This window comes from Mucilaginibacter flavus (genome assembly GCF_030409315.1).
Classification (GTDB): Bacteria; Bacteroidota; Bacteroidia; order Sphingobacteriales; family Sphingobacteriaceae; genus Mucilaginibacter; species Mucilaginibacter flavus.
In genome coordinates, this window is the sequence record NZ_JAUFPS010000001.1 from 57,672 (window position 1) to 107,171 (window position 49,500).

Consider the following 49,500-nt stretch of genomic DNA (forward strand, 5'->3'; position numbering starts at 1 on the left):
AAACTGCCGGGAAATTACAGGATTTGAAATTATATTTACAAAATTTTAAGCCACCATGAAAAACGCACCTACCTGGTTAATCACATTGTTTTTAAGCTTTATGCTGTTTACATTAAACCTTTCGGCATCGCCTAAAAGGTATTATTACGAGCTTAAAATTTATCACTATAAAACCTACGACCAGGAAGGTAAAATAGAGCGTTACCTTAAAGATGCTTATCTGCCTGCCTTGCATCGCGCGGGTATCCCCAACGTTGGCGTATTTAAACCGGTAAAGCAGGATACTGCCGATATGCGCATTTACGTATACACACCTTTTACATCATTAGATAAATGGACCAGCGTTGATAAAAAGCTACAGGCCGATACCAAATATTTTGCCGATGGCGAAGATTATCTTAATGCCAATTACAAAGATGCGCCGTACACCCGTATGGAAACTTTAATATTACATGCTTTCCCAGGCATGCCGGCACCAGAAGTGCCGCAACTTACCGCCCCCAAAGCCGAACGTGTATACGAATTACGTAGTTACGAAAGCGCCACCGAAAAATATAATTACAATAAAGTGCGTATGTTTAACGATGGCGATGAGATAGGTTTATTTAAACGCCTGGGCTTTAATGCTGTTTTTTACTCTGAAGTGATATCAGGGTCGCATATGCCCAACCTGATGTACATGACCACTTTTAACAGTAAGGATGATAGGGATAAACACTGGGATACTTTTGGTAAAGACGCTTATTGGAAAAGCTTATCGGCCAAGGCAGAGTATCAGAACAATGTTTCGCATGTAGATATCTTTTTCCTTTTCCCAACCGACTACTCTGATTACTAAAACAAATTACATGCCATTAGGTTGTAACTTTAGTTTTTAGAAATTTAATTAATTTATTGCAAAAAATCTATTTTAGATGCATAGCTTTAAATTAATATGATACCGGTTGATGCAGCAAAATAATCAAAACTTTTTACGGGGCGGAGGCGAGATGGGGGCTTTGATGAGGGCCCATGACTGGTCGGCCTCTCCTTTAGGTGCACCGGATACCTGGCCGCAAAGTTTGCGCACAACCCTTAGTATTGTTTTAAACTCAAAATTCCCCATGTTTTTATTTTGGGGACCGCAATCATTTTGCTTTTATAATGATGCTTACCGCCCAAGTTTAGGCAATAACGGTAAGCACCCTACAGCATTGGGGCAACCCGGCGCCGAGTGCTGGCCTGAAATATGGGAGTTTATAAAGCCGCTGATAGACCAGGTTTTAAGCGGAGGTGAAGCCACCTGGAGCGAAGACCAGTTGTTGCCAATTTACCGCAACGGTAAAATGGAAGATGTTTACTGGACCTTTAGTTACAGCCCTGTTAACGATGAAACCGGTAATCCGGCGGGCGTTTTTGTAACCTGTACTGAAACAACTGATAAAGTACTCACGCTAAATAAGCTTATAGAGAGCAAAACCGAACTGGAATTTGCCATAGATGCAGCCGAATTAGGCACCTGGGATCTTAATCCGCAAACCAACAAATTTATTGGTAATAACAGGTTGAAAAGCTGGTTCGGGCTTAAACCCGAAGAAGAGATAGATCTTTCGCTGGCTATTAATGTAATGCATACCGATGATAGGGACAGGGTAGCCGCAGCTATACAGGCTGCCTTACAGACAGCATCGGGCGGTAAATATGATATTGAATATACGATTGTGCATCCGCATACCCAACAGCACCGAATTGTAAGGGCAAGGGGCAAGGCACTTTTTAATGAAGATGGGATAGCCACCCGGCTTAACGGAACTTTAGAAGATATAACCGATGCTGTAATTGCCCGTCGTGAATTGATGGAAAGCGAAGAGAATTTTCGGTCGCTTATTTTACAGGCACCTGTATCAATAGCGGTTTTTAAAGGACCGCAATATATTGTGGAAATTGCTAATGCCCCCGTATTTGAACTTTGGGGTAAAACCGCTGAAGAAACACTTGGGAAACCTATTTTTGAAGGCTTGCCCGAGGCAAAAGGCCAGGGCCTGGAGGCTTTGCTTGACCATGTTTACACCACGGGCGAAAAATTTGTAGCTACCGAAAGGGTAGTTTACTTACCACGGAACGGAAAGGTTGAAAAAACCTATGTGAATTTTGTGTACGAGGCTTTAAAGGGCGCTAATGGAATAACCGGTATTATAGCGGTAGCTTCTGAAGTTACCGACCAGGTGATAGCTAAACAAAAAATCCTGGATGCCGAAGAGCGCGCCCGGCTGGCTGTTGATGCTGCCGAAATGGGTACTTATGATTTAAATATGCTGACTGGCGAACTTTTTACATCGCCGCGGTTTGATGCCATTTTTGATGTAGAACATGGAAGCCCACGGAGCATTTATAGTTCGCGCATCCATGCGGATGATAATGATGGTCGTTTAAAGGCTTTTGAAAAAGCTTACAAAACCGGTCATTTTTTTCATGTAAGCAGGGTAATTTGGTTGGATGGGAGCATGCATTGGGTGCAATCTGAAGGGCAGATGTATTTTGACGAACAAAACAAGCCGATACGCTTATTAGGTACTGCTATTGATATTACCCGGCAAAAAGATGCCGAAGCCGAACTGAAGCGTTTTCAGTTTATGGCCGATAATGCATCGGATATATTTGTGCTGATGCGGGAGGATGGGGCCTTCGCTTACGTTAATAATGTAGCGTTGGATGAATGGGGATATAATGAAGCGGAAGCGCTTGGTTTGCGTATAAGCAATGTAGATGTATATTTTAATGCCGAAACTTTTGCGATAGCATTTAACCGGGCGCAGGAGCAAAATATTCCGCCCCATGAAACGCTGTATCGTAGGCGAAACGGATCTGTTTACCCGGTAGAGATCAACATGGTAAGCCTGGTATTGGGCGATAAGCCCCATCTTTTTGCCATCGCCCGCGATATAACCGAGCGTAAAAAAGCCCGCGAAGAACTGGTTAAAATTAATCAGAGCCTTGAAATAGCTTTGGAAGCCGGCCGTTTAGGATCGTACGAACTGGATTTAGATACAGGACTTATGATTTGCACCCCGCAATGTAAAGCCAACTATGGCCTTAACCCGGATGCTGTTTTTAATTTTAACGACCTGCTTGCAGTTATGTTACCCGAATACCGCGACGTGGTGCAAAAACGCGTTGCCGCGGCAATAAGCGAGCGTGGTGTTTATAATGCGGAGTACCAGGTAACCTGGCCCGATGAATCTATCCACTGGATAAATGCCAGCGGAAAGGCACGTTATAACGAGCACAACAAGGCCACCATTATGGTTGGTGTTACCATTGATATTACCGAGCAAAAATTGCTGCAACAGCAAAAAGACGAGTTTATAGGCATTGCCAGCCATGAATTAAAAACACCTGTAACCAGTATAAAAGCCTACACCCAGGTATTGGAACGCATACTGGCTAAAAAAGGCGATACGCAGGAAGCCGGCATGATCAGGAAGATGGATGCTCAGCTTAACCGCCTCACCAGCCTGATTGCCGATTTATTGGATGTTACTAAAATAAACTCGGGCAGGCTGCAGTTTAACTACACCACTTTTGACTTTAATGCGCTGATAGCCGAAGTAGCCGAAGATTTACAACGCACTACACAAAAACATACACTTATCCAAAATATGCAGCAAACAGGACAAGTGTATGCAGATAGGGAAAGGATAAGCCAGGTGCTGGTTAACCTGATTAGTAATGCTATCAAATATTCGCCGCATAGTGCAGATATTATTATTGATACCAAACTGAACAATAACGAAGTGCTTGTAAGCGTTCAGGATTTTGGAATAGGGATTTCGAAAGCGAAGCAGCAGAAGGTTTTTGAGCAGTTTTATCGTGTAAGCGGTGCAAAACAACATACATTTCCTGGTTTAGGGCTTGGTTTGTATATATCATCAGAGATCATTAAACGCGAGGGTGGCCGAATTTGGGTAGATAGTGAAGAGGGGAAAGGATCGATATTTTATTTTGCACTCCCCGTGCAAAAGCCCGAAAATTTTAACGGTTAAAACTTTAAACAGATATTTAATTGTAGGTTTTACAATTACAGGCTTGATTTTTGTGGAGGAGGGAATAGATTGGGAAATGTAAAAAAGATCATGATTGCGGACGATGATCCGGGAATTGTGGATGCAGTTGAAATTATTTTAGATTTTGAGGGATACGAAGTATCGTCGACAGTAAATGGCGCGACGGTGCTGGATATGACGTCTGAATTTCCAGACCTGCTTTTGCTTGACATCTGGATGTCGGGCTCAGACGGGCGTGACATTTGCCGCGAGTTAAAACACCGTGCCGATACCAAGGGTATCCCTATAATCATGATCTCGGCCAGCAGGGATATTGAAAATTCGGCATTTGAGGCCGGCGCCGATGACTTCCTGGCTAAACCCTTTGAAATAGATGACCTTTTAGGGAAGATAAAGAAGTTGTTGTAAAAGAGAAAATACAAATCCCCTCTTGAGAGGGGGCGCGATGGAACTGCGCGTGAGCAGGGGTGTGTTGATCAGCGTTTAAGCCTCAGCAGAGGAACACACCCCTCCGCCCCTCTCAAGAGGGGATTCGCGCTTGCCCTCGCCATTCCTTTCCTTTTTTTTATTAATGTCCATCCCCTCTAAACCACCCCATTTTCAAACCTTCTGTCCGATATCGATCACTTTTTCAAAATTAAAATTACATAATTATCTGTAAATAAACAACTTGATATTGGTATAGCTCTTGCAAAACTCCTTGCAAATTTATATCACAATGGATAAGGAAATTACACTCGAAGTTACATCGCAAAAGAGAAAGAAAGGCGCGGTGATAGCTGTCATAACCATCGCGGCTTTGGGGCTGGCGGTGTTTATGCTTCGGGGATTTATTAAATCGAGCATTAAAAAAGCAGACATTACAACCGCCACCGTTGAGGTTGGCAATATAGAGAACACCCTAAACGCCACAGGCGAAGTTTTGCCCGAGTTTGAAGAGATTATTACCAGCCCTATTAATGCTTCTATCCAAAAAGCCTTAATGGATGCGGGCAATAAAGTAAAACCAGGCCAGTCGCTTATTACCCTTGACAGATCGGCCACTCAAACCGAATACGATAAGCTCAATTTTACCCTCGAATCAAAGCGCAACGAGATTGCTAAACTAAAACTCGACCTTGCTAAAAGCTTTTACGATATCCAATCAAACAACGATATTAAACAACTACGCATCAGCAACCTTGCCGATGCCGTTGAAAATGCCAAACGCCTGTACAAAGCAGGGGGCGGTACCCGCGAAGGCATTGAACAGGCCGAACTAAATCTTAAAGTGGCTCAGCTTGAAAAGAAGCAGCTTGAAAATGAGATCAAAAACAAGCAGCAAACCATGCAGATTGAGATTAAAGAAGCCCAGATTGCTGCCGACATACAGGAAAGCGATTTGAAAGCCCTGAAACGCAAACTCGATTTAGCAAACGTGGTGGCCACCCGCGCCGGCGTAATCACCTATGTTAACAAAAACATTGGTGCCAACATTCATGAAGGCGAAACCCTTGCCCGCATTGCAGATCTGGGCAGCTTTAAAGTGCAGGGCAGTATCTCTGATAATTCGATGGATCAGCTGCATAGCGGTATCCCGGTAGTGGTGCGGATTAATGACATCCAACTGCGCGGCCACGTAACCAACGTATCCCCGTCGGTACAAAACAGTATTATTTCTTTTGATATTCAGCTGGATGACCGTGCTAACAAAATTTTACGTCCCAACCTTAAAGTAGATGTGTTTTTGGTGACGGCTACCCATAGCAAGATCATGCGGGTAGCTAATGGTCCCGCATTTAAAGGCCCAACTGTGCAGGATATTTTTGTGCTGAATGGTAATAAAGCTGAACGCAGAACAGTACACATCGGCCTTACCAATTTTGATTATGTAGAGATTCAGGATGGCGTAAAACCCGGCGACGTGGTGATTACATCTGATATGAATGAGTATAAGAATTCGAAGGAAGTTACGGTAACAAATTGAGCCTCACCCAACCCTCTCCAAAGGAGAGGGCTTTAAAAGGAAAAGTAAATGAAACTTTTATACATCATATTACTCCTAACCATTTGCTCAAGCAGTTTTGCGGCAGGTAGCAACGATACCTTGCGGCTTACGCTGGCTCAGGTGGTGGAGATGGCAAAAGCTAACTCCATAGCCGCCAAACAGGCCGCTACGGTGCGTGAGACCAAATATTGGGAGTATCGCACGTTTAAATCAAATTATCAGCCACAGCTATCCTTAAGCGGTATTTTGCCGGGGTATACCAAATCATTTACCCAGGTACAACAGCCCGATGGCACTATTCAGTTTCAGCCGGTGCATAACGACAATTCATCGCTGGCGCTTAATTTTAGTCAGAGTATTACCGCTACCGGCGGCACTATTTATGGTACTACACAACTGCAGCGCTTTGATGATTTTGACAGGCACAACATCCTGTACAACGGTATCCCTTATGGCATCGGCTACACCCAGCCGCTGTTCCAGTTCAATAGCTTAAAATGGGACAAGCGGATAGAACCCTTAAAATACAACGAAAGCAAACAGGCCTACATTGAAGCCCAGGAAAAAATAGCTATTGATGTAGAAGGTTTTTTCTTCGACCTGTTGCTGGCCCAGGTGAACCTTAAAATTGCAGAAACCAATTATACCAATACCCAAAAGATCATGGCTATTGCTAATACAAAATTTGAATTGGGGAAAGTATCCAAAAATGAGATACTACAATTGCAATTGGAACAGATCAACGCCAAAAAGGCGGTTGGTACAGCCAAACGCGATATGGAAATTGCTACGCTAAACCTCCGCAGCTATACCGGGCAGGAGGGCGAAAACCAGATTGTATTGGTAGTGCCCGAAAACATTAGCCAGATGCAGGTATCATCGGATAAAGTACTCGCTGAAGCTTTTGCCAACAGATCAGACGCCATCGCTTTTTTACGCCGTGTGGCCGAAGCAAAAAGGGATGTAGCTAAAGCAAAAGGGCAAAACGGACTAACTGCTACGCTTAACGCCAACCTTGGGTATTCGGGTACCTCTACCAATATTCCAGGTGTTTATAAAAATCCGCAAAATCAGCAGGTATTACAGGTGCAGTTGGCCATACCGATACTGGATTGGGGCCGCTCGCAATCGCGCACTAAAACGGCTTTGGCCAATCAGCAATTTACCGAATATGCGGTTGAGCAGGATAAGCAAACCTTTAAACAGCAAATAGTAACCCAGGTATCGCTGTTTAATGTGATGAAAGAGCAGCTGGTATATACCGCCGAAGCCGACAGCATAGCATCAGAAAAGTACCAGATAGCCCGCGAACGCTACGTATTAGGCGACCTGAGCATCACCGACCTCGGCATCGCCTTCCGTGAAAACGACCAGGCCAAACGCGACTACGTAAGTTCCCTCCGCGATTTTTGGGGAGCCTACTATCAGTTAAGGTATCTGTCATTATATGATTTTGAAACAAACAAAAAAATTACTTATCAATAGGTTTATAAGTCAAAATTCAAAAGTCAAAATTCAAAAAAGCTTGTCGCTTCAAATAAATAAAAAATAGAAATTCAATAATTCAATAATTCAATAATTCAATAATTCAATAATTCAATAATTCAATAATTCACTCACTGCTCACCACTCACAAATATGATCCGTTTACAAAACATCGAAAAAGTGTATCGTACCGATACTATAGAAACCCTGGCCTTGAATAGCGTAAGCCTTGATGTAGCCAAAGGCGAATTTTTGTCCATTATGGGGCCTTCGGGCTGTGGCAAAAGCACGCTGCTTAATATTATGGGTCTGCTGGATGTGCCATCAAAAGGGAGTATTAAAATAGCTGATAAGGCCACCGAAAACCTGAACGATAAACAACTGGCGCAGTTCAGGAATAAAACACTGGGCTTTATCTTCCAAAGCTACCACCTCATTAATGATCTGCAGGTGCTTGACAATGTTGAGTTACCATTGCTTTACCGCGATACCACCGCCAAAGAGCGCAAAATGCTGGCTACCGAGGCTTTGGAAAAAGTTGGCCTGGCCAACCGGGTTAAACACTTCCCAACGCAGCTATCAGGCGGACAAAGACAACGCGTAGCCATCGCCCGCGCTATAGTTGGCCGACCGGATATTATTTTGGCCGATGAGCCTACCGGTAACCTGGATAGCGCCATGGGTAACGAGATTATGGATATCCTCATTAACCTTAACCGTAACGAAGGTACCACCATAGTAATGGTAACGCACGATGAAAACATGGCTCACAAAACCCACCGGCTGGTGCGTTTATTTGATGGTTCGCAGGTGCAATAATTAACCGCTAAAAATTAAGATCATGCTAAAAAATTATTTTAAAATAGCCATAGCGGTGCTGAAGCGGAGAAAGTTTTTCACCTTCATCAGCCTGTTCGGCATCAGCTTCACGCTTACCATTTTGATGGTGTTAACCGCTTTTATTGATAAGGTGGCAGGCGATAATTACCCGGATAAAAAGCGGGACAGGTTACTGTACGTTAACCGCATTGAACAAAAGGGAAAAGATAACATGAACTCGGGCACGCTATCTTACTATTTCCTGAGCCATTATACCGCCATGATGAAAACACCGGTTAAAGTTGCCATATCATCGGGCTTTAGCGGTACCAATACCTATGTAAACAACAAAAAGATAGCTGTAAGTTACAAGTACACCAACGCGGAGTACTGGGATGTAATGGATTACGATTTTACCGAAGGCAAGCCATTTAACAAACAGCAGGTAGATAATGCCGATCGGGTGGTCATTATATCGGAAGATATGAAGAAGCAATATTTCGGCGATGCGGGCCCGGTGGTAGGTAAGTATTTTGAGGCCGATAACGTAAGTTACAGGGTAATAGGTGTTGTTAAAAATGTGCCTGTAACCAGTTACATGTTTTTTAGCGATATCTATATGCCCTACACCACATCAAAAGCCGATTATAAAAGCAAAAGTTATGGCGGCGGCTACATGGGCGTGTTGATGGCTGCTAACAAAGATGATGTTCCTAAAATGCAGGCCGAATACGAGAACCTGATGAAACGGGTACCGGTTGAAAGTAAAGACTTTCAGCATTTGTACAGCCACGCTAATACTTTTTTTAGTAGTTACGTTGATACCGGTAATGAAGGTACCTCTGGTGTGTTCATCGTGGTTACAGCCATTAGCATTTTCGTATTCATATTTATGCTGTTGCCCACGCTAAACCTGGTGAATATCAATATTACGCGCATTATGGAACGATCGTCAGAAATTGGCGTGCGCAAAGCGTTTGGCGCATCGTCAAAAACACTGGTGTATCAGTTCATCGTCGAAAACCTGATCCTTACCCTATTGGGCGGCATCATCGGTACCATATTATCTGTAATTGTCCTCGCCGTAATTAACAACGCCGATTTGATTGCCAATCTACAGCTGAGTATCAATTTTACGGTATTGTTTATAGCCCTGTTGGTGTGCCTTGTTTTTGGTTTTCTATCGGGTGTGTACCCGGCCTGGCGCATGTCGAAACTCAATGTGGTTACGGCGCTCAAGGCTCAATAATTATTCATCACTAAATAAAAATATTATGTTCAAGCATTTATTTAAACTCATCTGGAACAAAAAGAAGCAAAACTTTTTGCTCATGACCGAGATGCTGGTATCCTTCCTGGTACTCTTCGCGGTGTTTACGCTGATGTTTTATTACTATGATAACTATAAAAAGCCCATGGGGATCAAATACCAGGATGTTTGGGTTATCAATATCAATAACTCCTATCAAACTAAAAATACCGACTCGCTGAATTTGTATTACGAAACCTTAAGGCAAACCATTAAAGCCCTGCCCCAGGTAAAAGAGTTGAGTTTTGTGAGCGGCAATACGCCGTTTTCGCAACAAATTAACAATGGCGGTTTAACTTTTAAAGGCAAACACATAAACGGGGTAAACAATTTTACCACAGAAGACGGGTACAAAGACGCCCTGCAGGTTGATGTTTTGGAAGGTCGCTGGTTTAATAAGCAGGATGCTACAACCAAATACCGGTCTGTAGTTATTGATGCCGATTTAAAGGAGGCCACTTTTGGAAATGGGCAGGCAGTTGGTAAGTTTATAGGGGATTATGACGATAAAAATAAACTAAGGGTAGTTGGCGTAATCCAAACCATTAAACGCAACGGCGATTACGTAAAACCTGGGCCGGGTATTTACTACCGTGCAGATACCGGTTCATTCCGTTGGTTAAGCAAAATATTGGTTAGGGTAAGTCCCGGTGCTGATGCTGCCTTTGAAGGCAAGTTGTACAAAACCATGGCCAATTACATGAAAAGCTCTAACATTGAAATTGAGCATTTAACCAATAAGTTGAAGGATACAAATTACTTCGCGGTGATTCCCATGATTGTGTTATCTATAGTTAGCTGTTTTTTGATCATCAACGTTGCTCTCGGTTTGTTTGGGGTGCTCTGGTACAATATCAATAAACGCAGGGGCGAGATAGGTTTACGCAGGGCGATAGGAGCCACGGGCAATTCGGTATCATCGCAATTGGTGACAGAATCGATGATATTGGCTACATTATCGCTGATTATCGGGTCGTTTTTTGCTATCCAGTTTCCGTTACTGAATGTTTTTGACCTGGCGGCGCATGTTTACATTACCGGTATGCTGCTGGCTATTATATTTGTTTACCTGCTGGTGCTGGTTTGTTCGCTTTATCCGGGCAGGCAGGCGGCGGCAATTTACCCGGCGGTGGCTTTGCATGAGGAGTAGGAGAACCGGTATAGCGGATATGACTCACCCGGTCGACGCTTCGCTGGACCGCCCTCTCTCCGGCTAAAGCCGCAAAGAGGGCTGAGTAAAACAAAAATCTTCTCGCCCCTCTATGCGACGAAGTCGGAGAGAGGGGCAGACGAGCGTAGCGATGTCGGGGTGAGTCGTCCCTTGGGAAAATATCTCCAATCTCATCGCTTAATACTTTTAACTAATTACGATATTACCTGCACTTATGATACTGGTTATTGATGATGATATTGCTGTACGCACTTCGCTGTTACTCTTGCTCAAAAGCGAGGGTTATGATGCTACATCTACAGAAAACCCTGCCGAAGCGTTAAAGATCATTAAGAAAAACGCGCCCGAGCTGATCATCCTCGACCTTAATTTTTCGATAGATACATCGGGTAGGGAAGGTATGGATTTGCTCGGTAAAATCAAACAGCTTAACAGCGCTATCCCCGTGATATTGATAACCGGCTGGGGTAGCATTGAGCTTGCGGTGAAAGGTATGAAGTTAGGTGCCAATGATTTTATCAATAAACCCTGGAGCAATGAACACCTGGTACAATCGGTTAAAACATTGCTTGATTTGCAGGATAAAAAAACCGAGCATCGCACCCGCAAGCAATTAGATAAAAGCTACAACTTTCAGCATATTATAGGTGAAGACCCTAAAATGCTGGATATTTTAGAAACCATTGGCCGGGTGGCTACAACGGATGCCTCTATCCTGATCATGGGAGAAAGTGGTACCGGTAAAGAATTGATTGCCGAGGCCATTCATCAAAACAGCCTGCGCCGCAATAAACCGTTCATCAAAGTGAATTTGGGCGGAATCTCCACCTCGCTATTTGAAAGTGAAATGTTTGGCCACATTCGGGGGGCTTTTACCGATGCGCGATTTGACCGGATTGGCCGGTTTGAAATGGCGAATAAGGGCACCATTTTTTTAGATGAAATTGGCGATCTTGATGCCAGCAGCCAGGTGAAACTGCTGCGGGTATTGCAGGATAGAACTTATGAAATGCTGGGCAGCAGTCGTACCAAAACACTGGATACCCGCGTTGTGTGCGCTACCAACAAAAACCTGAACGATATGGTATCGCGTGGTACTTTCAGGGAAGATTTGTTATATCGCATCAACCTCATTACCGTTTACCTGCCCGCCCTGCGCGAGCGGCCAAAGGACATCCCTTTATTGGTCACTTTTTTTATTAATAATTTAAAGGAGATCTATAATCGCCCTAAATTATCGGTTGCGCCATCTGCTATGAAATGGCTGCAGCAATTACCTTTACCAGGTAATATCCGCCAGTTAAAAAATTTGGTAGAGCGGTCAATTTTGGTGAGTAAAAAGGATGAGCTGGGGATAGATGATTTCCGGTCGCAGCTGGAGCTATCGCCGGTTAAAAAAGGAAACATGCAATTACCTGGAGTGGGGACTTTAACTTTAGAGGAGGTTGAGGTAGAAATGATAAAACGCGCGCTCGATCACCATAAAAATAAGATAAGCCGTGCGGCGGCGGCCCTGGGCCTCACGCGAAGCGCCCTATACCGGCGGTTAGAAAAGTACCAGATACCATACGATGAAGCTGAGGACTAAATATGTTTTATTTGTTGTAATACTGCACCTGGTTACCCTGGTGCTCACCTACTTTATATTCGAGGAAAATAAAATCTGGTTCATCGCTTCGGAAGCTTTTGTGCTGATTTCCATAGCCGTAGCCGTGCAGCTTTATCGCCAGCTGATAAATCCCTTAAGGCTATTGATGCAGGGTGTTGAGGCTATAAAAGACAAGGATTTTAATGTTAAATTTTTACCCACCGGCAAGCACGAGATTGACACGCTGATTGATGTTTATAACCAAATGATGGACGAGCTAAGAACCGAACGGACAAGACAGGAGCAGCAGCATTTCTTTTTAGAAAAGCTGATCTTTACCTCGCCAACGGGCATCATCATTCTTGATTTTGACGACAGGATTCAGCAGGTAAATCCCAAAGCTCTGCAATTGCTGGGTGTTACAGAAGAATATCTGAATGGATACTTGGTATATGACGTGGCGCATCCCCTGATTGAACAGATTAGAACCCTAAAATCGGGTGACACTACGGTGGTTAAGTTAGATGGGGTAAGTTCCTACAAACTCCAAAAATCGCATTTTGTAGATAGGGGATTTTCGCGCCATTTTATTATGATAGAGGATTTGACGGCCGAGATACTGGCGGCCGAGAAAAAGGTTTATGGCAAGGTGATACGGATGATGGCGCATGAGGTGAACAACACCATTGGTCCGGTAAATTCCATTATGCAATCGGCCATGAAAACCGACCAGCTTTGGGAAGGTCATGGTTTTGACGTGTTGAAAGATGCCCTACAGGTAGCTATGGATCGTAACCAAAACCTAAACCTGTTTATGCGCAACTTTGCCGATTTGGTAAAACTGCCGCCTGCCAACAAACAACCTATAGTACTGCAAAAATTGATCGCCTCAGTTGCCAAACTGATGGCCATCAAAGGCGAGGAAAAAAATGTAAGCTTCGAGTTTAATTTACCTGGTGATGCTATTAACATTACGGCCGACGAACAGCAATTGGAGCAGGCCTTGCTCAATATTGTAAAAAACGCCATCGAAGCCATTGAAGTCAAAGGAACCGTTAAGTTCAGTTTTACCCCCAAAGAAAGAAAACTCACGATAACTGATACCGGTAAAGGCATCAGCGCCGAACAAAGTGCCAACCTGTTCTCGCCATTCTTCAGCACCAAAAAAGACGGACAGGGGATAGGCTTAACGCTAACAAGGGAGATTTTGCTAAACCATGGCTACGAGTTTAGCTTAAAAACGGTAGCGGCGGGACAAACGGAGTTTGGAATTTGGTTGGGGTGATAGGTACCGATGACGACGCCACTTTCCGCTGCCGCAAGGCTCTGCCTTGTGGCCCGCGTTTAAGTCGCCGACAAATAGTAAACTTTTCATCGCTACCACAAGGCAGAGCCTTGCGGTAGCGATGAAAAGAAAAAATTACATAACGATGCCTTTCATCATAAAAATATCCGGTTAAACATGTATATTTTTACTTTTCCAATAGTATCGTTTTATGGAATCAGAGACATTAGTTGCCCCAACGGAGGTGCGGACACCCGAGGCCTGCAACGCCGCCCTTGGCGCGGTACGCGATACCCTTTATGTGCTTAACGGAAAATGGAAGTTACCTTTAATTGTGGTTTTGCGCGAGGGGCCACAACGCTTTAATGATATCCAACGCGCCCTGGGTGATATTACACCTAAAATACTATCTAAAGAATTGCGCGAGCTGGAGCTAAACGAGTTTGTGATCAGAAGGGTTGAGCAAACTAAGCCCATTACCGTAATTTACGAACTGGCCGAGTACAGCGACTCGTTAACCGATGTGCTTCACGAACTGCGTAAATGGGGCATACAACACCGCAAACGGATAATGGCCAGCAGAAGAAGTTCCAATTGACTTTTGGGACTGGCGGACTTTTGGATCGGTAGACTTTCTTTTCGTAATCGATTGATTCAGGTTTTGATAAGATAAAATCGCTTATTGATAAAATTTCATTTTAAATCTCTAAATGCTTTTAGTATCGTTGTAAATCCAATTGAACACGATACCTTATGCAAAGACGACACTTCCTCAAACTATCGGCTACCACAGCCGCCGCGGTAATTTTTAGCAGGCTTACCTATGCCACATCGGCACAGGCGCACATCATGAACGCTCCCGATGAAGTTTGGGCGCAATCTGGTGATGAATGGTTTAAATTAAAAGGAACCAATGGCAGTTTATTTAGCTATAAAGATATTCAGATTACGGTTAAAGCCGGCAGCAATAGCAAGGGAGTGTATGTAACATCGCCAACGCTGCAGTTAAACGCGGTGAGGTTAAAGTGGAAACATGGTGTGCCTTCAACCGCTATTTCTCTTGGCGATCATTGGGAACGCTCATACGGCGACTTACAATGGAAAACCGGTATCACCAGCAGTAAAAATCCATGGTATGTAATTATTCATGATACCAAACAAACCTCTTGCTTCGGCGTAAAAACCGGTACCAATACCATTTGCTGGTGGGGCTTAAATGCCGATAGCCTGGAATTAACTATGGATACCCACTCTGGCGGTAATGGTGTATTGTTGGGCAACCGCACTTTGCACGCTGCCGATATTGTAACTACTAATGCCCTGCCCGGCGAAAGTCTTTTTCAAACAGATCACCGTTTTTGCGGCATAATGTGCGAAAAGCCACGTTTGCCTAAACAGCCTATTTATGGTATTAACGACTGGTATTTTGCCTACGGCAATAATAATTTCGAGCTGATTAAACAAACCACCGCTACCATGAGCGAGCTGGTTACTGATACTAATAACAGGCCATTTTCGGTAATTGACGCGGGCTGGGCTACCTACTCACCCTTGTTGCCCGGCGACGGAGGCTGGAACGATGATTTTAGCAAGCCCAACGACAAGTTTAAGGATATGCACCTGATGGGCGATACCATCAAAAAGTTGGGTATGCGCCCCGGTTTGTGGATGCGTCCGCTTTGTGCCCGGCACGATGAAAAAGCCAGTTTGCTGGCCCCAAAAATTCCCGGCAGGGACGATCCTAAAAACCCGGTACTTGATCCAACCATCCCCGAAAATATTGCCCGCGTTAAACGCAACTTTAATTTTTACAAGGAGTGGGGTTTTGAGATGGTAAAGCACGATTTCAGTACGTATGATATCACCGGCAGATGGGGATTTGATATGAAGGATAGCATTACTTCGCCCGGCTGGAACTTTGCCGACAGAAGCAGAACCACTGCCGAAATCATTCTTGACCTATACCGTGCCATCCGTGAAGCAGCAGGCGACGGTATTTATGTAATAGGCTGCAATACCATGAGTCACCTTAGTGCCGGCATTTTTGAAATGTGCCGTATAGGCGATGATACCAGCGGTAACGAATGGGAGCGCACCCGCAAAATGGGCATCAACACCCTGGCGTTCCGCCTGCCGCAGCATAATAAGTTTTATGCTGTTGATGGCGATTGCGTGGGCCTCACCACCAAAATTGCATGGAGTCGCAACAAACAATGGCTGGAATTACTTGCCGAAAGCGGTGCTCCGCTGTTTATTTCGGCCCAGCCCGAAGCAACCGGTCCGGAGCAAAAAGCAGCCATCAAAAAAGCGTTTGCCCAGGCCGCCAAAGTACAGCCTTTGGGCGAACCGTTGGATTGGACAACCAATAAATTGCCCGAAAAGTGGAAGTTGAATGGTAGGGTAGTTGATTTTGATTGGGCGTAAAGAGAGGTTGTCTGAATCAGAATTTACAGAATTTTAGAATTTTCAGAATACTTTTAAATTCTCACTCCCGCGAGGTTAGCGCATCGTAACTCGTGGGTAAAACTGGCAGAAGCCTTTGGCTTCCGTTTAAATTAAATGGAAAGGCAGAGCAGCTTTTATATTCTGTTAATTCTAAAATTCTGTAAATTCTGATTCAGACAAATTCTGAAAATTCTGATTTCAGACAATTAAACAATGTAATCACTATCTTGTTCCACATTTACGTTTGAACAGGACTGGTTTACTATGAAGAAGATATTGCTTTTTGCCCCCATACTTTTTTTACTCTCATGCGGGCATGATCCGGCGCAACAGCAGGAAAATAAAAAACTCAACAATCTTGCCGTTGAGTATGTGCGACTTGGCCTCGCTATCGGTCAGTATGATAGCGATTTTGTGGACGCTTACTATGGTCCCGATTCGCTTAAACCCAAACAGGTAATTGATAAAAAAGCCGATTTTCCGAAGGATAGCCTGCTGGCCAATACCAATATTTTAATGAACGAGTTGAAGGTTATTTCAACCAGTTCAAAAATAGATTCAAATAAAATGCGTGCCGATTGGATGATTAACCAACTGGTGGCCTTCGGCAGGCGCATCCGCATTTTTTCGGGCGAGGAAAGGCCTTTCGACGAAGAATCGAAGGAACTTTTTGGCGTTGCAGCGCCGGTGTATGATGAAGATCATTTTAAAGCGCAGATAGCACTGCTGGATAGCATCCTGCCGGGCAAAGGCCGGGTAAGCGAGCGTTTTCAAAAGCTGGCCAATAAATTCATTATCCCCAAAGATAAATTAGAGCCGGTAATTAAAGCTGCCATTGCCGAAGCCCGCAAGCGCACCATGGCACATTACACGCTGCCAAAGGGTGAAAACTTTACGTTGGAGTTTGTAACCGATAAACCATGGAGCGGCTACAATTGGTACAAAGGCAAATACCAAAGCACCGTACAGATCAATACCGATCTGAAGATTTTTATTGACCGTGCCATTGACGTAGGCAGCCATGAAAGTTACCCGGGACACCATGTGTATAACATGTTATTGGAAAAGCACCTTTATAATGAAAAAGGTTGGGTGGAGATTTCGATGTATCCGCTGTTTAGTCCGCAAAGTTTAATTGCCGAGGGGAGTGCTAATTATGGCATCGAAGTCGCTTTCCCTGGCGACGATAAGGTGATGTTTGCTAAAAGTGTACTGTTGCCACTGGCCGGTTTGGATACTGCCGGTATCGACCTTTATTTTAAAGCCCTCGCCATTAAAGGCGAGCTGAATTATGCCCGTAACGAAGCGGCCCGTGGCTTAATCAATAACACCATGAGTAAGGATAAAGCGCTTAACTACCTTACCAAATATTGTTTAATGAATGATGAAACGGCCAATAAATCTATCAGCTTCATTAAAAAGTACCGTAGCTATGTAATTAATTATAACTACGGACAGGATATGGTGAAAAACTACATTGAAAAAAATGGCGGCACTGCAAAAAATCCTGCCAAACGTTGGGAACTATTTGGTAAACTGCTAAGTAATGAGGTAACAACCGACCAATTGCTCCAAAAGTAAATTATTCAAAGAACAGCGCGTTGGTGTAGCCTGTCAGCGAATATTTTGTATAATGCTACAGTTTTAAAAGCTGTGGCATTTTTTATGGAGATACCGCGGCTTACTAAATTTATGTAACGATTGTGTATAGTGAACACAATGAGTGTTTGGAGTTTTATTTTTATTCCTACATTTAGCAAGGGGATTTAATAGAAGCATTTATGACATACAATTTGCTTATGATCTTCATTACTGTGTTATGCAGAAACAGGTTCAGCATAGCTTAGCCGCCCAATAACCAATTGATATAACAGATATATTTTTATGATGAATAACAGGTTTCTCACCGCCATGTGTTTTATTGTGTGTGTTTATGCATCCTGCAAAAATCCGCAGCAGCATGCTAAAAATAACAAGCCCTATAGCGAATGGGGGGCTTATGCAGGTTCAAAAGAAGGCAACCGCTATTCATCAAATGAAGAAATTAATCTCGCTAACGTTAGCAAGCTTAAAGTAGCATGGACATATAGCACGCACGATAAAGATGCGGGCAACCGAAGCCAAAATCAGTGCAACCCCATTATGGTTGATGGTATTTTATACGCCACCAGCCCTAAACTGAAACTTTTCGCTTTGGATGCTGCTACCGGCGAGCAAAAATGGTTATTTGACCCGGCCAAAGCTGATACCACCAACAGCGGCGACCCGATGGCTTATTACAAAGTGAGCAGGGGCGTTATTTATTGGCAAAACAAAGATGGCGGCGAAAAACGAATTTTTTATAGCGTGGGTAGCAAAACATTTGCCATAGATGCCCAAACAGGCGGGTTTATCTCAACATTCGGGCATAATGGCTATATCGATTTAACTAAAAACCTGGATAGGGATACTAAATCATTTGTGGCCGGTACCACGCCCGGCGTTGTTTATAAAGATCTGTTTATTGTAGGCACCCGCGTAGCCGAATCTGCCGATGCAGCGCCGGGGCACATACGCGCCTATGATGTGCGTACAGGTAAATTACGATGGATTTTCCACACCATTCCGCATCCGGGCGAAACAGGTTACGAAACCTGGCAGGATACTGCGGCCTATAAGAAATTTGGGGGGGCTAATAGCTGGGCCGGTATGGCATTGGATGAAAAGCGTGGCTTGGTGTATATCCCAACCGGCTCTATAGGCGGTGATTTTTATGGCGGCTTCCGTAAGGGAAAAAATCTTTTTGCAAATTCGCTGGTAGCGCTTGATGCTGCTACGGGCAAACTTAAATGGCATTACCAGGTGGTGCATCATGATCTTTGGGACCGCGATTTACCTGCCAACCCCAACCTGATAACCATTCAGCACGACGGTAAAACCATTGATGCTGTAGCCCAGATCACCAAGTTTGGCTACATCTATATGTTCGACAGGACAAACGGACAGCCGGTATTCCCGATAGTAGAAACGCCTGTACCTCAAAAAGCCCTGCCCGGCGAGGAACCATGGCCAACGCAACCTATCCCAACCTTACCCCAACCTTTTGCGAGGCAAATGTTTAATCCCGAGGATGTAACAGACCGTACACCCGAGGTGCATAAAGAAATGCTGGATAAATACAATCATGTTAAAAACCGCATTATGTTTACCCCGCCAAGTAAAGAAGGCGGCTGGATTTTCCCCGGCTTTGATGGCGGCGGCGAGTGGGGCGGTGCCGCTGTTGACCAGGAAACCAAAATTATGTACATCAGCTGTTCTGAAATGCCCTGGGCGCAGGTAATGATTGATGTACCTAAAGCAACCAGCAATGGCTCATTGGCCGGCGATGGGCAAATTATTTATAACAAAAATTGTATAGGCTGCCACGGTCCGGAGTTGAAGGGTAACGGCTCGTCATACCCATCACTGGTGAACATCGGAAAAAAATATAAGGAAGATCAACTAAGTCAGATCATCGCCAGCGGCCGTAACATGATGCCTTCTTTTAAACAGATCGCCCCCAATGATAAAAAAGCGCTATTGGCTTTCCTACTAAAACTGCCTGATGCCAAAGCCGGTAAAGCATTAGCCAAAGAACCTATCAATGATCGCGCAGGTAGTACCAAAACCGAGAAGAACGTGGTTGATGAAGTACCTTATACCATGACCGGCTACAACCGCTTTTTGGATAAAGATGGTTATCCAGGTATAAAACCACCATGGGGTACCCTAAACGCGGTAGACCTTACTACAGGCAAACTGCTTTGGAAGATTCCCGTAGGAGAGTACCCTGAACTAACCAAAAAAGGAATTCCGGTAACTGGTACCGAATTATATGGCGGTCCGCTGGTTACCAAAGGAGGCCTGGTATTTTTAGCAGCTACTAAGGATGAAAAGATTCGCGCCTTTGATAAAAAAACAGGTAAAGTAGTTTGGGAAGCCAAACTCCCGGCAGCAGGCTATGCCACCCCGGCCACTTATAGCGTTGATGGTAAACAATACGTGGTGATAGCGTGCGGCGGTGGTAAAATAGGCAGTAAATCTGGCGATGAGTATGTTTGTTTTGGGTTGGGGGAATAGAATAATTAATGAGATTGGTGATGTAGCCAAATTATTATGGATAAAAAAGTATACAGCTTGCAAATTGATTAAACTGCAAGCTGTGTACAAGTATTCATTGGTACCAGCATAAGGAATATCGCTCCTTTTAGCATCAATATAAGTAGAGGTAGCTCCTGATACTATAGCGTATTTATTCCGTTTTTTATAGCTTCAATGGCTAAAGTATGAACCAGCGAACCGACGATATAAGGCGGTTCTTTAAATGCTATTGTTAAATCGGTATTACTATGCGGGTGGGTCATCCCAACGCGATGTGCCGCTTCATGAGCTATGGTATTACATAAGTCGGCTATCGTATGCCTCGGCATGCCGGTACGGTTTAGTTTGATTGGCCCCGTTGCGGTACCAGCGTTATTATTACCATCATTGGCAATATTGCCGCTAAACCAATGGCTTATAGCCGCAAATGGCCCGCCATAAGTTTCAACAGTTAAGCCTTGTATTTTGGCCCTCATTCCTGTTGTTATTCTGTCAGTATCCCAGCCCGTCCAGGCCGCGCTGTAAGCACCGCCGGCTGAATATTGCGCTACCGAATCTTTTAATCTGTTTTTAAATGTTTCGCTGTTAATGATTTTAACAACCAATATAGCCGCCAAAGTAAAATCCTCTTTTTTATAGCTTGGTATGCTCATGTCTCCTAATTTATCCTGCGGATTGTTAGGGTAAATAGGTTCATTTTTTACCTGTATAATTTTGCAGCTTCCGCTAATCAGTGTTAGGGCACAGGCCGTAACAAGTAAGTTTTTTTTGATTAAATACATGTTTAAAGGGGATTTGAATTAATTTTTTAAAAAAAAACTTACCGTCATCTTAATCAAATGACGGTAAGGTATAGATATGGTTTAGGTTATTACAATTTGTACAGTACCGTTTAATTACTTTGATCTGCCGGCTTTGTGGTTGCTGTTTGCGCCTCTTTATTGGTAAACAAGTTTACGCCTATCCCCAGGCCTATCCAGGGTTTGCCATGAAATATCCAGCTTCGCTCCAGCGGGGTTGGACGGTTTATCCAGTCAATACCACCGCCCAGCGTAAAGTTTATGTTTTTGTAACTTATCAATCCGCTTAATGACGGGGAATAAGCTGGCCTGTCGGTACTTGTTTTTGTATAACCATTGGTAGACGCGCTATCAAGTGATACGGACGATAACGAAAATCCCAGTACCCCGCCAACCGACCAATCTTTACTTAATTTATATTGTGCTGATACGGTTGTGCCAAAAGATACATTATCCTTCCAAACCGATTTTGTGGGTCTGAATTTAAATGGTGCGGTAAACGTACCAAAATTAACACTCCAGTTTTGCCCCTTAGTATATTCAGATACCGATGTAGCTTTGTCTCTTTGAGTAAGTATAAAATACTTGATATCGGATTTTGGCCTGCTGCCGGGTGCAACAAGGCTTTCCGGTTCCGATTTAAAGTTGTAGGTACGCCGGTTATTTAGTTGTACTTCGTAATGCTTTCTGATAAAACCTGTATCGGTGGCACCTATTTTAGGTAAGGTCCAAACTAAAAATTTTATAGTTAAATCGCCTGTTTTAGGGTCAACCTTCACTACAAAAAAGCGCGACCCCTGGTAAGCAATTACCGTATTTGTAGTCGCGATTCCTGTTGCATCGCATTCGGTAATGCGCAAATTGGCATCAAATATAAAAGTCTTGCCTTTGTAGTCGGCTATGGTATAATCCTTGCCTGCTGCTGTAGTATCAGCAGGTGCCTTTGCCTTAGCAAATGTGGCAGTTGCGGCAAGCAGTATAATAATGATAGTTGCTTTTTTCATTATAATAAGATTTGGTTTTTAAATTAACTGTTCCCGTTATTTTTCATAAAGTTATCAGCATTTAAAACCCTCAGGAATACTTAGTTTTAGGTATATTTCACATAAATTGTTGGCAGTAAATACCTCCAATTGGGTATTTACTGCCAATAAGTATCATTGTACTTTAACCTGAACAAAAAACAATTAATGAAAAGGTTGATAAGCTTATATGCAGTACCGCTGCTTTTATGCATTTGCCTGCCGCGTGTTTGCGCCGCCGGTACCAAACTTTCGCAAACAGATACCTTGCTTGTTAACGATGACGACAAGCTGCCACTACCGGGGCATATATGGTTTTATGAAGACAAATCATTGAAAATCGATATAAATCAGGCCATTGTTCAACGAAATAAAGGGGCATTTGAGGTATTAAATAAGGTTACCTTAAGCAGGGGATACACCAATTCATATTATTGGGTAACATTTACACTTAAAAATATTACGCAGCATACTGCATCGCTGTTCTTTTGGCAATCAAGCTCGGATGTAAGCAGGATGTTTTTTTATGAACTTGATGGCAAACAGATAAAAGTAACCGGCCCAACAGGTGCTCACTATCCGTTTAAGCAGCGGCCTGTTTTAAACAGGGCTTTTTTATTCAACATTGTGCTAAAGCCCGGCGAAACCAAAACGTATTATGTTTTTGCCGATAAAGTGGGTCATAATTTATATATGCCTATGTACCTATGGAAAGATACCACGGTTTGGCAGGCCGAGATAAGCAATTATACCACCGATGCTTTTTTGGCCGGTGTGTTGCTATTGGCTATCGTTTTTAACATTTTTCTGTATTTCTCTATAAAAGATAAAATCCACTTGTTTTACTGTTTATACGTACTGTGCTCACTGATATTTTTCCTGGAAGAGCAGGGACACGGATTTGAGTGGATATACCCATCAATCCCATACCTTCAGGATGAGATGAGACCTTTGGTTGCGGCATTGGGCAACGCTTTTATAATTGAAATTATGCAGCTTTTTGTTGCCCAAACTAAAAAGAACGGTTTCTTTTTTTACGCTGCCCAAACGTTTAAATACGTGGGGTATATTGTATCGCCTTTTATTTTTGCCATGCTGTTTTTTCACCCGGCCATCTGGATGGAGCAGGCTGTTTTTTATGTTGTTAACCTGCAGGCCCTGCTTAGTACTGTGGTAGTAGCGGGCAGCGCCATACAGCGCATGCGCGAAGGCTTCAGGCCGGCTTATTTTTATTTTTTGGCCATTACGCCCCTGTTACTGGGTATTTTAAATTATATATTTAACACACTGGGTATTACCAACTTTAACCTGGTACGGCCAAACGGCCTGGTTGTTGGTTCAACTTTGGAGATAGTTTTACTTGCCCTTGCCCTTACCTACCGGTATAACGATGCGTTGGCAGGTAATAAAAAACTGGTAATTGAAAATTCCCGGCTGCTGGAACAGGTAATGCTTGCCGAGGAAGAAGAACGTAACAGGCTTGCCCGCGATTTACATGATGACCTTGGCAGTACCCTGGCCACCATTAAGCTAAATGTTACCAGCTTTCAAAACAGGATACAGTTGTTTGATGAATCATTGCAAAGCTTTTATTTTAATACCGTTACGTTGCTTACCAAAGCCTGCGACGATTTACGGCATATATCGCACAACTTAATGCCGCCCGATTTTTCAAAAAAGGGTATGGTGGCAACACTTGAAGAAGAAATAGACCAGATTAACCTTAACCAGCAGATAAAGTTTGGTTTTATAGCCGATGATGCAGGGCTAAGTTTTAACCATGCTTTCGAGATTGCCATGTACCGGATTTTTAGCGAACTGATCAATAACACATTGAAACACTCGGGCGCTGCCGAAGCGGTGTTGCAGTACATTGTAATTAAAGATAAAAACCTGATCAGGATAGTGGCCGAGGATGATGGTAAAGGCTTTTCGGCCAATACTACTGCAAACACCAAGGGTATAGGGATCAAAAATATTTCGCAACGCACCAGGTTATTTCACGGCACAGTTAATATCGATTCAAGTCACCGTGGTACTACCGTAATCATTGAACTTCCGTTTAACCATTCAAACTTTAAGTATGAGGCCTGATTTGATAAAAATTTTAATTGCCGATGATCATAAACTGTTTACCGATGGGCTTTCGGCCCTGTTGAGTACCGTTCCCGAAATTTTGCTTGTGGGTACGGTAAAGAATGGTAAAGAACTTATCCACTGGTTTAACCATCAGCAGGCAGCTATCGCGCTTATTGACTTAAATATGCCCGAAATGGATGGTATCGAGGCATCTAAACATTTGCTTAAATATTTCCCCCAAACCCGCATCATCATCCTTTCAACCTATTTAAACAACAATTTAATGATTGATTTAAAGAAGATGGGCGTAGCCGGGTACCTGAAAAAAGACTGTGATTTTATGGTATTGCTGGATACGATAAAAAAGGTTGCGGCAGGTGGGTTTGTATTTGAAGATTTTACGACGAAAGAAGCAACTCCGGCTTTTTCTGTAAAAGACGAGTTTTTAAACAAACACCGGCTTTCGTCGCGCGAAGTAGAGATACTTTCGCTTATCCGTCGTGGTTTTTCGACCAAGGAAATAGCCGAACATTTGTTTATCTCGGTATTAACGGTATCAACCCATCGCAAAAACATCTGCCATAAATTAAACATCAAAACGTCGGCAGGTTTAACCCGTTTTGCCATTGATAACAGGTTATAGGGCCTTAGTGTTAGTTATCAAATAAATCAGCCGGCGAAAATTCCAGCCGCTTATTTTTAAACTTAACGTTCTTGTACTTGTTTTTTGACGGCGGTAATTCGCTCACAAACCTGAAATATATATTATAGCCATTTTTGGCGGTATTGCCGGCTTTAAAATAAATTCTGCCCGGGGCCTGAAGATCAACAGGTGTGTTAGTTTTTTGCCCGCTATAACATTTATCAAAAAAAACGACTTTAAAAGGAGTATCAACTCTTCTGAAAACTAAAGGGTTCTTCAGTAAACAGGTAATGGCAATTGTACTTTGAGTTCCGTTGGCTTTGTATTCGTCCCGGCAGTTTATGTATAGCAGTGATTGGTCGGTATTGAATGATGTTTCCCAATAAATATTGCTTCCGCTATCTACAAAGCCCATTGAGCTGGGATGCAGGCCGTCGGTTATCCATTTACCAGGGTAAAATTTGTTGAAATCATAAACGTTAAGATCTTTATCAGTTAATTTTCCCCGATTGGAATAGTAGTCTTTAAACTTATCCCTCACGGTGGTTATATAAATAACCTTCTTTTCGGTACCCGAAAACAGCAGGTACTCAATTTCTCCAATCGGGGTGCCGGCAGGAGCAGGTTTTTGGGTGTTATCCAACATAAAATAGCCATTTTTTTGGCTGATGTAGGTTTTACGGATGTATAACTGATAAGTCGAATCCAGGTTGATGTACTGGTAAGTATCTGTTGGTTTCGGATCATCTACATAATAAAAATATTTACCACAGCCCGATAATAACAATGTACAATAAATCAGCAAAAAGTAGTTTCTTCTCATCGCAAGCCAATTTGATTATTTAACAGGTATCCCGAAGCTATTACAGATATGTAATGAGGGTAAGGCACCAGGTGAAAAGCATTGTCGTTATTATAATGGATTATGTTTTGGGCATCCAAACTGATGTAGTTATTAAAACAGAGATCGACCCCGTAGCCTTTTGATGGATTAGCCACGGTTATGCTTACTATGCCTTTGTTAAACATTTGTTGTTCCGGATCATGGTAATCGATATAAGCGAGGCCCATATTGTTGGAGAGTTTAAATCCGTCGCCTGCATCGCCGGTGAATTTGGCATAACCTATTTCTATTAAATTAAAATCAGTATGTCTCTTTCCATTATAAACCAGCAAACCGCCGCCGGTATGGTATCGGTCGCCCTTATCGCCAAGTTTTATAGCATCGAGCTCGCCACCATCATTGTAATATATCACTTGAAAGTGGTCAAATACATGGGCATTGGTAAAGCCCACAATCTGGCAGTGTTTTTCTTTGTCAGAACTAAAAATGAAATTATCTCCTATAGATAATGACCATTTATAAGGATTTTGCAAAGCAGGCCTTGCAAAATTGGAAAAGTAATATAAAGGCACATCCCTATCGGTCAGTAAAATGGCGTTAGGGCGGGTAAAATTGTTAGTTGAAAACCCTGCTGTAAAGGTAACAGCGGTAATAGCATCAAACGTAAGCCTCGGAGTAAATGAAGGTGCCCGGCTCCTGCTGCCGAAACCGCCGGTGTATAATTGAAGCTCCTGGTTAAGTGTTGGTAAAAACCACTTCGCGATAAAATTTGAACCTACACCCGCATCTGCCGAAAGCCGGAAAACAGGGTTAGGCCTGCTGGCATTTTTTCCGAAACCAAACTCAATCGAGCCTTTTATGGTAACACCCCATTGCAGGTTTTGAGCGTTAGAAACGTACTGAACTTTACTTTGCGCAAAAACTTTTATGGTAAGCACCGTTAAAAGTAAAAATGCAGTGATTAAAGGTTTCATCCCATAAATATGCCTATAAAATTCAGAAAAACTAATACCTACTTCTAAGTAAAGCTACCCAAACCTGCGGATTTTGATTTAGCGAGATGTAGGCAAACCACTACCGCGGCAGGGTAACACAAGCATAAAAAAAGGCCGCTCCTGGTAAACAAGGAAGCGGCCTTTACTTAATCAAATCAAACCCCAGAAATTTATTTATCCCACCAAACGCGGGCTTTGGCATTAAAATTATTGGTGCCACCGTAATTTGCTATTGCAGCGGTTACATTGGCATTATTTAAATTAAACTCTGATTGAGGATAGGGTATTTTACGCGGAATAACACCCGAAGTACCAGGATTAGGAGTTAATACAGGGTAACCTGTACGGCGCCAGTTGGCCCAAACTTCGTCGGCGTCAAAAACAAAACCGGCCACCCAAAACTCGGTATTGATTTTAGCTATCTGAGCTTCGGCAGTAGCCGGTAGTGGATTTTTGGCAAGATAGGCGCTTATTTGCGCATCCGTAATTACCGGGCCGCCCGATAGCTTGGCTAACGATTGCATGTGGCCGGTGATGCCTGCCTTGTAATGATCGGCAGCGCTGCCTGTAATGTATCCGCGTACTATGGCTTCGGCGGTTAAAAACTCAACTTCTGCATAAGCAAAATCAAAGAAAGGGGTATCTTTTTGCCCAAAAGCGTCATAGTTAACCCTTGTATTTGGTGCCGGGTCGGTTGCTTTAAAGCTGTAGCCAATAAATTGCGTAGTATCAACAGGCAAAGTTTTGGTACCGCTATTGGCTACAAAAGTGTTATAAACGCCGCCGTATACAGCCAAACGCGGGTCGCCGGCTACCTTCATTTCGGTTATTAGCGTTTTATGCAAAAAGAAATCATTCTCACCATCATTCAGTGTAAAGTTAAAACCATTTGGCGCTGCAGAATTGTGCAGTAAAATTGGCATATCGGCATTGCTGGTCATTACACCATCGGCAATGGCTTCTTTTGCTAAAGCCGAGGCCTGGGTAGGATCAACCTTTATTAAACGCATGCCTATGCGTAATAACATAGACGACGCCAGTTTTTTCCACCCCGCAGCGCTGCCACCATAAAACTGGTCGCCGCTTACTTTTTGGCTTGCATTGTTTGTTAAAAGGGTTATTGATTCCCTTAGCTCTTTTACAAAATCGGTATAGATTTGTTGTTGCGGATCATAAACTGGCGTAAATACCTTATCATTTAAAGCTTTACCTGCCTGGCTGTAAGGGATATCGCCGTAATAATCAGTTAATTTTTGATAAATAAATACGCGCCATATACGGGCAGCCGCGTAGGTTGATTGCATATCGGTGCGGGCTTTTAGCACGGGTACAATATATTCCAGATCGTTAAGCGCCGGCCGGTAAAAGTTGTTCCAGTAACGTTGCGATACATCATCGGTAGCAACATATGCATTGCCCGGCCAGTCATTAGCGTAGCCATATTGCATAAACGCGTGGCAATAAGCTGTTCGCGGAAACATATCTACGTTGGATGTATTAACTGTGGCATCTGATAACAACGCGCCCGGATCAACGGAAGTAATAGCATCCGGATTTAAATTGTACTTAGCAAAGTTTTTGGTGCAACCCGTAAGCGCGGCAACTATAAAAAAGAATAATATGCTGTTGAATAAATTTTTCATGATTTTCTCCTTTCTATATGATTAAAAGGTAACATTTAAATTGAAGCCATAAGTGCGGCTGGTTGGCAGCGCTCCGCTATCATATCCGTAACCCTGGGCAATACTGTCTGATGCTTCGGGATCAAACGTTGGCAGGTTTTTCTTGATATAGAAAAGGTTACGGCCGATAAGCGAGAAGGTAACCGAGCGGATGCGGCTGTTGCCCAATACACTTTTAGGTAAGCTGTAACCTAATGATATTTGCCTGAATTTGATAAATGTACGGCTAAATACATGGGCTTCATCGGCGCTTTTATCGGCGTTACCACCATCGTTATATTGGATATAAGGGCTAAATGGCAACGTGTTCTTGGTGTAAACTGGCGCGCTGGCTGTACCTGTGTTGATAACACCGTTAGGCACATAATTACCATCGCGGCCAACAAGTGAAGCTTCGGAGTTACCAAAGTAGTTGGTCCACCTGGCGCCGGCCTCGTAAATCTGGCCGCCAAACTGTCCGTCGATAAGGAAACTGAAGGAGAAGTTTTTGTAGTTAATGGTATTGGTTATACCGCCAGACCAATTTGGATTGGCCGAACCAAGGTAGCTTTCATTGTTGTTAACATCTTTTATAACCGCGTCATTTGGCTGCGAAGAATCAGATGTGCCGTACCTTGAATTTACCGGAATGTATACATCCTGGCCCTGGGCATTTTTCAAAAATGTGCTCCCGAAGATAGATCCCAGCGGGTAGCCTACTTTTGATTTGATATTGTAATAATGCGAAATGCCGTTTGCACCGATGGTAGGATCAAGCGCGGTTACCATATTTTTGTTTTTGGCACCATTAAAGCCCACAGTCCAGGTAAAATCCTTCGTTTTTATCGGGCTGCCGCTAATAGCTAACTCCACACCGCGGTTATACATCGATCCGGCATTGAAATACAGCGAGCCATAGGTGGTAGTGCTACTGATTGATGATTGCAGCAAAAAGTTATCAGATTTTTTGTAGTAGTAAGCAAAATCAAGAGAAATCCTGTTTTGAAAAAACTTCAGCTCGGTTCCAATTTCTGTTTCAGTAGTAGTTTCGGGCTTTAAGCTTGGCGGCGGTACAGTAGAGCCGGTAATTTCGGCATTGGTGATGCCATTTACAGGCGGTTTAAGCGTAAATGTTAAATCGGTTAACTGCGGGGTAGGGTTGCTGCCGGTTTGCCCTATAGATGCCCTGATTTTACCGAATGATAATACAGATTGGTCTATTTTTAAAGCATCGGTAAATACGAAGCTTAAGTTAGCCGATGGATAAAATAAGTTTGGTTTAAAATCAGGACGGGTAGATGACAATGCCGAATACCAGTCATTACGACCTGTTATCTCTAAAAATAAATAGTTTTTATACCCAAATTGCATCTCAGCAAAAACAGAGTTGGTTTTATATCTCGGCGTATGCGATTCTGTTGGCGGGTGGACATTACTGGCATTGCTAAAGTTCAACAGGTTAGGATCGGCCAGACCTTCGGCATACAGATCCAGCGAGTATTGCTGTGAATTTTGCAATTCGGCACCTGCAAAGGCGTTGAATGTAAGATCAGAAAATTTGTGATCGTAAGATAGCATCGCCCTAACATCAGATTTTTGCTGCTCGATGGTAGTTGTGCGGTACACTCCGTTAGTATTGATAACGTTATTCGGGCGTATCACAAATAAAGCCGGTGTATTGATGTAATCATAACCCGCAATTAAATTGGCGTGCAGGTGGTCGGTAATATCATAAGTAATATTGCCCGATGATAAAATGCGGTTTTGAGTTTGGTTATTGGTTACCTGCTCTATTTGCACATAAGGGTTGGCATTATAAGTCGACAGATATTTACCATCGGGTGTTTTAGCATCCAATAGTGTAATATCTGTTGAGCTGGCAATACGTGGATAAGCCAAACCAAACGAACCACGGCCGTCGCCGCGTAAAAGCGGCGCATTGAGGCGCAAGGTTCTTGATAAATCAACCTTGAAATCGGTGTGCAGCCTGGTGCCATAATCCTGCGTGGCTCGTATTACGGCGTTATAGCGCTCATACTTTTCGCCTGGTGTAGGCAGGTTATCCTTTGTTTGTGATAGCGATACCCGGTATGATCCGTTTTCGGTACCCTTGGTAAAGGCCAAACTATTGGTGGTGGTTACACCGGTATTAAAGAAACGATCAAAGTTTTTTGCTGCCGATTGAGATACGTATGGTTTTGTTTTTCCATCAATATCTAAAAACGGCCTGCCATCCAACTTACCGCCCCATGACCATCCCGGAGGATCGCCGGAGTTATCGCCTAACTGACCGTAAAATATTGGATCGCCGTAATCGGCGGGTGTATAGGGGCGACCAAGATAGCCACGGCCGTACTGGGTTTGCAAATGATCGTACGGTACCATTTTTTCAAGTACGGTATTGCTGTTAAAGCTTATACCAAGACCCTGGCCTTTTTTGCCCTTTTTTGTGGTGATTAAAATAACGCCGGCCTGGGCACCGCCGCCATAAAGCGCCGCTGCCGATGCACCTTTAAGTACGCTTATGGTTTCAATATCATCGGGATTGATAGATGATAAGCCGTCGCCTGGATCAGATCCGCCGTAAACTTTGCCGCCGTCGTCGCTGTTTTCGCGGGTTGTACTGTTAATAGGTACACCATCAACAACATACAAAGGCTGGTTTGAACCCGAGAATGATGAATTACCACGCAGGATAACTCTTGAAGAACCACCAGGTCCGTTGGGCGGGCTTTGTACTACTAAACCGGCTACTTTGCCCTCTAAGGCATTGATAAAAGTAGGCTCGCGGGTAAGTGATACCTCTTCGCCGCCAATCTGGCTTATAGAGTAGCCCAATTGTTTTTCGTCTTTTTTAATACCCAACGCTGTTACAATAACTTCGCTGAGCTTGCCCGATGCATTGAGACTGATGGTTAAAAAAATATTGTTGCCAACAGTAACTTCTTTAGGCTCAAAGCCAACAAAGCTTACAATTAAAACGCTTTTTTCATCTGGTACATTGATGCTGAAAGTTCCGTTTAAATCTGCGCTTACCCCTAAATTTGTGCCTTTAAGTTTAATACTGGCACCTGGTAAGGCCTGGCCCTTATCGTCAACAACTTTTCCTTTAATACTCAGTTGTATAACGTTTGCGGCAGTGTATTCTTTTTCCTGTAAAAAAACGGTATTGTTGACAATTTTATAGGTTAAAGGCAGGTTTTTAAGGCAAGCGCTTAACGCTTCATCCATTGACGCGTCTTTTACTTTTACCGTGATGTTTTTATTACGTACATCTTTAGTATCGTAAAAAAACAGGTAACCGTTTTGTTTGTTAATTGCCTGTAATACCTTTTTTAAAGGTACGTTGGTAGCGTCGAGATTAATTTTCTGACTAAACGCGCTCGCGCTGCATTGCATAAAGGCTATGACCATAAATAAGGTAGTCAATTTCATAACCAATAGAATTTTTTTGGGTAGCCACGGTTTATATATGGCCATTAAAAAAGCATTTAATTTCATACTTTTGGAAAGTTTGGGTTAATACATGGTTAGGGACACTAAACTTGTTTTTCCGGTTTGCCGGAAGGGTTAACTCAAATATTTACCGTACCCTGATGCCAGTCGGGGTGCGGTTATTTAAATAACCTTGCTGGGGAGCGCCTAAAGCGTTTTTTGTATGTTTTTTTTCATTAAGCTGGGTTTGGGTTTATAAATAGGTTATCTGTTTGTTTTAAGGCCTTACAATAATTGTTTTTCCTTCAATTGTATAATGAATTTTTTTAAAGCTCATGGCATCCAGTATTTGTGATGCATTCACATTCATTGATATTTCGCCAGAGAATGTGCGCTCTTTTAGTTTGCCTTCGTACCGTACATCAACATCATACCAACGGCTTAGCTGCCTCATTACAGATTCAATGCTGGCATCGTTAAAGTGAAATACTCCCTTTTTCCAGGCTGTAGCTTCATCTGTATCACCGTCGGTAATATTAACCACCCCGTTTTTAAACCGCGATTGCTCGCCTGGTTTAAGTGTGTAGCTTTTATCGCCCACTTTTACTTTTACGCTGCCTTCTAATAAGGTTGTTTTTACTTCGTTTTCATCGGCATAGGCATTTACATTAAAATGAGTACCCAATACCTCTATGGTTTGCCCATTGCTTTCAACTCTGAAAGGCTTTGTTTTATCATGTGCTACCTCAAAATAAGCCTCGCCGTTAACTTGTACCCGGCGCTCGCTACCATTAAATGCAACCGGGAATTTGATAGATGAGGCAGCATTGAGCCATACGTTGGTACCATCGGCCAGTATAATATGGTATTGGCCGCCTCGCGGAGTGCTCATGGTATTATAAGTTGTTATGGCTGCCTGGTTATTTGCATTAGCCCCGCTGTTGTAGGCCACCAAACCATCGGCCAGTTTCTTTACGGCCGTATTTGCCTGGCTGGCTATATTGCCATTGGCAGCCCCATTTAACACTACCTGTTTGCCATTGGCAAGTGTAAGCACAGCTTTATTACCACCCGGGATAATCTGAATAGTTTGTTTTACAGCGGCCACCTCCTGTTGTTGCTTTTGCGCATAATGCAGGTAGGCTGGTATGCCAATTGCCAGGCACAAGATAACCGAAGCCGCGGCGGCCCATAACCACGTGCGGCTTCGGTTATGTACTTTAACAGGGGCAGGTTGCAATTGCGCTTTTACATTCAATAAAGCGCTTTCGGTATCAAATGATGTATATTGTGCATGAAGGTTTTCCAGTTCCTGTTCGTTCAGGAGCTTATCAAATAACGCGCTGTTGGCTTCGCTGGCGTCAACCCATGAAAATAACTCGGCAGAGTCTGCTTCGCTTAAATTACCTTTTAAATAATTGCCAATCAGATCGGAGATTCTTAAAAGGGCGTCAATTTTAGAGTTTTCCATTTGCCTGTTACCGGTATTTGGTGATAGAACAGGAAAGGGCGGGGTTTTATCTAAAAGATTTTGAAATAAATTTTAAGTTGGCTTAATGCTTATTTAACATGGTTGAAAAAGGTAGGCAAAAGCAGCAACATTCCTAAGGCAAGGCCTTCGTCTGATAGGCGGGTTTTGAGTAAGCTGAGGCCGCGCATTTTTTGGTTATTAACGGTACTAATGGTAATACCCAGTTCGCAGGCAATTTCTTTGGCTTTTTTACCATCTTCAAACGTCATCCGGATAATTTTACGGCATTGTTCTGGCAGGGTATCCACCGCCGCGAAAACCTGCCTTAATACTTCGGCCTGTATAATATTATTTAAAATGGTGGCTTCTTCTATATCGGTATTTACCAGGGTTTGCTGGTGCTTAAGTTTAACACTGTTTTTTTCGAGGTAGTTGAAACAGGAATTTTTTACACTCACATATAAATAGGCCCTGATGGCATTGATCGTATCGGGCAGGTTTTCTTTTTGCCAAAACCTAACAAAAACATCCTGTACAATATCTTGCGAACTGGCGGGGTCATGAATTATGCGCGAAGCAAAAAAGCATAGCGGCCGGTAAAACTGCTCAAAAATCTGGTCGAACGCGGCCATGTTTTTGCCTTTTAACAAGGCAAATAATTCATAGTCTGTTAATTCGGTCAGCTTATTCATATGAATAACGAATATAAATATAATTTAACATTCATATTAACATCATTTGCAGATAACAGATGATAGTATGGATAAAGGCACGTTCTGCGCATTTACTAGGAATTATAAATGTTGGCCTATTGGTTTTAATTGGTTTGCAAAAGTAATACCAATTTATGATTTTGGATAATTTAGTTTTTGGAGGGAGAGGGGATTAATGGGGGGATTTACTTTATCGAAAAAATTCTGAAATCCCGGCTTGTGTGTCGATTGTTTTATCCTGGAGGAAAACCGCAATTTTCTATACAGATACGCGGGTTATTGATAAATCTTATTTTGGTAGATTCATTTAAAAATAAACTATCAATTACTGGTTCTGTTGTGAGCTTAAACCTGCTACCCGTACGCCGGTTGAAGCCAAAAGACCTCGAACCGTATGGTTAATTAATGTTATAGGCTATGATATATGTATGGGGAAGTGATGCAAACCTTTCTTGAGCATGCCTATTTACACCTCCATACTTTTCAAAGCCCAAAACACCAAAGCCGGCTGAAAAAACAAACGTGCCAAACGTTTGCCATCGGTATCTAAGCCAAAAGCGCTCCTGTGATGAGTATACTGCGAAATATTGCCCGGGAAAATGGCTGTGAAAAAGCCGGCTGCTATTTTACCCACTGTACCACGGTATTTTTTGGGTGTTAGCAATATGGCACTGCCTAACGTTATTTCAACAATGCCCGAGTATAAAACGGTATCATCTTTATCAAGCGGAACCCAATAGGGTACCTGCGCCTGGAAATCTTTACGGGCAAAGGTTAAGTGGCTTATACCTGCCAATACCAGGCCGGCGCCTAATAACAGCCGGCTGCCGGTTTTTATATTTTCTGCATTCATATTTATTCATCTGCTTTATCGCTTTCGGCTTCTGCTTTTTTTGCTTCGGTCAAAAGGTTGGTGGTGAACGGATTATCGGTTAATAGCTTCGCCATAAATGCCAGGTTGGCGGTCATGTAACGTAAACTTTTGTTGGTATACAGGTAGCGTTCGCCGCCGGCTTCTACATAATCTTTTTCGCCGCCTGCCAAGCCCACCCAGTAGGCGTTAACATTTGGCGGAATAGTAAAACCCACTTCCTGTAACGACCACAGCACTTGCGCCGCGCAACTATGCGCGCCGTCCTCATTGCCGGTAACCAAGCATCCCGCGACTTTGTTATAAGGCATGTACTGCCCGTTTTGTTTGTCGCTCAGATCTTCATCCCTAAAAATAGCATCAAGTCTTTCTATCACCTTTTGCGACGTTGATGCCAGGTGCCCCATCCAGATAGGCGTAGCGATGATGAAAATATTACAGGCTTTTATCTTTTCAAGAATTTGCGGCCATTGGTCGCCATCGCCCTCATCCGATGAGTTACCGGTTAATACGGTATAGTCATTCAACCGGATGATCTCTGTTTCAATACCCAGTTCTTTAAATTGCCCAGCGGCTTTTTGGGCCAGCGCCCCGGTATTTGAAAAATCAGGGCTTCGCTTTAATGTGCAATTGATAATGAGAGCTTTCATAGTTACATAGATGTATCAAAAGAACGGGCATCTATGTGATTTGTTTAATTAATTAGAAAATAATTAAATCTATAGTTTGTGTATATGGGGTGTTGCAATCTTTAAGCACAACATACAGATTGATTTAAAAACTCATCATAAAAAACTATAACAATAATATAATACGGACTTAAATTGCTCTTTACTCCGCTTAGCTATATTTAGCTAAGCATAATCCCATGGACCGTATCCTTTTTCCCCGCAGCAATTTTGATCTTCTTCGCAATTGTCCCTTAGATCAGTTGGAAGAAGATATTTCGCGTACCTCCATCCGCCTCAAACTACAGGGCGATTTACAAACCGACCAGGATCGTGGTCGTTACAAGGCCGAGTTGGATAAGCTGAGCGTGTTTAAATACATCAGCCAGTTACGCAAAGGGAAACTAAGCTTCGAGGATTTTGGCCAAAAGGTGGAGTTAACCGCCTAAGAAGTGGTGCTTTTGGTGTGCAAAAGTGCAATAAAGCAATTGGGATCAAGTGTTCAATAAAGCTACTTTACCGGTTTCCCAAAACCATGCTTAATATAGTAATCAAGGGTTTTGGTGTTCCAATAACCGCAATCAATAACCCGTCTTATAGTCATCAGCGGATCATTTGTATCCCGTGGCTGATCAAGTTGGAAAGCCGCTTTGAAGCCCCGCTGATGCAACTCCGGCAAGCCGACACTGTTCCATATGCCATAGGGGAAAGCAAAATATTTTACCGGTTTTCCTGTAATTTGCTCCAGTTTGCGGGTTGGGATGTTTAGCTGTGTATCCCAATCTGTACCTTTTAGTTTGTTGAAATTGGCATGGTCGCGGGTGTGGCAGGCAATTACATTGCCTTCATCAGACAGTTGCTTAACCTGCTTCCTATCCATGTAATACTTGTTTTTACTCAGGTTATTGGTTACAATAAAATACACACCTTTAAAGCCGTATTTATTGAGCTCCGGCCGCGCAACGGCAAACTGGTCGCCATCGCTATCATCAAAAGTTAGCATGATGGGTTTTGCGGGTAGCGGGGCGCCTTCGGTAAGGTAGTTATACAATTCGTCGGGTAAAATAGTATGATAACCACTATCGGCCAGCATTTTCATATGGGCTTTAAAAGCCGCTGGCGGAATAATGTAGTTTTTGTCTACCTGCCGGTCGCTGGCCCGCCAATCACGTATCTGGTGGTAACATAAAACGGGTATTTGACGGCGCGCTAAAACAGCCTTGCTGTTAACGGCAGGTTCGGTATGTAAAAGGCCAAAAAAGCAAACGGATAGGAGGGCGATAAGCGGTTTCAACACGGTGCAAAATGATTGATCAAATGTAAATATTCCCCGGTTTTTTCCCGCCAAATAAATAATTATTTAACGGTAGATTTTAGGGCGGTTGATACCCATATTTTAACATGCAAAAATGGTTTCCTAACCCAAAAGGGATGAAAGCAAAAATCGGGTCATAAAATCTCAATCAAATTTTGCAATTTTAGCGCCAGCCAAATTTGCCAACCTATGAAAATCAAAATACTGCACTCTCTGGCGTTTACTGTTTGTTTAAGTGCTATCAGCTTTATCGGTTTAGCACAAACAACTTTTAAACCGCAGAAGGAACTTTTAGCAACCATCAAAAAAAACTTTGCCGCGGCCGATGCCCAGTACAAAGTATTGGCTACCAAAATAGGGCCCGAAGAATTTCCTAAAACCTATCACCCGGATAAGGATAAACAAGAGAATAGTAATTCAGGTTGGTGGTGCAGCGGCTTTTACTCTGGCAGTTTATTATACTTGTACCAGCAGACTAAAGATCAGCAATCACTTACCGAGGCCAACCGTATTATGGGGGTGCTGGCTAAGGAGCAGTTTAACACCCACACGCACGATTTGGGTTTTATGATGTATTGCAGCTTTGGCAATGCCAATAAAATAGAGCCAAAGCCGGAGTATAAACAGATATTGATTAACAGCGCCAAATCCCTTTCAACCCGGTTTAACCCGGCGGTTGGCTGCATTAAATCATGGGACTCCAAACCCGGCGATTACCTGGTGATTATTGATAACATGATGAACCTGGAATTGCTATTTTGGGCCACCCATGAAACCGGCGATAGCAGCTATTATAAAATAGCCGTTACCCATGCCAATACCACCATGAAAAATCATTTCAGGGCCGATTATAGCTCGTATCACGTAATTAATTACGATGCGCAAACAGGAGCGGTAAAAGAAAAGAAAACCGCCCAGGGCTTTGCTAATGAGTCGGCGTGGGCCAGGGGGCAATCATGGGGCTTGTATGGCTACACGGTAATGTACCGCGAAACACACGATAAAAAATACCTGGATCAGGCCCAAAACATAGCCCACTTTATATTAACTAATCCAAACCTGCCTGCAGATAAAATTCCCTACTGGGATTACAACGCCAGTAATATTCCCAACGCGTTAAAAGATGCATCGGCGGCATCGGTGATGGCTTCGGCATTATTGGAGCTGTGCAGGTATAGCGATGCTAAAAAAGGGCAGGAGTATTTTAATGTGGCTCAAACTATTTTGAAAACACTTTCGGCCCCTCCGTATATGGCTGCCGCGGGTACAAACGGCGGTTTTATTTTGCAGCACAGTGTAGGCCATTTTCCCGCCGGTACCGAAATTGATGTGCCCTTAACCTATGCAGACTACTATTTCATTGAAGCCATGAAACGCTACCAGGGTTTCGGTACAAAAAAATAAACTATTTTAGCCAGCAAACGATTAAACATGGCATTAGGAAAAGGCAGGTTAGAAGCATTTAGCGATGGTGTAATAGCTATCATCATCACCATTATGGTGTTAGAGATGAAAGTTCCGCATGGCGATAGCATCGAGTCGTTAAAGCCAATGATCCCGGTATTTATAAGCTATGTGCTGAGTTTTATTTACGTGGGCATTTATTGGAACAACCACCATCATATGATGCAGGCGGTACGCTCGGTAAGTGGCGCTGTTTTGTGGGCCAACCTGCATTTATTGTTCTGGCTATCGCTTATTCCGTTTGTTACCGGCTGGATGGGCGAGAATCATTTTTCAAAATGGCCAAGCTTTTGTTATGGCGTTGTGCTGGCCATGAATGCCATAGCTTATACCATTTTAGCCAGGATACTGGTCAATATTCATGGTGAAGAATCAGTTTTAGCCCAGGCCATCGGTGCCGATTGGAAGGGGAAACTATCGCTGTTAATTTACTTTGTGGCAATTTCGCTTACCTGTTATGTGCCTTTTGCCGGGTTCGGTTTATACGCCGTAGTAGCTGTAATTTGGTTTATTCCGGATAAAAGAATCGAGCGTAAACTTAACCACCAGGATAATGAGCATCATGTTTAAAATGGTCTGTTAAAATAAACTACAAAAATAATACGCCCTAAATGCATTTAGATGTATGTAAAGTATAAACTATTTTGCAACTTTGCTGTTATAGTAGTGTTTTAACCTAAGTGAAAATACCCCTGCATTTTAATTAACCATTATTTGCCACTACTGTACATTTATCTATGTTGGATATTGCTTATGATCATGAGCAAGGCTTGCTTACCAAAGCAACTCATACTCATCATGAAAAAGAATTATTGCTGAGCGTAGCCGGCGGTGATGAGCATGCCTTTCGCCGATTGTTTATCGCGCATCATCAGCAATTGGCCGTCCACATCTATCGTATCACCAACTCTGCCGAGCTTGCCGAAGAAGTGGTACAGGATGTTTTTCTGAAAATATGGATGACCCGCGAAACACTCCAAAATGTTGAAGATTTTAAAGCATATCTTTTTGTGATCTCCAAAAATCACGCCCTTAATTGCCTTAAAAAATTGGCCAAGGAACGTGTCAAGATCAAAAAACTGGAAGAAAGCAGTGTTGATATTTTAAACGTAGAACATGATAATGGCATGTATTACAATTTGCTCGATGAAGCCATTGATCACCTGCCACCCCAACAACAAAAAGTTTACCTGTTAAGCAGGCACAACCGACTCAAATATGCCGAAATAGCCGAGCAGCTTAAACTATCACGCGAAACCGTAAAAAAATATCTTCAGATTGCCACCATCAATATCACCGACTATGTGCGCACCCACCTGGATGGTTTTACGGTGATTTTTGCGGCGATTTTTTATTTTAAAAGGTGAGGGGAAAGTGTTGAAGTAATGATATTAGAGTTCGAAAGGATTTGTAAACAGTAAATCATCAATTTTAACAAAATCTTTACTATTCCTGCTTATTAGCGTTAGTGTGTTTACCAACGCAGTTGCAGCAATTATAGCATCCGGTAATTTAATGGAGTAGTTTTTACGAAGTTCAACGGTCTTCTCTTTGATTTCCTGTTCAAGCTCAAACACTACCGAATCAGCTACAAAGTTTTTCAGCACAATAATGTCGGCATCTGTTGCATTTTTCCAACATAAAAGCTCTATTTCCGTAATTGCCGATATTGCAGGCGTTGATGTTTTTATGGTAGAGTCTATAAATTCTTATGCTTCTTTTGAGAATAACTGTTGTAAGTAGTAGATGGCCGTATTGGTATCCCAGAGATAGTTTATTCCCATTCGGTACGCAAATCCTCTAATTGTTTTTCAATATCACCTATAGGTTGCTTAGTCATCGCGCCTTTATATTTTTTTACCAAATCCTCAGTGTTTGTTGGGCCGATGGTTTTTTCTTTTCTTACCCGGATAACGTTTAGCAACTCCAAATCCTTCAACAGGTTTAAAGCCTTATCATTTAAAATATCGATGGTTACCGTTGTCATATAAACAAATTTGACAAAGTTTCTATAAAAAGGTCGGTTCAAAAAATGATCTATCGCTGTAATATCATATGGATAAAAACTTTTTTTATTTTTTTTCAAAACCGATACCCCCTTTTTTATCCCTTTAGTTGTCTTGTAGTTGAGTTTCCGCTAAAACTCGGCATTTACCAATTATTATGAACCAACATCTACCTGTATGAGTGCATCTGATGCAAGGCTTAACTACCTGTTTAATAGTTATTACCACCAAACTGCTACGCAGCAGGAACAGGATGAATTATTTGAAATAATTAATTCATCGGCCACCGATGCAGAGCTTGCAGCACTTATTCAGGAAGCCTGGAACAATCTGCAGGTAAACGAACCTCTTTTTGACGCTGCCAAAAGCATGGATATGCTTAACAGCATATTGCAAAGCAAATCAGATCCGGATAATGTACGCCAAATACGGCCGCCAAATAATAATCAGCAATGGTTAAAATTAGGGGTTGCCGCTACATTGATGGTTTTTGTTGGGTTTGGCGCTTATATGTTGCTAAGTAACCAGGGAAATAAAAAAGCTGCTAACAAAAGGACTATCGCCAAAGCACAGCCTGCGCATGATGTTTTGCCCGGTGGTAATAAAGCGATTTTAACGCTCGCCAACGGCAAAACCATCACACTTGATAGTGCCAAAAATGGTCTTTTGGCTCAACAGGGTTCTGCGCATATTAACAAAACCAAAGATGGACAACTGATATATAAAGCTGATGGCGAAACGGAGAGCGACGCGGCGGCGATGAATACCGTGTCGACCCCAAGAGGAGGTCAATACCAGTTGGTACTTAACGATGGTAGTAAAGTTTGGTTAAACTCGGCATCATCGCTAAGCTTTCCGGCTGTATTTAAAGGTAAAACCCGCGAAGTGGAAATTACCGGCGAAGCTTACTTTGAAGTAGCTAAAAACGCAAAGATGCCTTTCAGGGTAAAGGTTAACAATACAGTGGTGGAGGTTTTAGGCACACATTTTAATGTAATGGCCTATAACGATGAAACTGATATGAAAACCACTTTATTAGAGGGATCTGTAAAAATCAGCAATAAAGATAATTCAAGCATTTTAAAACCCGGTCAGCGGGCATTGCTCAAACAAAGTGGCCAAATTAAGGTTAATGACTACCCGGATGCCGAAGATGCTATAGCCTGGAAGGATGGGATTTTTCAATTCAGAGATGCCAGTATAGAAACCATTATGAGGGAGGCCGCACGCTGGTATGATGTACAGGTGAGTTTTCAGGGTAAAATTCCGGTTAAAGAGTTTACCGGTCGTATATCCCGCAATGTAAAGGCATCTGAATTGATGAGCATGATGCGGTACATAGGCGTTAATTTTAAAATAGAAGATAAACACATAACGGTAATGCCGTAAAATACAAAACCAAGCATTTCAATACCTATACATAAAACAATTTAACAACCAATTATTAACCTAAAAACGCTATGATGGAAAAAGTACAAAAGATAAGTTAACTCAGGGAGGGACTCATCTGGTAAAACGGTTTATCATGTGTTTTAACATGCAATTTTAAACCGAAACATCAGCAAATAAAAAACCGGGAAGTATTCGCAGTACTTACCCGGCCAAGTATCTGGGTCCCAAAAAAGTACAATCGACGAATTGAAAGTAAATGTTTAACCCAAACTCTACAAACTTATGAATTTTAATTCTAAGGCTGTGCCTTTGGCATGGCCCCAATTATCCAAAATAATTTTAGCTATGAAGCTAACAGTTATTGTTATGGTTTTGGCACTCACCAATGTATACGCCAAAACATACAGCCAGGTTGTAACCCTGCACCAAAAGAATGCCAGCGTTGAAAAAGTGCTGCGTTCTATCGAAAAACAAACCGGCTATCATTTTATGTACGACAAGCAGGATGTATCTAAAGCATCGGCAATTAATATTGAGGTTGCAGGTGTATCGCTTCAACAAGCGCTTGACCAGGCCTTTAAAGATCAGCCTTTAACCTACAAAATTTTCCAGGAAACCATTGTGGTTAAAAAGAAGGATGATGTAGCAGCGGCCGAACCTGCAGATATTAAAATATCTGGTACAGTGTCTGATACAAAGGGCGCTTTACCTGGCGTAAGTGTCAGAATCAAAGGCTCTGATTTAGGTACACAAACTGATGTTAGCGGTAAGTATACTTTAAACGTACCTGCCAACGCAACCCTTGTATTCAGCTTTATTGGTTACAATACACAGGAAGTTGCTGTAGGCGGAAGAACTACTGTTAATGTTACCATGACTGAATCGCAAAGAGCGCTTAGCGAAGTTGTTGTTGTTGGTTACGGTACTCAAAAACGTGTTGACCTTACCGGATCGGTAGGTAGCGTTGGTTCAAAACAACTACAGGAAAGGCCCCAAACCAACCTTGAACAGGAACTTGCCGGTAAGCTTGCCGGTGTAAACGTTTCAACAAACTCTGGCGCACCAGGTGGCGAAACCAAAATAAGGATTCGTGGGTACAGCTCTATCAACACCAATACCGACCCTTTATATGTGGTTGATGGTGTGGTTTGGACCGAGGGAGGTAATTCTATTAACCCGGCCGATATCGAATCTGTAGACGTACTTAAGGATGCATCTTCAACCGCAATTTACGGTACACGTGGCGCAAACGGTGTAATTTTGGTTACCACAAAAAGAGGGAAAACCGGTACTGGCACCATTAGCTATGATTCATATGTTAGTGTAAGCAATATGGCTAAAGAAATACCTGTGTTAAATTCTAAAGAATTTATGCAGGTAGAAGATCTTTCATATGCTAACATTAAAAAATATGATCCGGTTGGCTGGGCTGCAGGTAATTACGCTTCAAGAGATCCAAAACTGCAACGTACTGCGCTTATTGGTAAGTTATTTGACCAAAATTTGCAACCATTGTATGATGTAGATTGGCAAAAAGCAACTACCCGTTCGGCAGTTAGCCAAAATCATAACGTTTCATTTACCGGTGGTACCGATAAAATGAACTACGGTTTGTTTTTAAATTATGCCGATGATGAAGGTATTATATTAAACAGCTATTTAAAACGCTATAATGCCCGTTTAACTTTTGATAACCAGATTAAATCGTGGTTAAAAGTTGGCGCTACCTTAAATTACAACACGCAGGATCAGCGTACTGCTGATGACGGTACAGGTGGCAATAACATACCGCGTATGTTAATTGAAATGGTGCCTTTTATTCCAATCAGGTACCCTGACGGCACTTACGGTAAACGTACCGATTATCCAAACTTAGAAGGTGGCGATAACCCGGTAGCCCAGGCTAATGAGATTGAAGCGCTTTACAAAAAACGTATTTTTAGCGGTAATGGTTATTTAAACATCAACCTTTTACCTGGTTTGGATTTCCGTAGTACATTAGGTGTTACCACATCTGCAAACTATAATCCACATTTTCAAAGCGGCTTAGTAGGCGGCTCAACTGCTGGTCAGCAATATAGTTCTGCATCAATAAGCGAGGCTAACAATACTTTTTGGCAGTGGGAAAATCATTTAACGTATAATAAGGTATTTAACAAAGTACATACCATTAACGTAGTGTTAGGTGCAGAGCAGCAAAATTTCCAGCAAACTGGTTTTGGTGCATCTACAGGTACTTTATCTGATAACTTTTACCAGTACTATAACTTAGGTGCAGGCCAGGTTCCGGGTATCCCTTCATCAAATTATGATGCATGGCAAATGAGGTCGTTCTTTGGTCGTTTAAACTATAACTACAAAGAAAAATACCTGTTAACAGTAACCGGTCGTGAAGATGGATCGTCACGTTTTGGTACTAACGTAAAAAACGGTTTCTTCCCTTCGGCAGCTTTTGCATGGCGTGCTTCACAGGAAGATTTCCTGAAAGACAACAAAACGATATCTGATCTTAAATTCAGGGCGAGCTATGGCTTAACCGGTAACTCCGAAATTGGTGAGTATCGTTCTTTAGCCAACATAAGTACTGTTAACTATGTGTTTGGTGGCGCGCAAGCAATTGGTACGCAACAATCTACTATAGGTAACGAGAATCTTTCATGGGAAAAAACAGCAGAGTATGATCTGGGTTTCTCTTTAGGCTTGTTCAACAACAGGGTTAATATTGAGGCCGATGCTTACCTGAAAAAAACCAAAGAATTATTACTTAACGCGCCACTGCCAGAAACCAGTGGTTTTAACAGTGTGTACAAAAACATAGGCAGGTTGCAAAATAAGGGCCTTGAATTAACCATCAACACTCAAAATGTAAAAACTGAAAACTTTACCTGGAATTCAAGTTTTAATATTTCATTCCTTAAAAATAAGATTTTACAGTTAGGTGCATCTAATGATGATATTTTCCTGAATCCAACTTTCCTTTCGCAATTTAACCTGATGAGGGTAGGTTTACCTGCCGGTAGCTTTTATGGTTACAAAGTTTTAGGCACATGGGGTAGTGCAGAAGAGTCACAGGCTTCGGTTTACGGCAGGCATCCTGGCGACCTGAAAATTCAGGACACCAATGGCGATGGAAAAATAACATCGGCAGATAAGGTGATCCTTGGTAAAGGAACTCCTGATGGTTACGGTACATTCAGTAACACTTTCCGTTACAAAAACATCGATTTGGGTGTTGATTTGCAATTTAACTATGGCAACCAGATCATGAACTTAACCCGTCACTCGGGTCAGGATCGTACCGGACAGGCAAATAGCTATGCTACAGTATTAAATGCCTGGACACCAACCAATCAAAATACTTCAATTGCAGAAGACAGACCAGCTTATGTAGGTTATCAAACAGAGATATATTCAACAAAAGTTGAAAATGGAAACTTTATCCGTGGCAGGGCAGCAACGCTTGGTTACACTTTCCCTACTCAAATGATATCTAAAATAAAGTTAAGCAGGTTAAGAGTTTATTTCCAGGCACAAAACCTTTTTGTGATAACCAAATACACTGGTTATGATCCAGAAGTTTCAACCTACAATGGTTCAAGCAACTTTACCCAGGGCATACAGTTTTATGATTATCCAAAACCAAGAACTTTCTTGCTTGGCTTAAATGTTAGTTTATAATTAAAATGTTAAAACATACTATTATGAAGTTTAACTTAAAAAAATACCGGATTGGTTACTCATTACTGATCCTCACTATAATGGTTAGCAGCTGCAAAAAAGACCTTGTTGAAAAAGATAAGGGCAATTTTGTGAAGAGCAATTATTTTACAACGTCTACCCAGGCAAGAACATTTGTTAACGGTATTTACCAAAAATTATACCTGTTTCAAAATGGTGACGCTTATGGCGAAAGCCCGTTCATTACCCTTGAACTTTTTGCCGGCCATGCCACATCATTAGGTCAAAGTGTTAATAATGGTAACGTTATAAAACAAATTACGGATGCTGTTAACCCGGGTTTTGAAGATGTATGGTCAAATAGTTACAACGCTATTTCAAATGCCAACATCGCCTTAGCAAATATTCCAGGTATTGCCAACTTTGCCGATGCCGATAAGAAAAAACTATTGGGCGAAGTTTACTTTTTACGCGCGTTTTTCTATTACCACCTGGTAAGGTTATACGGGGATGTACCATTAATTACTGCACCGGTAACTATCACCAGTCCTGATCTTTATCCGTCACGTGCGGCAACTTCAGCTGTTTATGACCAGATCATCAGCGACTTAAAAGCTGCTGAAGCATCGGGCATGGCCGAAACCGATGCCACTGGTAAGGTTTCATTGGGTGCAGTGCGTACATTACTGGCAAGTGTGTATTTAACCACTGCTGGTTATCCGCTGCAAAAAACAGCTAATTACGCTTTGGCAGCGCAAGAAGTATTGCCTGTTTTAAGTGATTACACGCTATTTGATAAATATGATTACCTGCATGATAACGCGCACAAAAACCAGGGCGAACTTATTTTTCAATCAAACTACCTGGTTGGCGTAGCTACAAATGCTATCCCTCAGTTAACTGTACCGTTTAACTTATTGGTTGGCGCATATGGTGATCACCTTGGCGCTATGATCCCAACTAATGAGTTTGTGGCCAGCTATGAGGCAGGCGATTTGCGCACAGTTGAAAGACAGTTTTACTTTTCAAGTTACCCATCGTACAAAGACGGAAGTACCATTATATTTGGAGAACACGCGCTTTACAAATACTTCCACTTAGAAAGTGCCGCGGCCAGCGGTCAGAGCGATGAAAACTGGACGTTTTTACGTTTACCAGAAGCACAGCTGATTTATGCTGAAGCAACCAACGAAGTAAGCGGCCCTACACAGGCAGCTTATGACCAGGTAAACAAAATAAGGACACGTGCTAAATTAGCTCCGTTAAGTGGCTTAACTAAAGATCAGTTCCGTATTGCTATCTGGAAAGAGCGTTACCATGAGCTTGCTTATGAGGATAAAGCTTATTTTGATATGCAGCGTACGCATATGGCTTATGTGGTTAACAGCAACACATTTGGCGATCCTACAACTACCAAAACAGAGCAAAATATACAATTTAAACCTCAGTATTACTTATGGCCTATTCCGCAGCGCGAAATAAGCACTAATAGTAAACTAACCCAAAATACGGGCTGGTAATTTATATTTAGCGAATAAGATTGTAAAAGACTGGCATTTACGTGCCAGTCTTTTTATATTTACAGCTGGTTAAACGTTTTACCAAAAAGATCATTTTAAAAGCATGAAGAAAGCCCTGGTACTTATTGCCTCCCTTTTTACCGCTGCCGGTTCATTTGCCCAGCAGGTAAATAAGGTGACCGATCCTGTTGATTACATTAACCCATTAATGGGGACCGATTCGCATTACGATTTATCGAACGGAAATACTTACCCGGCAATTGCCCTGCCATGGGGAATGAACTTTTGGACGCCTCAAACCGGCGTTATGGGCGATGGATGGGCTTATACTTATGACGCGCACAAAATTCGCGGGTTTAAACAAACGCATCAGCCATCACCCTGGATGAACGATTATGGCCAGTTTGCTATAATGCCGGTTACCAAACATGCCCAGGTATCACAAAACGGAAGGGCAAGCTGGTTTTCGCACAAAGCCGAAACTGCTAAACCGTATTATTACAGCGTTTACCTTGCCGACCACGATGTAACTACAGAAATTACACCAACCGAACGCTCGGCGCAATTCAGGTTTACTTATCCTAAAACAGATAGCTCATTCATCGTGATTGATGCTTTGAACAAGGGATCATATGTGAAGATCATCCCCGGCGAAAAAAAGATTGTAGGGTACTCTACCAAGTATGCCCGCGGTCCGCTTAAAAACTTCAAAAACTATTTTGTTATTTATGTAGATAAGCCAATCACCCTGGCACAAACCTACAGTGATACTACTTTGGCAACCGGCCTGGAGCTGAAAGCCGAACACGCCAGCGCGCTGATAGGTTTTAAAACCAAGCATGACGAAAAAGTACATCTACGTGTGGCATCGTCATTCATCAGCATAGAACAGGCGGAGTTAAACCTGAAACGCGAGCAGGGTAATGACAGCTTTGATGTAACCTGCAAAAAAGCGAAAGATGTATGGAACAAAACTTTGAGCCGCTTAACTGTTGAAGGCGGTTCTATTGATCAAACCCGCACTTTTTACTCATGCCTTTATCGCATGGTTTTCTTCCCGAACAAATTATATGAGATAGATGAGAAAGGCGATGTAGTACACTACAGTGCGTCTACAGGTAAAGTATTCCCGGGTTATAAATTTGCCGGTACGGGCTTTTGGGATACCTTCAGGGCGTTGTATCCGTTCCTGAACCTGGTTTATCCATCTATCAACAAAGAGATGCAGGAAGGCTTAATTAACGATTATAAAGAAGGTGGCTGGCTGCCGGAGTGGTCGAGCCCGGGTTACTCGGCGGTTATGATTGGTAATAACTCGGCATCGGTAGTATCTGAAGCTTATTTAAAAGGCGGCAGGGGCTATGATATTGAAAAGTTATACGAGGCATTGATTCACGGCGCCAACAATAAAGGCCCGGCTGCTACAGGCCGGGAGGGTGTGGAGTATTACAACTCGTTGGGTTATGTGCCTTATGATGTAAAGATCAACGAAAACGCGGCCCGTACCTTAGAGTACGCTTATGACGATTTTACCATTTACAAATTGGGTAAAGCTTTGGGTAAACCCGCAGCAGAAACAGATTTGTACAAAAAACGCAGCCTGAACTATAAAAACTTGTTTGATCCTTCAACCGGGTTAATGCGTGGTAAAAACAAAGATGGTTCATGGGAAACACCATTTAGTCCGTTTAAATGGGGCGATGCCTTTACCGAAGGTAATAGCTGGCACTACAGCTGGGGCGTGTTTCACGATATGCAGGGTTTAATAAACCTGATGGGCGGCAAAAAGAAATTTGTTGCCAAATTGGATTCTGTTTGGACACTGCCACCAATATTTGACGATAGCTATTACGGCGAGGTGATTCACGAGATCCGCGAAATGCAGATTGTAAACATGGGCCAGTACGCGCATGGTAACCAGCCTATTCAGCACATGATTTATCTGTATAACTACGGCGGCGAGCCTTGGAAAACACAATACCACGTTCGTGATGTGATGAACAAGCTGTACAAAGCCACGCCGGACGGTTATTGCGGCGACGAGGACAACGGTCAAACATCGGCCTGGTATGTGTTTTCGGCCATGGGCTTTTACCCGGTTACCCCGGCCAGCGACCAGTATGTTTTAGGAGCGCCATTGTTTAAAAAGATCACCCTGAAACTGGAGAATGGCAAAACGGTGGCTATAAACGCACCTAACAACAGCGACACCAACAAATACATCAACACCATGACCGTTAACGGCCAGCCTTATGATTTAAACTGGCTTAGCCATAGCGGATTGCAAAAAGGAGCAGTTATAAATTTTAACATGGCCCCAACGCCTAACAAAACAAGGGGTGTGAAGGATAGCGATGTTCCGTATTCGCTGTCGAACGAAAAGTAAGATAGCCCCTAACCCCCTGAAGGGGGAATAAAGGAAAATAAAATAAAGTCGTGCCGAACTTGTTTCGGCATCCCACAGGACAGGTAGCCCGCATGGAGTATACTTAGTTGATGGGGTGCCGAAACGAGTTCGACATGACTGTTTTATTGGGATTTCCCCGCTATTCGAAGTCTCTGACCCGCTGTTCGAAGTCTCTGACTTCGGACTGTCTCGTCCTAAAAAAAGTTTACAGTTTTTAGATTAATCCTGTAATGAGTTTACAGGTTGATTTGTGTCCTGAATTAGC

The 49,500-nt window shown here is 42.7% G+C and carries 37 protein-coding genes; 24 read left to right on the plus strand and 13 right to left on the minus strand.

The genetic code is table 11. From position 1 onward, the window contains the following. Positions 1 to 55 precede the first annotated feature (55 nt). The 14 genes from QWZ17_RS00245 to QWZ17_RS00310 all read left to right on the plus strand — a co-directional run bounded on the left by QWZ17_RS00245 (position 56) and on the right by QWZ17_RS00310 (position 20,230). Entirely contained in the window at positions 56 to 838 is a 783-nt protein-coding gene (locus QWZ17_RS00245) for an NIPSNAP family protein (RefSeq protein WP_290302794.1), read from the plus strand. 109 nt (positions 839 to 947) lie between these two features. Further along, positions 948 to 4,022 carry a PAS domain S-box protein gene (locus tag QWZ17_RS00250; RefSeq protein WP_290302795.1) on the plus strand — a complete coding sequence of 1,025 codons (3,075 nt, stop codon included), beginning with the start codon at positions 948 to 950 and terminating at the stop codon, positions 4,020 to 4,022. Positions 4,023 to 4,112: 90 nt separating this feature from the next. Further along, positions 4,113 to 4,451, plus strand: coding sequence for a response regulator transcription factor (locus QWZ17_RS00255; RefSeq protein WP_290302796.1), 339 nt, complete (start codon positions 4,113 to 4,115; stop codon positions 4,449 to 4,451). 310 nt (positions 4,452 to 4,761) lie between these two features. Further along, the gene (locus QWZ17_RS00260; protein WP_290302797.1) at positions 4,762 to 6,009 is read left to right on the plus strand and encodes an efflux RND transporter periplasmic adaptor subunit; all 1,248 of its coding nucleotides are present in this window, start codon (positions 4,762 to 4,764) and stop codon (positions 6,007 to 6,009) included. A 48-nt stretch (positions 6,010 to 6,057) separates the two neighbouring features. Continuing rightward, positions 6,058 to 7,515, plus strand: coding sequence for a TolC family protein (locus tag QWZ17_RS00265; protein ID WP_290302798.1), 1,458 nt, complete (start codon positions 6,058 to 6,060; stop codon positions 7,513 to 7,515). A gap of 153 nt (positions 7,516 to 7,668) precedes the next feature. Continuing rightward, positions 7,669 to 8,334 (plus strand): ABC transporter ATP-binding protein, encoded by a 666-nt coding sequence (locus QWZ17_RS00270; RefSeq protein ID WP_290302799.1) that lies wholly within the window; start codon positions 7,669 to 7,671, stop codon positions 8,332 to 8,334. 22 nt (positions 8,335 to 8,356) lie between these two features. Then, the gene (locus QWZ17_RS00275) at positions 8,357 to 9,583 is read left to right on the plus strand and encodes an ABC transporter permease (protein WP_290302800.1); all 1,227 of its coding nucleotides are present in this window, start codon (positions 8,357 to 8,359) and stop codon (positions 9,581 to 9,583) included. A gap of 25 nt (positions 9,584 to 9,608) precedes the next feature. Beyond that, positions 9,609 to 10,793, plus strand: a complete 1,185-nt coding sequence (locus QWZ17_RS00280) for an ABC transporter permease (RefSeq protein WP_290302801.1) — start codon at positions 9,609 to 9,611, stop codon at positions 10,791 to 10,793. Positions 10,794 to 11,028: 235 nt separating this feature from the next. Beyond that, positions 11,029 to 12,402 (plus strand): sigma-54-dependent transcriptional regulator, encoded by a 1,374-nt coding sequence (locus QWZ17_RS00285; RefSeq protein WP_290302802.1) that lies wholly within the window; start codon positions 11,029 to 11,031, stop codon positions 12,400 to 12,402. Next, positions 12,386 to 13,687 carry a sensor histidine kinase gene (locus tag QWZ17_RS00290; RefSeq protein ID WP_290302803.1) on the plus strand — a complete coding sequence of 434 codons (1,302 nt, stop codon included), beginning with the start codon at positions 12,386 to 12,388 and terminating at the stop codon, positions 13,685 to 13,687. The genes QWZ17_RS00285 and QWZ17_RS00290 overlap by 17 nt, the downstream gene beginning before the upstream one ends. Before the next feature lie 211 nt (positions 13,688 to 13,898). Further along, complete coding sequence (locus QWZ17_RS00295; protein ID WP_290302804.1) at positions 13,899 to 14,285, plus strand: winged helix-turn-helix transcriptional regulator; 387 nt, start codon at positions 13,899 to 13,901, stop codon at positions 14,283 to 14,285. 155 nt (positions 14,286 to 14,440) lie between these two features. After that, positions 14,441 to 16,111 (plus strand): alpha-amylase family protein, encoded by a 1,671-nt coding sequence (locus QWZ17_RS00300; RefSeq protein ID WP_290302805.1) that lies wholly within the window; start codon positions 14,441 to 14,443, stop codon positions 16,109 to 16,111. Between the two features lie 285 nt (positions 16,112 to 16,396). Further along, complete coding sequence (locus QWZ17_RS00305) at positions 16,397 to 17,713, plus strand: hypothetical protein (protein ID WP_290302807.1); 1,317 nt, start codon at positions 16,397 to 16,399, stop codon at positions 17,711 to 17,713. Between the two features lie 306 nt (positions 17,714 to 18,019). Continuing rightward, a complete protein-coding gene (locus tag QWZ17_RS00310; protein WP_290302808.1) occupies positions 18,020 to 20,230 on the plus strand; it encodes an outer membrane protein assembly factor BamB family protein in 2,211 nt (736 codons plus the stop codon). Positions 20,231 to 20,391: 161 nt separating this feature from the next. On the opposite strand, the gene QWZ17_RS00315 is transcribed toward QWZ17_RS00310, so the two are convergent. Together QWZ17_RS00315 and QWZ17_RS00320 are read right to left on the minus strand one after the other, a co-directional pair. Further along, entirely contained in the window at positions 20,392 to 21,033 is a 642-nt protein-coding gene (locus tag QWZ17_RS00315; RefSeq protein WP_290302809.1) for a hypothetical protein, read from the minus strand. A 110-nt stretch (positions 21,034 to 21,143) separates the two neighbouring features. After that, positions 21,144 to 22,055 (minus strand): hypothetical protein, encoded by a 912-nt coding sequence (locus QWZ17_RS00320; RefSeq protein WP_290302810.1) that lies wholly within the window; start codon positions 22,053 to 22,055, stop codon positions 21,144 to 21,146. Positions 22,056 to 22,241: 186 nt separating this feature from the next. Here QWZ17_RS00320 and QWZ17_RS00325 point away from each other — a divergent pair, with 186 nt between their 5' ends. Continuing rightward, on the plus strand, positions 22,242 to 24,167 hold the full coding sequence (locus tag QWZ17_RS00325) for a sensor histidine kinase (RefSeq protein ID WP_290302811.1): 1,926 nt from the start codon (positions 22,242 to 22,244) through the stop codon (positions 24,165 to 24,167). After that, positions 24,157 to 24,795: a response regulator transcription factor gene (locus tag QWZ17_RS00330; protein ID WP_290302812.1), complete on the plus strand. Its 639-nt coding sequence runs from the start codon at positions 24,157 to 24,159 to the stop codon at positions 24,793 to 24,795. The genes QWZ17_RS00325 and QWZ17_RS00330 overlap by 11 nt, the downstream gene beginning before the upstream one ends. A 10-nt stretch (positions 24,796 to 24,805) precedes the next feature. Here QWZ17_RS00330 and QWZ17_RS00335 read toward each other — a convergent pair whose 3' ends face one another. The 8 genes from QWZ17_RS00335 to QWZ17_RS00370 all read right to left on the minus strand — a co-directional run bounded on the left by QWZ17_RS00335 (position 24,806) and on the right by QWZ17_RS00370 (position 35,435). After that, positions 24,806 to 25,618, minus strand: coding sequence for a hypothetical protein (locus QWZ17_RS00335; protein WP_290302813.1), 813 nt, complete (start codon positions 25,616 to 25,618; stop codon positions 24,806 to 24,808). Further along, positions 25,615 to 26,613, minus strand: coding sequence for a polymorphic toxin type 23 domain-containing protein (locus tag QWZ17_RS00340; protein WP_290302814.1), 999 nt, complete (start codon positions 26,611 to 26,613; stop codon positions 25,615 to 25,617). The genes QWZ17_RS00335 and QWZ17_RS00340 overlap by 4 nt, the downstream gene beginning before the upstream one ends. A gap of 191 nt (positions 26,614 to 26,804) precedes the next feature. After that, on the minus strand, positions 26,805 to 28,277 hold the full coding sequence (locus QWZ17_RS00345) for a SusD/RagB family nutrient-binding outer membrane lipoprotein (protein WP_290302815.1): 1,473 nt from the start codon (positions 28,275 to 28,277) through the stop codon (positions 26,805 to 26,807). A 21-nt stretch (positions 28,278 to 28,298) separates the two neighbouring features. Further along, the gene (locus tag QWZ17_RS00350; protein WP_290302817.1) at positions 28,299 to 31,730 is read right to left on the minus strand and encodes a SusC/RagA family TonB-linked outer membrane protein; all 3,432 of its coding nucleotides are present in this window, start codon (positions 31,728 to 31,730) and stop codon (positions 28,299 to 28,301) included. 277 nt (positions 31,731 to 32,007) lie between these two features. Then, entirely contained in the window at positions 32,008 to 33,201 is a 1,194-nt protein-coding gene (locus QWZ17_RS00355) for a FecR family protein (protein WP_290302818.1), read from the minus strand. 89 nt (positions 33,202 to 33,290) lie between these two features. Next, positions 33,291 to 33,893, minus strand: coding sequence for an RNA polymerase sigma-70 factor (locus QWZ17_RS00360; protein WP_290302819.1), 603 nt, complete (start codon positions 33,891 to 33,893; stop codon positions 33,291 to 33,293). Between the two features lie 487 nt (positions 33,894 to 34,380). Further along, positions 34,381 to 34,767: a DoxX family protein gene (locus QWZ17_RS00365; protein WP_290302820.1), complete on the minus strand. Its 387-nt coding sequence runs from the start codon at positions 34,765 to 34,767 to the stop codon at positions 34,381 to 34,383. Positions 34,768 to 34,769: 2 nt separating this feature from the next. Beyond that, positions 34,770 to 35,435 (minus strand): flavodoxin family protein, encoded by a 666-nt coding sequence (locus tag QWZ17_RS00370; RefSeq protein ID WP_290302821.1) that lies wholly within the window; start codon positions 35,433 to 35,435, stop codon positions 34,770 to 34,772. Positions 35,436 to 35,653: 218 nt separating this feature from the next. Here QWZ17_RS00370 and QWZ17_RS00375 point away from each other — a divergent pair, with 218 nt between their 5' ends. After that, entirely contained in the window at positions 35,654 to 35,902 is a 249-nt protein-coding gene (locus tag QWZ17_RS00375; protein ID WP_290302822.1) for a hypothetical protein, read from the plus strand. A 62-nt stretch (positions 35,903 to 35,964) separates the two neighbouring features. On the opposite strand, the gene QWZ17_RS00380 is transcribed toward QWZ17_RS00375, so the two are convergent. Next, positions 35,965 to 36,750, minus strand: a complete 786-nt coding sequence (locus QWZ17_RS00380) for a polysaccharide deacetylase family protein (protein WP_290302823.1) — start codon at positions 36,748 to 36,750, stop codon at positions 35,965 to 35,967. A 207-nt stretch (positions 36,751 to 36,957) separates the two neighbouring features. On the opposite strand from QWZ17_RS00380, the gene QWZ17_RS00385 reads away from it, so the two are divergent. From QWZ17_RS00385 to QWZ17_RS00395, 3 genes are all read left to right on the plus strand, one after another. After that, complete coding sequence (locus QWZ17_RS00385; protein WP_290302824.1) at positions 36,958 to 38,172, plus strand: glycoside hydrolase family 88 protein; 1,215 nt, start codon at positions 36,958 to 36,960, stop codon at positions 38,170 to 38,172. 27 nt (positions 38,173 to 38,199) lie between these two features. Continuing rightward, positions 38,200 to 38,802 (plus strand): TMEM175 family protein, encoded by a 603-nt coding sequence (locus QWZ17_RS00390; protein ID WP_290302825.1) that lies wholly within the window; start codon positions 38,200 to 38,202, stop codon positions 38,800 to 38,802. Between the two features lie 167 nt (positions 38,803 to 38,969). Continuing rightward, entirely contained in the window at positions 38,970 to 39,599 is a 630-nt protein-coding gene (locus QWZ17_RS00395; protein ID WP_290302826.1) for an RNA polymerase sigma factor, read from the plus strand. A 24-nt stretch (positions 39,600 to 39,623) separates the two neighbouring features. Here the strand turns inward: QWZ17_RS00395 and QWZ17_RS00400 are convergent, their stop codons facing one another. Together QWZ17_RS00400 and QWZ17_RS00405 are read right to left on the minus strand one after the other, a co-directional pair. Beyond that, positions 39,624 to 39,935, minus strand: a complete 312-nt coding sequence (locus QWZ17_RS00400) for a type II toxin-antitoxin system VapC family toxin (protein ID WP_353959460.1) — start codon at positions 39,933 to 39,935, stop codon at positions 39,624 to 39,626. Between the two features lie 71 nt (positions 39,936 to 40,006). After that, positions 40,007 to 40,219, minus strand: a complete 213-nt coding sequence (locus tag QWZ17_RS00405) for a hypothetical protein (RefSeq protein ID WP_290302827.1) — start codon at positions 40,217 to 40,219, stop codon at positions 40,007 to 40,009. A gap of 196 nt (positions 40,220 to 40,415) precedes the next feature. Here QWZ17_RS00405 and QWZ17_RS00410 point away from each other — a divergent pair, with 196 nt between their 5' ends. The 4 genes from QWZ17_RS00410 to QWZ17_RS00425 all read left to right on the plus strand — a co-directional run bounded on the left by QWZ17_RS00410 (position 40,416) and on the right by QWZ17_RS00425 (position 49,214). Further along, positions 40,416 to 41,627 (plus strand): FecR family protein, encoded by a 1,212-nt coding sequence (locus QWZ17_RS00410; protein ID WP_290302828.1) that lies wholly within the window; start codon positions 40,416 to 40,418, stop codon positions 41,625 to 41,627. A 348-nt stretch (positions 41,628 to 41,975) separates the two neighbouring features. Next, positions 41,976 to 45,308, plus strand: a complete 3,333-nt coding sequence (locus QWZ17_RS00415; RefSeq protein WP_290302829.1) for a TonB-dependent receptor — start codon at positions 41,976 to 41,978, stop codon at positions 45,306 to 45,308. A 23-nt stretch (positions 45,309 to 45,331) separates the two neighbouring features. Further along, a complete protein-coding gene (locus QWZ17_RS00420; protein ID WP_290302830.1) occupies positions 45,332 to 46,828 on the plus strand; it encodes a RagB/SusD family nutrient uptake outer membrane protein in 1,497 nt (498 codons plus the stop codon). Between the two features lie 103 nt (positions 46,829 to 46,931). Further along, entirely contained in the window at positions 46,932 to 49,214 is a 2,283-nt protein-coding gene (locus QWZ17_RS00425) for a GH92 family glycosyl hydrolase (RefSeq protein ID WP_290302831.1), read from the plus strand. The last annotated feature ends 286 nt before the right edge of the window (positions 49,215 to 49,500 follow it).

Coding starts and splice junctions, on each gene's coding strand:
- QWZ17_RS00245 (WP_290302794.1), top strand. CDS start 56: ATGAAAAACGCACCTACCTGGTTAATCACATTGTTTTTAAGCTTTATG.
- QWZ17_RS00250 (WP_290302795.1), top strand. CDS start 948: ATGCAGCAAAATAATCAAAACTTTTTACGGGGCGGAGGCGAGATGGGG.
- QWZ17_RS00255 (WP_290302796.1), top strand. CDS start 4,113: ATGATTGCGGACGATGATCCGGGAATTGTGGATGCAGTTGAAATTATT.
- QWZ17_RS00260 (WP_290302797.1), top strand. CDS start 4,762: ATGGATAAGGAAATTACACTCGAAGTTACATCGCAAAAGAGAAAGAAA.
- QWZ17_RS00265 (WP_290302798.1), top strand. CDS start 6,058: ATGAAACTTTTATACATCATATTACTCCTAACCATTTGCTCAAGCAGT.
- QWZ17_RS00270 (WP_290302799.1), top strand. CDS start 7,669: ATGATCCGTTTACAAAACATCGAAAAAGTGTATCGTACCGATACTATA.
- QWZ17_RS00275 (WP_290302800.1), top strand. CDS start 8,357: ATGCTAAAAAATTATTTTAAAATAGCCATAGCGGTGCTGAAGCGGAGA.
- QWZ17_RS00280 (WP_290302801.1), top strand. CDS start 9,609: ATGTTCAAGCATTTATTTAAACTCATCTGGAACAAAAAGAAGCAAAAC.
- QWZ17_RS00285 (WP_290302802.1), top strand. CDS start 11,029: ATGATACTGGTTATTGATGATGATATTGCTGTACGCACTTCGCTGTTA.
- QWZ17_RS00290 (WP_290302803.1), top strand. CDS start 12,386: ATGAAGCTGAGGACTAAATATGTTTTATTTGTTGTAATACTGCACCTG.
- QWZ17_RS00295 (WP_290302804.1), top strand. CDS start 13,899: ATGGAATCAGAGACATTAGTTGCCCCAACGGAGGTGCGGACACCCGAG.
- QWZ17_RS00300 (WP_290302805.1), top strand. CDS start 14,441: ATGCAAAGACGACACTTCCTCAAACTATCGGCTACCACAGCCGCCGCG.
- QWZ17_RS00305 (WP_290302807.1), top strand. CDS start 16,397: ATGAAGAAGATATTGCTTTTTGCCCCCATACTTTTTTTACTCTCATGC.
- QWZ17_RS00310 (WP_290302808.1), top strand. CDS start 18,020: ATGAATAACAGGTTTCTCACCGCCATGTGTTTTATTGTGTGTGTTTAT.
- QWZ17_RS00315 (WP_290302809.1), bottom strand. CDS start 21,033: ATGTATTTAATCAAAAAAAACTTACTTGTTACGGCCTGTGCCCTAACA.
- QWZ17_RS00320 (WP_290302810.1), bottom strand. CDS start 22,055: ATGAAAAAAGCAACTATCATTATTATACTGCTTGCCGCAACTGCCACA.
- QWZ17_RS00325 (WP_290302811.1), top strand. CDS start 22,242: ATGAAAAGGTTGATAAGCTTATATGCAGTACCGCTGCTTTTATGCATT.
- QWZ17_RS00330 (WP_290302812.1), top strand. CDS start 24,157: ATGAGGCCTGATTTGATAAAAATTTTAATTGCCGATGATCATAAACTG.
- QWZ17_RS00335 (WP_290302813.1), bottom strand. CDS start 25,618: ATGAGAAGAAACTACTTTTTGCTGATTTATTGTACATTGTTATTATCG.
- QWZ17_RS00340 (WP_290302814.1), bottom strand. CDS start 26,613: ATGAAACCTTTAATCACTGCATTTTTACTTTTAACGGTGCTTACCATA.
- QWZ17_RS00345 (WP_290302815.1), bottom strand. CDS start 28,277: ATGAAAAATTTATTCAACAGCATATTATTCTTTTTTATAGTTGCCGCG.
- QWZ17_RS00350 (WP_290302817.1), bottom strand. CDS start 31,730: ATGAAATTGACTACCTTATTTATGGTCATAGCCTTTATGCAATGCAGC.
- QWZ17_RS00355 (WP_290302818.1), bottom strand. CDS start 33,201: ATGGAAAACTCTAAAATTGACGCCCTTTTAAGAATCTCCGATCTGATT.
- QWZ17_RS00360 (WP_290302819.1), bottom strand. CDS start 33,893: ATGAATAAGCTGACCGAATTAACAGACTATGAATTATTTGCCTTGTTA.
- QWZ17_RS00365 (WP_290302820.1), bottom strand. CDS start 34,767: ATGAATGCAGAAAATATAAAAACCGGCAGCCGGCTGTTATTAGGCGCC.
- QWZ17_RS00370 (WP_290302821.1), bottom strand. CDS start 35,435: ATGAAAGCTCTCATTATCAATTGCACATTAAAGCGAAGCCCTGATTTT.
- QWZ17_RS00375 (WP_290302822.1), top strand. CDS start 35,654: ATGGACCGTATCCTTTTTCCCCGCAGCAATTTTGATCTTCTTCGCAAT.
- QWZ17_RS00385 (WP_290302824.1), top strand. CDS start 36,958: ATGAAAATCAAAATACTGCACTCTCTGGCGTTTACTGTTTGTTTAAGT.
- QWZ17_RS00390 (WP_290302825.1), top strand. CDS start 38,200: ATGGCATTAGGAAAAGGCAGGTTAGAAGCATTTAGCGATGGTGTAATA.
- QWZ17_RS00395 (WP_290302826.1), top strand. CDS start 38,970: ATGTTGGATATTGCTTATGATCATGAGCAAGGCTTGCTTACCAAAGCA.
- QWZ17_RS00405 (WP_290302827.1), bottom strand. CDS start 40,219: ATGACAACGGTAACCATCGATATTTTAAATGATAAGGCTTTAAACCTG.
- QWZ17_RS00410 (WP_290302828.1), top strand. CDS start 40,416: ATGAGTGCATCTGATGCAAGGCTTAACTACCTGTTTAATAGTTATTAC.
- QWZ17_RS00415 (WP_290302829.1), top strand. CDS start 41,976: ATGAAGCTAACAGTTATTGTTATGGTTTTGGCACTCACCAATGTATAC.
- QWZ17_RS00420 (WP_290302830.1), top strand. CDS start 45,332: ATGAAGTTTAACTTAAAAAAATACCGGATTGGTTACTCATTACTGATC.
- QWZ17_RS00425 (WP_290302831.1), top strand. CDS start 46,932: ATGAAGAAAGCCCTGGTACTTATTGCCTCCCTTTTTACCGCTGCCGGT.